Source organism: Marinobacter persicus (assembly GCF_002934325.1).
Lineage (GTDB): Bacteria > Pseudomonadota > Gammaproteobacteria > Pseudomonadales > Oleiphilaceae > Marinobacter > Marinobacter persicus_A.
Genome location: NZ_PTIV01000003.1, coordinates 114,726 through 170,963, shown reverse-complemented (window position 1 = coordinate 170,963; position 56,238 = coordinate 114,726). Strand labels below are relative to the sequence as shown.

Here is a 56,238-nt window from a genome sequence, read left to right as displayed (position 1 = left end):
TGCAGAAGACGTTATATGCCATGGCCGATCTTTCCGCTGCCCAGTATATCCTCATTGCGCTGATTTTTGTGTGGAGTGGCTTTGTCCGTTCCGGTCTGGGCTTTGGTGGCGCGGTGCTGTCACTGCCGTTCCTGTTGCTGGTGCTGGATGAGCCGCTGGTCTTCTTGCCCATTATTGCGGTGCACCTGCTGATTTTCTCGTCAATAACGGTCTGGATGAACAACCGGAAGAAGCCCCGGGCCGGGCAGGAGCCCTCAGAGGGAACCGTCGACTGGCGTTATATCGGGCGGCTGATGACCATTCTGATCGTACCCAAGATGATTGGTGTTATCGGTTTGTTCACGCTTCCGAGCAATGTGCTCAGCGCCATCATTTTTGTGATTGTGGCGCTGTACTCGGTGTCCTATATCATCAACCGACCGTTTCGCAGTGGCAGCAAGGCCATTGATGTCCTCTTCCTGATGCTCGGCGGCTACATCAGTGGCACCTCGCTGATCGGCGCGCCGCTGATCATTGCCGTGGCAGCCCAGCACCTGCCAAAAGAAAAGCTGCGGGATTCCCTGTTCGTGCTCTGGTTTATTCTTGTGCTGATCAAGCTGGGGGCGTTCATCTGGGTGGGCGTGGACCTGCAGCTGATTCACCATCTGTGGTTGTTGCCAGCGGCTGCGGTCGGGCATGTGATCGGCCTGCGGGTGCACGAGCGCATGCTAAGGGCCGAAACCGCACTGTTTTTCCGCGTTTTGGGCTCGGTTCTGTTGGTGGTCAGTGGCATCGGACTGGTCACCAGTTTTACGTAGAGTGCGGTCAAAAAATAGACAGATTGGCCAAATGCTGCCATCGTAAAAGATAAGAATTCTCTTAATCAGAGGCTTCCTGAGCATTCGATGACGATTTGTAACCGCGGAGGTCGACGATGCGGGAACAAACACGAGACTACCAGGCACTGCGGGAATTGATGGTCCAGGATCAGCTGGTTTCCCGTGGCATAACCGACCCCCGGGTGCTGCAGGCCATGGGGCGCGTTCCCCGGGAGCTGTTTGTGCCGGAACATCTGCGCGTTGAAGCCTACGAGGATCATCCGCTGCCCATCGGTCGTGGGCAGACCATCTCCCAACCCTATATCGTGGCGCTCATGGCTGAAGCCCTGCAACTGAAGGGCCGTGAGCGGGTATTGGATATTGGTACCGGCTCTGGTTACGCTGCAGCGGTACTGGCGTCCATGGCGCTGGAAGTGTTTTCCATGGAGAAAATCCCCGAAGTGGCCAGCCAGGCCGAGAAGAACCTGCAACAGGCCGGGTTTTCACAGGTCCGCGTGAAGACAGGCGACGGTTCCCAGGGCTGGCCGGAGGCCGCACCCTTTGATGGCATCTGCGTGGCCGCAGGGGCACCTGCCGTGCCGGATTCGCTCAAGGAACAGCTGAGTGTCGGAGGCCGTCTGGTGATTCCAGTGGGTCTGGAGCAGGGGCTTCAACGGCTGCTGCTGATAACCCGGCGTTCCGATCAGGAGTTTGACCGCAGGGAAATAGGGGATGTTAGGTTCGTACCCCTCCTGGGACAGGAGGGGTGGAGCTGAGCGGGCTTAGTGCCCGCCCTGTACCTGTGGCAGGTCCTGCGCCACATTTGCCGCTTTCCGGTTGAAAATTCTCACCTTACGACTGATAAACTGCACCGCCTGCTTTGCTGCAGCACGGGTATACTGGCGCCTGACCTCAGCACTATTGTGGAGGAGAGTGGACGGCAGCGGGTTTACGGTTGCGATATGCTTCTGAGTCATAGCGCCTTCCTCCTTCATCTGGTGGATTGTGAGGAGCCTCTGATTAACTCTGAATCGCCTCTGCGAGCTCTGAGGGCTTCAGATGCAAGGCGCAGTTCGTAGCCAATGGCCGTAGCCCTTGGCAAGAGCTGCAACACCGCAGGTGAAGCCCTCAGAGCTCGCCCTGCGGGGCCTGCAGAGCAGTTCACACTCCGCGTTGCGACTTTTTGAAAGGCAGCCAGCCTTACTGCAAAGTCGCGCCTTGATTGTGAACCGCTCTGTAGGCCAGAGGTGATCCGGAGTTATTCAGAGGCTCCTCGTTAGTGATCTACCTTTAATTTACCGACTATTCTAAGGATTCTTTTTTGCAGCTTGAATACGTTAAAATCCGTACCCTCGTTGCAAATATGCAGTAGCTATGGACTGGGATTATCTTCGATATATACGAGCGCTGGCAATAGGCGGAACCCTCGCCAAAGCCGGAGAATTACTGGGTGTGCACCAGACCACGGTGTTGCGGCGACTGGATCAGATGGAAGAGTCGCTGGGTGTGCAATTTTTTGAACGCAACCAGAACGGTTTGCAGCTTACTCCGGTGGGTGAAATGGCCTTCCGGGAGGCTGAAAGGCTGGCCACCGACATGGAAAACCTGGAGCGCAAGCTGGTCGGGCAGGACGGCGCTCCGGTGGGCAAGGTTCGCCTCGCCGCCGAAGACGCCATGCTCAACGGTCTGCTTAGCCCGATTCTGGCCGAGTTGGTGCGCGAGTATCCGCACATTGAGTTGGAGGTGCTCACCGACAACGACGTGGCAAACCTCAGCCACCGGGAAGCGGATCTGACCCTGCGACCGGAAAACAAACCGCAGGCGACCCTGGAAGGAGAGCGCATTGCCGCCATTGAGTCGGCGGTGTACGGCTCGGCGCAATACTGCCGGCGTAACCGGAAACCGGATGTGGCGAACCGCCCGCAGGACTACACCTGGATCGTGCCGGATGAAACCTTCAGTCATTTGGCGACAGGACGCTGGTACCGAAAGCATCTGAAAAACGCGTCGTCCTTCATCCGCTGCAACAGCCTGCAGTCCATGTATGCCTTGGCCCGGGATGGGGCGGGGCTGGCCGTGCTGCCCTGTTACCTGGGTGAAGCCGAACGGAGCCTGCGACGCCTGTCGGACCCGCTGGAAGGTGAAAACGTGGACCTGTGGCTGCACGTGAACCAGGACACCCAGCAAATGGCGCGGGTCCGCATCGTGATGGAGTTCCTTGTGGGCAGGCTCCAGTCGCTGGAATCGGACATCGAGATCAGCAACGGCGGCTGACGGTCCCCCGCCACTGGCCAAATTTGTACAAACGGGGTTTTCGGTCCAGTCTCTTTGAGAAGTGTCGTAAGGTACTTTTCTGGAGACTTGCCATGGATTTTAACGCCTACCGAAAAGCCCTCTCACCTCGCTTCCGGGGTGCGGAATGCCCGTTCCCGGAAGCCGAGTACCACCAGCGGCTGAAGCAGCTGCGTGAGTGCATGGAAACAGAGGATCTGGGAGCGGTGCTTATCACCGACCCCTCCGACATCTTCTACCTCACCGGTTACGGCACCTTCGAGGTGTCTGTGCATGTGGCGCTGGTTGTTACCCACGACGACTTGCTGCTGCAGGTACCCTCCATCGAGATGGGACCAGCGTTGACCACCACCCGGGTTGAGAACATCAGCGGCTATCGCTGGGAGAGCGTGGAGGAAGTGCTCGAACCGCTGGTGGAGGCTTTGAGCGACGGCATCAAAAAGGTTGCGGTGGACGCCTGGCATGGTTCCCTGCGCACCGGCGTGCTGGATGGTTTGCGGACCCGGTTGCCTTCAGTCCGGTTTGTGCCGGGCAACGGCCTGCTCAAGCAGATTCGGGTGGTGAAATCACCGGCTGAACTGGAGTATTTGCGAAAAAGTGCCCGCATAACGGCAAAGGGTCTGGCGGTAGCCCGCGAGGTGGTGGAGCCGGGTATGACCGATAACGACGTGGCTGCCGTGGGAGCGCGGGCACTGATCGAGGCGGGCAGTGAATTCATGAGCATGCAGCCGATCGTGACCACCGGTGTGCGTAGCAGCTTCATTCACTGCAACCACCGGCGCACCCGGATTGAAAAGGGCGACCCGGTGTTTCTGGAATTCGGCTCGGCCTGGTATCGCTATACCGCCCCAATGATGCAGACCGTGGTTGCAGGCGGGCAGCCCAGTGACGACATGCGCCAGGTCCACGACGGCTGCCGGCGGATTGTCGATGCCCTGTTGGCGACGGTTGGCCCCGGCGTCACTTTCGACCAGGCCGCTGCGGCGGCGGAAGGGGCTTTGGAGCCACTGGCTGATCGGGTGTTCTTCTCGGGCGTTTTTGGTTACACCGTGGGCGCCCAGTTCCCGCCGTCCTGGGTGGAAGGGTCCGGGTTTATCGCCCGGGGCAGTCAGACCGAGTTTCGGGAAAACATGGTGTTCCATCTCCCGATTTGCCTGCGGGTACCGGGGCAATGGGGAATCGGGTGCAGTGAAACGATTGTGGTAACAGAGAAGGGAGCGGAGCCGATTACCCGGAATCCCTGGGCAATCGGCGCCTGAATAGCAACTGACTAACGGGCAATCCCGTGATCAGTCGCGAGAAGTCACTTCCAGCAGGTGGTAGCCAAACTGGGTCTTGACCGGGCCAACCACGGTTTTCAGATCGCTGTTGAACACGGCCTGGTCAAATTCCGGTACCATCTGGCCGCGACCAAAGGAACCCAGATCACCGCCGCGCATGCCGGACGGGCAGGAAGAATGCTCCCGGGCCACCTCGGCGAAGTCCTTGCCGCTTTCAATGGCCAGCTTCAGCTCGACGCATTTGTTTTCGCTATCAACAAGAATGTGACGTGCACTTGCGAGTGTCATAATTGTTGTCCTTTGTTTGGATCACGTAGGAAAAGAGAGCAGAATCGTGCTCCCGTCAACGGGTAGAAGCAATACTATTTTGGTCTAGTGGATGCCCCAGAGTGAATTGGTGATTTTAAATGGCCGCTTATGCTATTGAGATACCTATAAATCAGGAATAAAACGAGTGAAAAAAGCTGAGATTATCAGTGCCACCCGAAAATGGGTTGAAGACGTTGTCGTAGGCTACAACCTGTGCCCATTTGCCAAACGGGAACTGGTTCGTGACCGGGTGCGATTCGTGGTTTCGGAGGCCGAAACCGAAGACGAGCTGTTGCAGGCGGTGCACGCGGAATTGCAGAGGCTGGAGGATGACCCCGGCATTGAAACCACCTTGCTGGTGCACCCCAACGTGTTGCAGGATTTCCCGGCCTATAACGAATTCCTGGATGCGACCGACGGCTTGTTGGCGTATATGAATCTGGAAGGCATTTACCAGATCGCCAGCTTCCACCCCGACTACCAGTTCGAGGGCACCGAGCCGGAGGCGGCGGAGAATTACACCAATCGCTCGCCTTACCCGATGTTTCACCTGATCAGGGAAGCCAGCCTGGAGGCGGCCATTAATAATTATCAGGATGTCGACGGGATTCCGCAGCGGAACATTGAGTTGATGGAGGAGTTGGGTGTGGAGAAGATGAAGGCCATTCTCGATTCGTGCTTCAATGCCGTTAGCTCTGAGAGACCAGGGGAGTAGTTGGCTCCGGAATCCCAAGCCCCCAGTCTTATCTAAAACAAGTCAGTAAACGCGAGCCTCTAATGGGACGACTCTTCGAACAAATCGACAGCCAACCTTCCGTCATCGGTGAGATCACCCTGCGCCGCCGCAAAATCCCGGCCCTGGGTGACCGGGACATCTTCGAGGTAAAACTGGGCGAGGAATTCCTCATGTCCAGTATGTTCGTGGACGCCGAAATCGCCCTCTCCGACATCGGCCTGGGAGCCACCGAAGGCGACAACCTGAGTGTCGTGGTTGGCGGTTTGGGCCTCGGCTACACCGCCGTGGCGGCCCTGAAACACCTGCGCGTGGCCGAACTGCTGGTGGTGGAATATCTGGAGCCGGTGATTGGCTGGCACCAGCGTGAATTCGTGCCCCTGGGCAAGGATCTTAACGCCGATGCCCGAAGCCGCTACATTCATGGCAGCTTCTTCGACATGGCCGTCGCCGACCCGGCCAGCGGCGGCTTTGATCCCGAGGCGCCTGGAAAAGCCTTCGACACCATCCTGCTCGACATCGACCACTCGCCCCGGGCCTTGCTGCATGATTCCAGTGCCAGCTTCTATACGGCTGAGAACCTGACCCTGATGGCCCGCCAGCTCAAACCTCGCGGGGTGTTTGCCATGTGGTCCAATGAAGGGGAAGATGAAAATTTCATGGCAGAACTGAATAAGGTATTCATCGATGTGGACTGTCACGTCGTATCCTTTTTCAACCCGTTCCAGAACCGGGAATCGTTCAACACCGTCTATGTGGCCCGCAAACCGGGCTGAGCGCCGGAGCCCCTATGCCTGAAGCCCATCAACGCAGCCGCCCGTTCAGTGTCAGGGATCGCCTGCCCGAGGCTGTGCAGCCATCCGTGTTGCACGAGCCGGAAGAAGCAGGCGGATTGCTGGCGGAATTCATCGCCCGACATCCCCGGCTGATGATCCTCACCGGGGCCGGTGTCAGCACCGATTCCGGCATTCCCGATTACCGGGACGGCGAGGGCGCCTGGAAGCGCAAGCAACCGGTCCAGCACCAGGACTTCATGGAAAGCTTCACCACCCGCCAGCGCTACTGGGGGCGCAGCCTGATCGGCTGGCCAGTGATGCGCACCGCCACCCCCAATCCCGCGCACCATCATATCGCCGAACTGGAGTTGTTGGACCACAGCCGTCTGGTGGTGACCCAGAACGTGGATCGCCTGCACCAGAAGGCCGGCACCCATGGGGTGACCGACCTGCACGGCCGGGCGGACGAAGTGGTGTGCATGAGCTGCGGTTACCGCTGCCCCCGGGATGCCGTCCACGAGCGCTGTGCCCAGTTGAATCCCGGATTCGAGCAATACACTGCGGAGACTGCACCGGATGGTGACGCGGACCTGGACGTGGATTTCTCGGACTTCCGGCCTGCCAATTGCCCGAAATGCGGCGGCATATTGAAGCCTGATGTGGTGTTCTTTGGCGACTTCGTTCCGAAAGAGCGCGTCTATTCGGCGCTCGATACCCTGAAGCACAGTGATGGCCTGCTGGTAATTGGTTCCTCGCTGATGGTGTATTCGGGGTTCCGCTTCTGCCGTTACGCCAGAGAGTGGGATAAGCCCATCGCCACGCTGAACCTCGGCCGGACCCGGGCCGATGATCTGGTCACGTTAAAGCTCAATGCCCGCATTGGAGAAACCCTGGAAGCCTCGCTCGGCCTGCTGTAAGGGTTTTTACCTATTCGTATTTAATGGCGCGAGGCATAGCTTTGTTCGATGCCATTAGCCAACTACCCATATCAATTTCAGCCCCGCAAGGTGCGCTCGGAGTTCTTCCGTCTGCTCCCCATCTCGTTTTTTGTGGTGGCGTTCGGTGCTGCCTTTGGCCTGGCGGCCGTCCAGGTCGGTCTGTCCCCCTTCGAATCCCTGATTATGAGTTCCGTGGTGTTTGCCGGGGCCTCCCAGTTTGCGGCACTGGATATGTGGGGTACCCAGGTCTCGGTGCTGCCATTGCTGGCCGTGGTGTTTGCCATCAACTCCCGCCATCTGCTGATGGGCGCCTCGCTCTATCCCATGCTCAAGGATGTCTCGCCCGGTAAGCGGTATGCTCTGCTGCTGTTGCTGACGGATGCCAACTGGGCGGTCGCGGCCCAGGAATACCAGAGTGGGCGGCGAAATCTGGAAGTGATTGTTGGTGGTGGTCTGGTGCTCTGGCTGGCGTGGATTATTGGCACTGCGCTGGGTGTCTATTTCGGCGGCCTGCTGCAAAACCCCAAGGCCTTGGGGCTGGATATGGTTCTGGGCTGTTTCCTGCTGGCAATGGCATTGGGCGGCAAGAAATCGCCCCGGGTACTGGTCGCCTGGCTGGTGGCGGGTTTCGCCTCACTGGCGGCCTGGAAGTGGTTGCCGTCCAACATGCACGTGGTGGTGGGTGCCCTTGCCGGTGGCGCGGTCGGCTTCTTCTGGCTGGATAAGACAGGCAAGAGTGCGGTGAACAGAGAAGGGGAGGCGGATCATGGCGATTGAGACCACCCCGGCAGGCATTTTCGGGCTGATTGCACTCATGGCCCTGGTCACCCTGGTCACCCGCTTTGGCGGCGTCTTCCTGATGTCGTTTGTGCCCATCAGTCCTCGTATTGAGAGTTTCATCAACACCATGGCCAGTTCGGTGCTGATCGCTATCATTGTGCCCATGGCGGTGGGCGGGGACTTGGGCGCCCTGGCGGCACTGTTGGCCACTGCGGTCACCATGCTGGCTCTGAGAAAACCATTGCCGGCCATCAGCGCAGGCCTGGTGGCAGCGGCCAGTGTTCGTTACCTGGGCTGATCCCAAGGGGCATGAGCCCCGCCACGACGGGCGTCCGTTTGTGTGTTAACGGCTCGTCTTCTAGTCTGAGTAGTACAGTCATTCAACTTAATCGTGCGGAGGTGCTTTATGGCGACTCCGGATCGTGCGTTGTTACTGGTGGATATCCAGAATGATTTCTGCGAGGGCGGTAGCCTCGAAGTGCCCGAGGCCAGTGACATCATGCCCGTGGTCAATGAACTGATTCTGGACGCAAGCCACCACGGCGAAAGAATCATTGCCAGTCGTGACTGGCATACCGTTGATCACGTCAGCTTCGAGGACCGTGACGGGCCTTGGCCGCCCCATTGTGTCCAGGATACCCATGGCGCTGAGTTCCATCCCGAGATGAATCTTCCCGACAGTGCCGTGCGGGTGAGCAAGGGCACCGCCTTTGATCAGGACGCCTATTCCGCCTTTGATGGCACCGACCTTGATAGTTTCCTGAAACGGCAATCCATAAGCCGGCTCCGGGTGGTCGGTCTGGCGCTGGACGTCTGTGTGCGAGCGTCAGTTCTGGATGCCCTGAAGTTGGGCTTCGAGGTGGAATTGGTTCAGGACGGTACCCGGGCGGTGGATGCCTCCAGTGCGGATGAGGTATTTGAGGAACTCAAGTCCGCCGGCGCGACCATAACCTGAGTTTTACCGTAGGAGGTGCCTTGGTGATCCGTGAAGAAGATCTCTCGTTGGTGATTGATCTCTACGAGCTGGCCATGGTCCAGGCCTACTGGTCTGAGGGTATGACCGAGACGGCCACATTCAGCCTGTTTTTCCGGGAATTGCCCGAACACCGAAATTTCATGCTTGCCTGTGGCCAGCAGCGTGTGGCCGAAGTGATTGAGAACCTGCGGTTCACATCAGAGCAGATTGAACAGTTGGAGCAGCTGAATCGCTTTCGTCCCGACTTCCTCGAGTGGCTGCAGGATTTCAGGTTCACCGGCAGTATCCGGGCGATGCCGGAAGGCACGCCGGTGTATCCCCAGGAGCCGCTGCTGGAGGTGGATGCACCCATAGCCGAGGCGCAGATGCTCGAAAGCCTGGTCATGAATTACGTACACCTGGAAACGGTGCTGGCCTCCAAGGCCGTCAGGGTCAAACTGGCGGCCGGCGACCGCCCGGTAATCGATTTTGGCATGCGCCGCATGCATGGCCTGGATGCGGCCCATCGCGGTGTGCGCGCCTACCGCCTGGCCGGGCTTTCCGGCACCAGCAACATTCGGGCGGGGCTGGATGCCGGCTTGGGTGTCAGTGGCACCATGGCTCACAGTTTTGTCCAGGCGTACCCGGATGAAATGGACGCCTTCAAGGTTTACGCCCGGCTGTATCCCGGCACCACCCTGCTGGTGGATACCTACGATACCCTGCGGGCCGTCCGGCGGATTGTCGACTGGTTGCAGGAGGAGCCCGAGGTGGAGATTGGCGCCATCCGGCTGGATTCCGGCGACTTGGCCGGTCAGGCCATCGAGTGCCGCCATATACTGGATGAAGCCGGGTTCCATGACATCAAGATTCTCGCCAGTGGCGGCCTGGACGAATACCGCATTGCCGCGTTACGTGAACAGAATGTGCCCATTGACGGCTACGGTGTGGGGACGGCGATTGGTGCGGCCAGCGACGCGCCCTCGCTGGAGCTGGCCTATAAACTGACGGTGTATGCCGGTGAGCCACGGATGAAAAACTCGTCGGGAAAAACCTCCTGGCCCGGCGCCAAGCAGGTCTTCCGGGAAAGCGACTCCGATGGCAACCATGTTGGCGATGTCATTGCTGGCATTGATGAAGAATTCCCCGGCACTCCCTTGCTTCGGCCCCTGATGCAACAGGGGCGCCTGTTGGCGGGTGCCATCGGCTCCATGGAAGATCAGGAAGACTGGGCCTGGGAGCAGATTCTGGCCCTGCCCGAACTGCAGAGGACCCTGGACCAGGCGCCAGATTATTCCGTGACCATCAGCGAACACCTGAAAAAACTACAGGCGGATACCCTGGCTAGTGTCCCGTCTGGTTAATTCGTTGATCTACTGCGTAGCTCTGGGATTCCTGGCCAAGGCGCCAGCGTGCAGGTGTGGTGGTTCCACAGCAAGCGCTGGCAACACCGGCCAGGAATCCCAGAGCTACGCCCTTCGGGAGCCGCTGAGAGCGTTGATAGCCGCGTTGCGCTAATTCGATATGGAACCACCATACCTTCATTAGCACGCCTTGCTCTCAACGCTCTCAGTGGCTCAGTAGGTCAACGAATTAACCAGACGGGACACTAGCATCCAGCCAGAGCAGCCGGATTAAATTCCGGCACTGGATGCTTGAGGGTGCTGTGGCCTTATTCTACCTGCTTAAACGGCAGGAGGGCCCTGGCCTCCTCGTAGTAGGCCTGCACGTGCTCCGCTTCTTCGTCGATGAAGTTGGCAATGGCCTCCCGAAACGCCGGGTGTCGAATCCCGTGCCAGGAATGCGTGATGACTGGCTCGAACCCGCGCACCAGCTTGTGCTCGCCCTGGGCGCCGGCATCAAAGTGGGACAGGCCCAGCTCTAACGCCAGCTCAATGCCCTGGTAGTAACAGGTTTCGAAATGCAGATGGTCGTATTCCTCCAGGCAGCCCCAGTAGCGCCCGTACAGTGTCGTGACGCCGGACAGGAACAGGGCGCCGGCAATCATTTCTCCGTCACGGAGCGCCATAACGATGTGAAGATGTTCCGGCATGTTTTCCCGCAACTGCTCGAAGAAAGTCTGGTTCAGGTACGGGCGTTGGCCCCGTTTCAGGTAGGTGGCGCGGTAGAATACGTAAAATGCGGAGAGCACCGAATCGGGAATGTCCCGCCCGTGAAACCACCGAAATGAGATGCCTTGCCCGGTAACCTGTCGACGCTCCTTGCGAATGGATTTGCGCTTGCGGGAGGTGAGTGCGCCCAGAAAGTCCTCGAAGCTCTCGTAGCCGTGGCTATGCCAGTGAAACTGGCAGCCGGTGCGGTGCAGTTCGTCGGGATGGGCCAATAATTGCTGGTCCGCGGAATCCGGATACAGCAGATGCCAGGAATGGGCTCCCAGACGCTCGACCAGGCTATCCAGCAGGGAGTGCAACGTCTCAGCCGTCAGTTCGTCCCTCAGCCATGGCGCAAGCAGAAGTCGTGGCCCCTGGGAAGGCGTGAACGGAATGGCGATCAGCAGCTTGGGATAATAGGGCAGCCCGTAGCGTTCATAGGCGTCCGCCCAGCCCCAGTCGAACACGTATTCACCCCGGGAATGGCTCTTGAGGTAGGCCGGAGCAACGCCACAAATTTCCCCGTTCACCCTGAACACCAGATGGCTGGGTGTCCAGCCGGTGGCCATGGTGGTGCAGCCTGAATTCTCCAGCGCCTGGAAAAACTCATACCGGAGAAACGGGTTGGTATGTCCGGCCAGTCGTTGCCAGTCCCGTTTCGGGATATCGGTAATACGAGGATGGGTCTCCAGTGTGATCTCAACGGAATCGGGGTTCGCCATGATGAATACGTACTCAGTGAATGGTCCCTACACCATACGACAGAATCCGCTTGCTGATCACTGCCCCATCAGGACGGGCGAAGGATCGTGATAGACTGACGTGGATTAGCGGAAAGCGAAGCGGTGGTGCCGGATGTTGCTGGTAGAGATTAATGGTTGAAACGCATGAGTAAAGATTACCCCATACCCGCCGGGTTCCTGGAGCGGGAAACGGAAATCAAGAAAAGCCGTTTTATTGCCCGGGTGTATCCCGTCAGTGATCGTGACGAGGTGCGCGAGCATGTGGCCCGGGCTCACCAGGAGTTTCCGGATGCCCGGCATGTTTGCTGGGCCTACCAGATAGGTCGCCCCGGTTCGGCTGCCGAAGCCGCCATGAACGATGATGGCGAGCCTTCCGGCACGGCTGGCAAGCCCATCCTGAACGTGATTCAGCATAAAGACATGGGCGATGTGCTGGTGATCGTGATCCGCTATTTTGGTGGCATCAAGCTAGGCGCCGGTGGCCTGGTGCGAGCCTATGCGGGTGCGGCAGAGAGCGTGCTCTCGGAGGTCGGGCGTGAGGTTCAGCAAACCCGCGCGCAGGCCCTGCTGAGGTTTGATTTTGCCGATGAGCAGCCAATCCGCCACTGGTGTGAAAATAACGAAGGTGTGGTGGAAGAGATAGGCTATGGGAGTCAGGTTCAGGCGACCATTTCACTGCCTGAAGCCGGGGTCGATGATTTCTCGGCTTTCTGTGAGGCCCGCAAGCTGGATTACCGTTTCGAAACCTGAACCGCTGGCCACTCATGCGGAGCTTGATCGTCGTATACTGTGGAAAATGCATCCGATTAGGAGGCACCAGCATGCGTTCCCTGTTTCTAATACTGGCTACTGTGGTGCTGGCTGGTTGTGCCGCCAGCAGCGTCACCGATTACAATCCGGCGGTTGTTTACAGCCAATACGATAGTTGGGCGTTCGCACCGAAGGCCGAAGAGGGTGGTTTTACATCCCTGGACGACCGGCGAGTGCGTGAAGCCATCCGGCGGGAATTCAGGCTCAAGGCCATGAAAGAGCTGCCGGCGGACGAAGCCGACCTGCTGGTGGACTGGCGGATTGTTCAGGAAGAGCGCCTGGAGCAAAGTGGTGTGGGTCTCGGCTTCGGTTTTGGTTACGATCATTTTGGCTGGGGTGTTGCCGCGCCACCGCCCGTGCGTGAAATCACCGAGGGTAAGCTGGTTGTGCGCTTTGCCGATCGGGAAACCGATGAGGTGGTCTGGCAGGCGGCAGGCCGGCGTTACCTGAATGAAGACCAGTCCCCGGAAACCCGTCGTAAAGTGATCGATGAGGTTGTCTCGGACATGTTTTCCAAATACCCTCCGGACAGCAATTGAGTAACTGACGGAGACCGAGTGTGGGCATGAAAAAACGAGGCGGTCTGGTTTTCTCCACCGAGCAGGGGCGCATGTGTCCCGAATGCCGGAACCCGGTGGATGAGTGTACCTGCGGCCAGGAGTCCGCGCCCAAGGGTGACGGGATTGTGCGTGTCAGTCGCGAAACCAAGGGCCGCAAGGGTAAGGGCGTGACCCTGATTACCGGTATTCCCTTGGCGGAAAAAGAACTGAAAGCCTACGCCAAGGTGTTGAAAGGCAAGTGTGGTACCGGCGGTACCGTGAAAGACGGCGTGGTGGAGATTCAGGGTGACCAGCGCGATGTTCTGGTGCCCTTGTTGGAGCAAAAAGGCTGGACCGTTAAGCGAGCTGGCGGCTAAGAGCCAACTTTCATTTCTTAATCAGCAATCTGGGAAGGAGCAAATAAGCATGCGGATACTGGTCATGGGCGCAGGTGTTGTGGGAATAACCACGGCCTGGTATCTGCAAAAGCAGGGGCATGAGGTAACGGTCATTGATCGCCAGAATCAGGCGGCCCTGGAGACCAGTTACGCCAATGGCGGTCAGATCTCGGTGTCTCACGCCGAGCCCTGGGCCAACCCCGCCGCTCCGATGAAAATCCTCAAATGGCTGTTCAAGCCGGAGGCGCCTTTGCTTTACCGGCCCAAGGCCGACCCCTATCAATGGCGTTGGAGCCTTTCCTTCCTCACCCAGTGCACCTCGGCCAAAGCTGCTCACAACATTCGCCAGATGGTTAACCTGGGCACCTACAGTCGCCAGCAGCTGCAGGCGCTGCGTGCCGATACCGGTATCGAGTACGACCATCTGGAAAAAGGCATTCTGCATTTCTACACCAACCCGGCTGAATTCGAAGCGGCCCAGGAACCGGCCCGTATCATGCGGGATCTGGGCTGTGACCGGCAGGTGATCGATGCTGATCGGGCTGTGGAGTTGGAACCGGCCCTGGCGCCAGCCCGCCAACAAATCGTGGGTGCCACCTATACCGCCGATGACGAAAGCGGGGATGCCCGAAAGTTCACCCAGGGATTGGCGCGCCGATGCGAAGAGGCCGGGGTCACCTTCCTGTATGGCACCGAGGTACTGGATTTCGAGAGAGCGGGTGACCGGATACTGGGTGTGCGGGTGTTGAAGGAAGGCAAGCATCAGACCCTGCGGGCCGACAGCTATGTGCTCAGTCTTGGCAGCTTCAGTGCCGTGCTTGCGCGCAAGCTCGGCCTTTTCCTGAATATCTATCCGGCCAAAGGATATTCCATCACAGTGCCGGTGAAAAACGATGAGGCGGCCTTCAACGTCAGCCTGACGGACGATGAGTACAAACTGGTGTATTCACGCCTGGGAGACCGCATGCGCGTGGCCGGCACCGCCGAGTTGAACGGCTACACTCGTACCCTGAACGAAACCCGTTGCCGGGCTATTGTGCGCCGGGCGGCGGAAATGATGCCCGAGGCTGGCTTCTGGGATCAGGCCGAGTTCTGGACCGGCCTGCGTCCGACCACACCGTCCAATGTGCCCTACATTGGCAAAAGCCATTTCTCCAACCTGTACCTCAACACCGGTCACGGCACCCTGGGATGGACCCATTCCTGTGGTTCCGCGGCTGCCCTGGCAGACATTGTGGCCGGGCGCCGGCCCGACGTGGATTTCAGTTTCTCGGGACTTTAGTCAGTCCTCAGGAGATCACTGCTCCCAGGGATTGCCCTCGGTGGAATCTGTGGTGCGCACGCCCAGGTGCATGGCCGCTTTGGCCAGCATGTTGGCGCTGACCGGGGCGGTCAGGAACAGGAAGACGGTAATGAGGATTTCGGAAATCCCGAGGCCCTGGTCCGTGCTGGAAAAGTAGATCACAGAGCTGAGCATGATAGCGCCCACCCCCAGGGTGGTGGCCTTGGTGGGGCCATGCAGGCGTGTGAAAAAGTCGGGCAGACGGGCGAGGCCCAGCGCGCCAATGAGGGTGAATGCGCCTCCGATGAGAAGCAGTCCGGAGATAAGGTATTCGCTGAACAGACTCATGGTGATGCCCTCCGGGTTACTCGATGACGCTGCCGCGCTTGAGGTATTTGGCCATGGCCACGGTGCCAACGAACCCCATGACGGCAATCAGCAGCGCTGACTCCTGATACATGCGAGTGCCAAGCGTGATGCCCAGCAGGATGATCAGGGCAATGGCGTTTATGTAAAGCGTATCCAGTGCCAGCACGCGGTCGGCAGCGTCCGGCCCGATGATCAGGCGATACATGTTCAGCAACGCCGCCAGGGTGACCATGGCAATGGTGATATACAGGGCAATGGTCATCATTGGAACATCTCCATCAACGGCTTTTCGTAACGTTTATGGATGGCATCGATCACCTCCTCGCTGCTTTCTGCGTCCAGCGTGTGGATTAGCAGTATCCGTTGGTCATCGCTGACATCGGCACTGACCGTACCCGGCGTTAGCGAGATTGTGCTGGCGAGAATGGAGATGGCCAGCGGGTGTTCCAGCTGCAACGGGTAGCACACAAAGATCGGTTTTGGCTGGCGTGGGCTGAGGATCAGCTTTGCCACCGAGATGCTGGCAACCACAATGTCCCACAGCAGCACCGCCAGGTACATGGGCAAGCGTCTGGCCTTTACGAAGGCCGGTTTCTCCGGCCAGAAGCCCTCGGTGATCTGTGGAATGGCCCAGGCCAGAAGTAGCCCCATCACCACGCTGGCGCCGGAGATTCCCTCGCTCAGGAACTGCCAGGTCACGAACAGTATCAGGCTGAGCCAGGGTTGCGGAAAGCGAAGACGGTCAAGCATCAGTTATCCTCCCCAACCATCGGGGCGTCCAGTATTTCCAGATAGGCCGATGTATCCAGCAGCTGGGCGGCAGCCGCATCCGTGTACTCGTTAATCGGACCCGCGAGGGCCACGATTACTATGGATAGCGCGGTCAGAGCCCCGGCGGCAAAGGAGGTTGGCCAGTGTTGCTCGTCCTTGGCTTCCAGGTGTCCGTCGACCGTTCGCCAGAAGACAATGCTACCGGCGCGGCTGTAGGCAACCACCGTCAGGAAGCTGCCAATGAGTATCACGGACCAGAGCCAGGCCATGTTGGCGCCGGGTTCCACCGATTTGAGAATCAGAATCTTGCCAAAGAAGCCGCTCAAGGGTGGCAGGCCGGCAGCGGCCACGGCACCCACCATGAACAGTGCGCTGAGACAGGTCCGGTGACGCATCTTGGGCGCGGTGATCAGCCGATCCGCCGCACCACCACGGTTGCTCGCAATCAGGGTGGCGACCAGGAACAGACCACCAACGGTCCAGGTTGTGCTCAGCATGTAGAACAAGGCCGCGGAAATGCCCTCCCGTGAGCCCAGGGCAATGGGAGCGAGCAGGGTGCCGACGGAGATAATGACCTGCCAGGCAATCAATGAACGCAGGTTGTTGGCGCCCAGGGCACCAATAACCCCCATGGCGAGGGTGATCAGCGCCAGCGGGAACAACCAGTCCATACCCAGGTTGGCCAGCTCGCCTGCGTCATCGCCGAAGACCAGCAGGTAAACCCGAATAATCGCGTAAACACCCACTTTCGTCATGACGGCAAACAGCGCGGCGACCGGCGCGGTGGCATGGGCATAGGCCTTGGGCAGCCAGAAGCACAGGGGAAGCACCGCAGCTTTGAGGGCAAACACCACCAGCAGCATCATGCCGCCAGCTTTGACCAAATGAAGGTTTTCACCGGTCACCTGGGGGATTTTGACCGCCAGGTCGGCCATGTTCAGGGTGCCCGTCACGCTGTAAATCATGCCAACGCTGATCAGGAAAATCGCCGAGCCTACCAGGTTCAGGACAACGTAGTGCAGTCCAGGCACGGTGCGAGCCGTACCGCCGCCGTGCATCAGCAGGCCGTAGGAGGCGATCAGCAGGACTTCAAAAGCAACGAACAGGTTGAACAGATCGCCGGTGAGGAAAGCGATGTTCAGGCCCATCAACTGGAACAGGAACAGGGTGTGGAACTGGCGGTTGCCTTCATCGGCGCCGCCCAGAGCAAACAGGTGACAGAACAGCGCCAGCACCGACGTCATCACCAGCATGAACGCTGCCAGACGGTCCAGCACCAGCACGATGCCGAAGGGCGGTTGCCAGTTGCCGAAGGCATAAACCCGATAGCTGCCATCGTCTGCCATGAACAGCAGCCCCAGTGTGGCAACAACAATCAGAACCGTGGTTGCCAGCGCCAGGGTACGGCGCAGTGACATGGGAGCGTAGCCCATGAACGTCTGCAGGATGCCGCCAAGTAACGGGATCAGGATGGGTGCGGTAAGCCAATGGTTCATTTGCCCGTCACCTCTCGCTCCAGTTTGCTGGTGTGGGCGTCCTGTTTGGGTTGTTTGCCATCGACATGGTCATCGTCGTTATCCGCCAGGTTGCGAAGCGCCATAACGACGAGGAACGCGGTCATGGCAAAGCCAATAACGATAGCGGTCAGTACCAGGGCCTGGGGCAGTGGGTCGGTGTAGTTGTCGGTGCTTCCCAGAATCGGTTGGCCGCCTGTTGTCAGTCGGCCTGAGGCAAACAGGAACAGGTTGACGCCGTATGACAGCAGGGTCAGGCCCATCACCACCGGGAAGGTGCGTGCACGCAGCAACAGGAAAACACCGGTTGCGGTCAGTGTGCCAATAACCAGGGCAAAAACTAACTCCATTATGATCTCTCCCGGGGACTCTTGATCGCCGAATGGGGGGAAAGTCGACCAATGCTGACCAGGGCCAGCAGCGTGGCTCCAATGACGGTCAGGTATACGCCGAGGTCGAAAATCATGGCCGAGGCCACCTCAAACTTACCCACCACTGGCCACTTGATGTAGCTGAAGGTGGATGTCAGGAAGGGGTAGCCAAAGATGAAACTTCCGACGCCGGCCAAGGTGGCAAACATGAGGCCAAGGCCAATGACGTTGTGGTATTTGAAGCGGATGCGGTCTTGCGTCCAGACCATGCCGCTGGCGATGTACTGAACCACCAGTGCAACGGATGTGATCAGACCGGCGATGAACCCGCCTCCCGGCATATTGTGGCCACGCAGGAAAATATACGCCGAAACCATCAGCGCCAATGGCAGCAGGGGCCGGGCCAGTTGCTTGAGCATCAATGGATGCGAATCGCGCGTCCAGGCATGTCCCTGGCCATCACTGGGAGGCGGGGTCAGGGCGGTGTCCTTGAGCATGGCGTAAATGCCGAGGGCGGCAATGGCCAGGACGGTAATCTCGCCGAGGGTATCAAAGCCCCGGAAATCCACCAGAATGACGTTGACCACGTTGGTGCCACCGCCGCCGGTTTTGCTGTTTTCCAGGAAGAAATCGGAAATCGAGGCGAACGGTTGGGTCAGCATCGCCAGGGTGATCAGGGTCATGCCAATGCCGGCCACCAGAGCCAGAATGACGTCACGTGTGCGGCGTGCGGCCAGGCTCTCTCTCGGGGTCCAGGACGGCATGTAATAGAGCGCCAGCATCAGCAGGACAATGGTCACCACTTCCACGGACAACTGGGTCATGGCCAGGTCCGGGGCCGAAAAGCGGGCAAAACCGAGGGCTACCATCAGGCCCACGACGCTCAGCAGCACCAGGGCAATGAACCGTTCGCGATGGGCGAATGCGGTGGCTAGGGCCGAGACAATCAATATCGCTGCGCCGATGCCGGTGGGCCAGTCAACCGGGGACAGTCCACTTTCACCGACAAAGACGCCCAGGCTCAGTATCGGAACGATGGCAACGGCAATCACGCTGACGATCAGCAACATGCTGTACCGTTGCAGCGATCCGTTCTCAATGCTGCCAGTGAACTTGTGGGCCAGATCGGCAAGCTGTGAGGCGACCTTGTCAAAAATGGCTTTTTCGTCGATCTCCCGGAACCGGGCGTGAAGCGCGAAGAGCTTGTGACGCTGGCTGTACATGACCAGTCCGCCGATAAAGGCGCCAATACTCATCATCAGTGGCAGGTTGATGCCGTGCAGGATGGTCAGGTGATATTCAGGCACCTGACCATCCAGGGTGGCGTAAGACGCAGCATAGAGCAGAGGACCAACGGAGAACGCCGGGAACATGCCCACCATGAGGCAGGCAAACACCAGAATTTCCACCGGAATCTTCATGTAACGTGGTGGTTCGTGGGGCGGGTAAACCGGCAGGTTGACCGGGCTGCCGTTAAAAAAGACATCGTGAATGAAGCGTGCCGAGTAGGCCACCGCAAAGATCCCGGCCAGGGTGGCTACCGTGGGTGGCAGCCAGGTAAGGAACGCCGGCAGGTTTACGTGCAAGGACTCGGCAAAAAACATTTCCTTGCTCAGGAAGCCATTGAGCAGGGGCACACCGGCCATCGATGCCGCTGCGACCATCGCCAGGGTGGCCGTGTGCGGCATGAAGCGCCACAGGCCATTGATGCGCCGCATATCCCGGGTGCCGGTTTCATGGTCGATGATACCGGCTGCCATGAACAGGGACGCTTTAAAGGTGGCATGGTTGATCACATGGAAAATGGCAGCGACCGCCGCTAGCTTGGTCCCCATGCCCAGCAGCAGGGTGATCAGGCCCAAGTGGCTGACAGTGGAATGCGCCAGCAGGCCCTTGAGGTCGTGTTTGAACATGGCGACATAAGCGCCCAGCAGCAGGGTGGCCATGCCGGTAAAGCTGACCATGTAGAACCACTGCTCGGTACCGGCCAGCGCCGGATACAGCCGCGCCATGAGGAACACGCCCGCCTTTACCATTGTGGCCGAATGCAGGTAGGCCGACACCGGGGTGGGTGCCTGCATGGCATGTGGCAGCCAGAAATGGAACGGGAACTGGGCGGATTTGGTAAAGGCACCCAGCAATACCAGCGTGAGCGCAACGGGGTACATCGCATGGGCCTTGATCTGGTCACCCGCGGCGAGCACCGCATCCAGTTCGAAGCTACCCACGATGTTGCCAATAATGAGGATGCCTGCCAGCAGGGCCAGGCCACCGCCGCCGGTCACCGCCAGTGCCATGCGAGCGCCCCGGCGGGCATCTTGCTTATGGTTCCAGAAACTGATTAGCAGGAAGGACGTGAGGCTGGTCAGCTCCCAGAAAATCATCATCAACAGCAGGTTGCCGGACAGCACGATGCCCAGCATGGAGCCCTTGAAGCACAGCAGCATTGCATAGAACTTGCCGATATTCTCTTTCTTTTTCAGGTAGTAACGAGCGTAGAGAATAATCAGTATGCCGATGATCAGGATCAGCAGGGAGAACAGCAGTGCCAGGCCGTCGAGTCGAAAACTGAACGACAGGCCAATAGCCGGCAACCAGTTGAGGGTATATAGAACGCTGCCTCCATCGGCAACCGTTTCCCAGTGGGGGAACAGGGCTGCCAGACCGATCAGGGCTGGTACGGACGAGGCTATGGCAATCGCCGTCCGTCCGCCCTGAGCGAACAGTGGCGCAATCAATGCGCCCAAAAAAGGCAGAAATACAACCAGCGGTAGCGACATCGCGATCTCGTAATTGGTGTTCGTTGGCGTGATTCGTCCAAAAATACAACGCAGACAGAGTTTAGCCCTGTGAATGCTGTCATGCACAGCATTGCGGGACAAACACGGTCTGGCAAATCAGATCGCGGCGGGCGGGTCCTGAAAGTAAGGCAGGCGGCCACGCTGGCGTACGATGTCGTCCGTCAGCAGGAAATCAGGCACATGTTGGCAGCCGGTGGACCTTACGGTCATGGTTGCTCCGATGATGAAAATGGGATCGTTGATAATACGTAGACCACTGCCGAGGTCAAGTAATCTTGCGACTTTTGTCCTGCCTTCCGGCGCTAATTCTGCCTTTCCTCAGACCCTTGGCTGTGAGAGGCTTGGTGCGCCCATAAATAGGAGGGAGAACCATGACCGCCACGGCCCTTGATCGTCGGGACCTGGAATTTCAGATACGCGAAGTGCTTGCCGACAGTCTGTTGGTTCACAATCGCCAGACCGGTGATGCCCTGGAAGTGATTTATGCCGCCGCCGACCGGATGGCCAGTCAGCCACTGGCACGGGCCTTCAGCCTGGTTACCCGGCTATATAGTGACTATGTCGATGCGCTGGCCTGGGCCCGGGAGCATTACCAGCCGGTATCACCCCAGCCTGATGACGAAGAGCAATCCCTGGAGCCGATGATTGCCGATCCGGGTGTACGCCGGTCCCTGCTGTCCCGCAAAGCGATGTGTGAAGGCGGGCTTGCCCTGTGCCTTTATGGCGCGGACCTACTGACACAGAAAAACGAACATCCCGAGGCTGACCAGCAGAGCGAAGCGGAGAGCCTGTTTGCCTTGTTGGCCCCGATCATGGCCGGATGGCCGGCGCAGCTGTTTCCCGGTGATGAAGAGGCAGGGCAGCGAGCCCGTTCCTCAGCCCGTGATCTGTTGGGCCGTGCAATCTGGCGGGATCAGAGCCGTGGACTGCAACGATTGATGCATTGTGTTCAGGTGGATCTTCAGGCCGCCGAGGCGGAGCCCTGCCAGCAATGGGTGTTGTCTCTGAGTGAGACGCTGCAACAGGCGGTGAAAGTAACGTCTTCTCTGGGCAAGTCCCTGGTCAACGGCGATCAGGATCAGGTGCTGGCCAATGCCCATAATTACCTGAGGTTGTTCGGGTATATTGTGATTGCCTGGATGTGGTTGCGACAGGCCAATGTGGCCGCCAGGGCATTGCCCGGTGCAACCAGCGAAGCCGACCGTGACTTTTATCTGGGCAAGCTGCAGGCGGCCCGGTACTTCTTTCACTGGGAGTTGCCAACCGTGGCCCAGGATCTGGTGCTGTTACGAAATCAGGACGACACCTGTCTGGCCATGCAGCCGGAATGGTTCTAGCGATCCACGAAGATCCGGTTCAAGAAATGTCGGTGTTGGTCGTTATCTGTTTCACAAGGCCGGGAATGGGTGTCCGCACCCACTAAAGTATGAGTTATTAACATCTGTCATTTTATTAATCTCGAATTTGGCCTGAAATAATAAACACTTGCATTCTGCAAAGATAAAAGAAGAGGGCGCCATGGGTTTAGTCAATCGTGCTGCTGCGATGTTGGGACTGGTTATTGCCATCGGATTGGCGGTTGTCTGCGGGTTGGTTGCACCGCTGATAGGCTTGGATGCTGTCTCCATTGTGGTGGGTCTGGTCATCGGTCTGGTAGTAACGGCTGGCTATGTGATGGCCCGGGTCCTGGCGCCGATTCAGCAGGGCGTTGCCGACCTGAATGCCCGTACGCTCTCTGAAGACCATCCTCTTTACAGCCAGTGTGAAAGCCTGTTGTCCGATGCCAAGGCCGGTCGTGCTCTGCTTGATACACTCTCTGACAGTGCTGACCAGAACGCCATTTCTGCCGCCGAGGTATCCTATGCTGCCGACCAGGTGAAAAAACGCCTGGACCAGCAGGTGGAAGAAACCGCCCAGATGGCGGACCACGCCGGTCGTATCACCGATTCCGTCCACGAGTCGTCCGAGCAGGCAACCAATGCCGCCGCCATGGCCCTGCAGAATCGGGAAGTTAGTGTGCAGGGGCGCGAAGCACTGATAACGGCCATTGAAAGCGTGCGGGAGGTTCATCAGCAATCCAGTGAGAACCTGCGCCTGATCCAGGAGCTGAACGACAAATCCACCAAGATCCAGGGCGTGACCTCCACCATCCAGGGCATTGCCGAGCAGACCAACCTGCTGGCATTGAATGCTGCTATCGAAGCCGCTCGGGCTGGCGAGCAGGGCCGTGGTTTTGCGGTCGTGGCAGACGAGGTCCGGCAATTGGCGGGTCGGACCGCCCAGGCGACTGGCGAGGTGGCTGAGACCCTGGAGGAGATCCAGAACGACACTACATTGATCGTTTCCCGCATCGAGAGTCTCGCCCAGACCGTTGAAGCCGGACTGGCGTCGGTGGAAAGTGTGGGTGGCCAGTTGGACCAGATTCGTGATCAATCGGATCGTGTGCAGGAGCAGGTGTCCCGGATCGCCGAAATTGACCAGGCAAACGAGCAGAGTCTGGGGCAGGTGTTTAGCGCCATTGAGACCGTCAAGGACCACATTTCCGAGAGTGACAGTAGTGTTGCCTCCCTGGCGGACCAGGCCGGCAAGCTGATGGTGTTGGCGGAAAAGGCCAACGCTGCTTTCGCGCTCAACAGTGCGCAAAGTTACCACCGCCCTTTCTTTGAGAAGGCGAAGTCTGGTGCTGAACAGATTGGGAAGCTGTTTGAACAGGCAGTCGAGCAGGGCAAGCTGAGCGAATCAGCCTTGTTCGAGAAGAAGCGTGATCCCGTTCCCAATACCGATCCGCAGCAGTATTCCAGCAGCTTTGACCGCTACACTGATCAGGTCTTCCCGGCGATTCAGGAAGCCATCAAGAACGCCGATGATGCCATCGTGTTTGCCATTGCCTGTGCCCCCGATGGCTATGTGCCTACCCATAACCGCGAGTTTGCCAACCCGCCGACGGGTGATCGCGAGGTGGATCTGGTGAAAAGTCGCAGTAAGCGCCTGTTCAATGACCGAACCGGCATCCGCTGTGGCACCCACACCGAGGACATGCTGTTGCAGACCTACCGTCGGGACACCGGCGAGATCATGCACGATATTTCCGTCCCCATCTTTGTGAACGGCAAGCACTGGGGCGGCTTCCGGGTCGGTTACACGCCGGCCGGTCACTGACCTGCCGGCGGGCCTACCGGGTTCGAGCGGTGTGTTAGACTTCGGGTAAGTCCTGAAGGAGAGACACAGTGTCCGAACCCGATTTCATTCCCGCAGACAACGGTCGTCACATGCCGCGGGAGCCTCAGAATGCCCGCAACCTGACAATCGTGGTCTATATCCTCCAGGCCCTGTCCTTCTTTGTGGGCGGGATCACCGCACTGGTGGGCGTCATCATCAACTACGTCAAGCTCGATGAGGTGCGGGGCACCTGGCTGGAGCCTCACTTCCGTTGGCAGATCCGCACGTTCTGGATCGGGCTGCTGTGGATGATCATCGGCTTCGCCACCACCATGCTCATCGTGGGCTGGTTTATCCTGGCGGGCACCGCCATCTGGGTGATTTACCGGATCGTCAAAGGCGCCCTGGCGCTGAACGACGGCCTGGCGCCTCGCTAGTGTTCCGTCAGGCTAATTCCTTAAACCCGCTCAGTCTTCCGTTACTTCTTTCAGCCTGACCGCGCTGAGCATGCCGGCGAGCCCCATCAGCCCCAGTACCAGAATCACCGCAACGTCGGAAATCAGGGAGATGGCCGCAGTGAAAGCGCCGGTCACCAGCAATAACACACCAATGACGGTATTGCTTACCGCAGTGTAGTCGGTGCGTTTATTGCCCCCGGCCATGTCCACCAGATAGGTCTTCCGGCCCAGTCGCACGCCGGCGTGGGCGACGCTCAGCACGAAAAATGCGATTGGATAGAACCAGGCACCGCCAAATCCAGGCCCCAGCAGCAGGGCAAGCAGACCCACCAACAGGCAGATGCCGCTGGCCATGGCAGCACCGCGAATCATCACCCGGCGGCTCGAGGTGTCGGCCGCCCAGCCCCAGAAACTGGCGCTGACCGAACTGGCCAGGCTGCTGGCGAGCAGAAACACCCCCAGCATCCAGCCAATGTCGGATTCCTGTTGGGCCAATACCACGAAATAGGGTGAGGCCAGGGCCGAGCACAGCAGCAGTGCCCGGGTAATCACAAAATGGCGGAAGGGGGCGTCGTCGCGCAGCAGCGACAGGCTTTTTACCGCCTCGGTCAGGGCGTTACCGCCACCGCCGGTTTCCCCGGCGTATTCTTCCACGTTGGCAAACAGGGTGCCGGCGATGACCCACAGCACGGCGGCAAGCAGTAACAGGATGGTATAAAAGCCCACGCTGGGGTCTCCCCGGTCCCAGAACAGCAGCACCGTCAGAACGACGGTGGCGGTGCCGCCGACGGTGGTGGCCAGGCCTGAGAGTCGCCCACGGCGGGTCTTGGGAATGCACTTGCCCTGGACATCCTTCATGGCCACCGAGCAGAAGCCCCGGGCCAGGGAGAACACAATCAGCGCCGCAATGACCCCGCCACCGGCGGCGTAGCCCTCCAGAAACCAGATGCTGGCGGCCATGGCCACCACACTCACGGCCTGACCAAAGCTGCCTATCGTCCAGAACCCTTTGCGTACTGCTTTGCGGCGCACCCAGGCGGCAATCACCATCTGGGGCACCAGTGAGCCGGATTCACGGATGGGCACCAGCCAGGCCACCAGGGCAGGGGCGCCGACAGCGCTCATCAGCCAGGCGAGCACAGTCTTGGGGCTGATCAACAGGTCGCCAAGCTTGGTGAGTACGTTGGCGGCCAGGATCAGGAAAAAATTGCGGGGGACTTCCTGGCAGGCTTCTTCGGGGATGTCCTTGCAGACCCGGGCGTCTTCCTCATTGGCAATCAGGCCATAGAGCTGTTCGACGGGGTTGCGGGTGTTGTCTGACCGTTCCGTTGCTGGCAAACCGTTGTCCTCGTGCGAAGTGGTGCCCCAGCATAGCAATAACCCGGGGCTTTCTTAACAACGGCTTACGGCATGATCTGGAAATCAGACCAGGTGATGATCCCAATAGAGCGGCAAAGAAGCGAGTTCCCGCGGACGGTTGTCCCGGCCCAGCCGTACCAGCTTGCCCCGACCCGAGGATATCAGGAAGTCTCCGCCCGCCAGCGCCTGAACACCGGCGCAGTCGGGAATGCTGGCCCGGGCCAACAGCTTGCCCGTGCGACCTTCAAAGACAATGGCGGTGCCTCCCACCGGCGACGCAGCCGCCACCAGGTCGTTCTCGGGATGAGCAATCACGCTGGCGATGTAGTTGGCCAGTCTGGCCTGGGTCTCGTCGTCAAACCGGAATTCGCGCAGCTGGCCGTTTTCCAGTCGCGCCAGCAGGGGCAGGGTTTCATACAGCGGCCCCTGGTACTGGTAAGCCGCATAGATCTTTCCCTCACTGCTGACATCCACATGGCGCGTACTCTGGTGTGGATGTGGCGGGCGGAAACGACCGGTGATCCGGCCACTGTGGCGATTCACCAATATCAGTGCCGGGTCCATGGAATTGAGGTTCAGCTTGATGCGGTCGTAGTCGGGGTGGGTCAGGATGCCGCCCAGGCCAACCACGAGGGTTTCACCGTCCGGGTGAAGGGTCAGCTGGTGCGGGCCAATGCCGTTGAGTTCGAAGGCCCGGGCGCGTCGGTAGCTGTTGTTGGCATCGTAAACCGTGATAATGCCTTCGCCCGATTCGTAGCGGCTTCCGGTGGCGTAGAGCCAGCGGCCATCCGGTGAGAACACGCCATGGCCGACAAAGTGCTCGCCTTCAAGCGCCTGGATGTGGTGCTTGCGGGCCCCGTTGTTGGCATCCAGTACGTAAAATGACCAGCCTGGACGACGTTCAAAGAAAACCACTTCCTGGCCGCCGGGGCGGTTGCAGCCACTGTGCCCCCGGGTCGCCATTGGTGACTGCCAGAGCAGGGTGCCGTTCCGGTCTATGGCGCCAACCCCGAAACTGCCATCGGGCAGGCCGATGGCGCCCGAGTACTGCTCGGGCATGGCACCGGTTTTTCGGGGCAGCAGGTTGCAGCCGGTCAGTGTGGCAGAGAGGCTGCCCGCGATGCCGGCTTTCAGTAGCTGTCGTCTGCTCAGTTCCATCATGGCGAGCCTCAGTCTCCATCCGAGGAGTTGAAGCCGCGCACCACGCCAATAGCCACGGCGGCCTGGTCGTTGACCAGGGTGGTTAACTGGGAGACATCCACCCACAATCCCTGCAGGCGTGCAAACTCGTGGTCATTGGCCAACAGCGGGGCCATTGGGGTGTCCAACGCCGGGAAGTTCTCCAGCACCTCCTCAAACTGAGCCTCAATGCGATCGGCCAGTTCCGGTTGGTCGCTGTTCCTGAGTAACTGCAGCAGGCTGGGGAGAAAGTACTGCTTTAACCCTTCCAGCGAGGCCTGCACGGTGGCCAGGCTTTTGCTGCTGCGCCAGGCATCGGCGGTGTAAACCGAACGCTTGCCGGTCCCGCGCAGACCCATGGGTTGAGCCAGGCGGCGTTCTTCCAGAATTTCCAGCGCATTCATGCCCGCCCGCACGCTGGCGTCCCGGTACTGGTCATTCGACAGGTAGGGTTCTTCAAAGGCCTGCCAGTCGTTCAACAGCTTATCGGTGTTACTGCTGATGTGTCCGGCGAGCAGACTCAGGACTCTGCAACTGCGCTCGGCGGGTAAGGCCCGGTCACTGTTGTTGAACTTTTCGTCGAACAGCAGGTATTCGGCCATGGGAAAGCCCTGGGCCGCCACGCCGGCATCCTCAATGGTCGAAGGGGCGGGCGCCTGGTCTGCAGAAAGCAGGTAACGGGCTTTGCGGGCGATCAGGTTTTTCGAATCCGGCCAGAACTGGAACTGCCAGGCGCGGTTATTGGCTTCCACCGGCCCGAAATCGACAAAGCGCACCGCCTGCCAGGCTAGGAATGCCTCCTGCCAGGCTTGTTCCACTTCCTTGCGGCCTTCGGCAGTGTGGCCGGCACACCACCGCTCTGCTCGCTGGGCAAATTCCCGGGTCTGTTCGTTCAGGTGCTGGTACCCGGTTTCGATATTGTCGTGCCACAGCTTTCGGGCCTGTGCCTCGATCTGGCTGGGATTGGCCGCCTGGGCGTTGAAGGCGAAGGCAGCCACCGACAAGCATAGGGCTTGGGAAAATAGTTTCATTGGTGGTCCTTACAGCGAGTTGAGGAAGTCAATCAGGGCCTGGCGATCTCCGGCCGGCATCTGGCGATAGTGGTCGGCGGCAGCCTGGGCTTCGCCACCGTGCCACAGGATGGCTTCTTCCAGCGTCCGGGCGCGCCCATCGTGCAGGAAGCCGGCTTGCGGGTTCACCACCTGGGCCAGGCCAATGCCCCACAGGGGCTGTGTGCGCCACTCGTTACCATTGGCCAGGAACTCATCGCGGCCATCGGCCAGTGCCGGCCCCATGTCGTGCAGCAGGAGGTCAGTGTAGGGCCAGATGGTCTGGTTGCTCAGATCCGGCCGGTCGGCCACCTCGCCGGTCTGGTGCCGGGGCGTGTGACATGCGGCACAACCGGTTTCATTGAACAGTTCAGCACCACGCGTGACCGATGTCGCGCCCATGTTGCGGCGGCCCGGCACTGCCAGGGTCTTGGCGTAGAAGGTGACAAAGCCGGCCACTTTGTCGCTTACTTCGGGCTCGCCGCCGTGAGTGAAGCGCTCGCAGTTCTGGCTTGGAGTGCAGTCGGTGGCAGCTTTGACAGAAGAGGTCAGCCCTATGTCACCGGCGAAGGCGCCCATGTTCTGCTGGTTCACATTGGGCTCGGCGGCTTTCCAGCCAAACCGGCCGGGCACCGTTTTCTCCTCGACGATGTCCCAGACCTGGTTCTGTTTGCCGGAAATGCCGTCTCCATCGGTGTCTTTCGGATCGGCGTTGGCCGCCAGGTCTTCCTGAGGAATGGCTTCAAGCAGACCCATGCCAATCACTGGCGGGGCGACGCGGGGTGAGACTAGCAAGTCGTCGGGCAAGGGGCCGTAGTTGGGGTTCTCAATATGGTAGACCGGTTTGCGCAGCTCCACTTCCGTGCCATCGGCCAGGGTGTCGGTTACCGTCTGCCACTCAATGCGTAGGTCTGCTTCCGGTTGGGCGGCGGGTAGTGCGGCGGTTTGTAACTGACTGCCATACACCGGTGCAGGCTTGAAACCGTGGGTGCGTAGAAGTTCGGCATCGGCTTCGGGGTCTGCCGGAACTGCCAGGCGCAGGAACAGGGAAACCGGGGGCTCGTTAACGGCGGGCGGATGGCCGCGCCCGTCCTTGATGTGGCAGCCCTGGCAGGAATTGGTGTTGAACAGTGGGCCCAGCCCATCTCGGGCATCGGTGCTGGCCGGTGCCTCAACCCAGGGGTTCCGGAAAAAGCTGTTGCCCACGCTGAAATCCAGCCGCTTGGTCATGGACAGGTTGCCCTGAGGTCTTGAATAGGCGTTGGTGTCGGATTGTTCCACGGTGCCATCGCCGCCGGTCCTGGGGGTGGTCTGAATGGGGTAGCCTGCGTGGGACTCAGCAAAGACCAGGCCCGGGAGAAGGGCGAATGCAAGGGCGGAAAGAAGTGATGGTTGTTTCATAAATGCTCGCAATACAAATGAATAAGCCATGGAAAGGCCACCCGCCCTGAAGGCTCGATTGGGTAGACATTCCATGACTCGCTCAGCGAAGGCTACCGGGAACGGTCTGCACCCGGTAGCCATATCTTGCCGTTTGACGGTTTTAGAAGGCGTGGCCGGCGTCGTCCGGAGACAGAGCGGAAATGCCCAGCTCACGGGCTGCCTGCTCGATGGAGCCGGTCTGTTCTACCAGAGCCAGAATGCTGTTGGTGATGATCTGCTCACCTTCGGCGTTGCCCGGGCCAATCATTTCGTCGAAGGCCATGGGGTTCTGGCTGCTCTCCGCACGGGCTTTCATGACGCCCAGCGCTGCCATGGAATTGTCCAATTGGCTGTTCAGCCGTGCGTCCAGTTCGGGGTTGGCTTGCTCAACCAGGTCCGAGAGCGAAGGCCCGGTTACCAGGGAGCCATCCACGCGGCGATAGGTGCCGGTGTAGACGTTCTGGATGCCCTGGCCATTGTAATAGTGGGAGTTGTGAGTGTTGTCGCTGAAGCAGTCGTGCTCATCCTCGTAAGAGTTGGCTTCGAGGGCAACTTTCATGCGTTCGCCAGCCAGCTCTCCCAGGGACAGGGACCCCATACCGAACAGCATTTTCTGGATGCCCTGGTCTGCCTCGGCCGCTGTCAGTTGAGCGCGATAATTGCCGTCATTACCCGGTGCCCACTGGGCCACCATCCATTCCAGGTCGGTTACCAGCAGGTCTGTTACCGCGTCCAGATACTCACCGCGACGCTCACAGTTGCCGTTGGTGCAGTCAGCGCCGCTGGCGTAGTCGGTAATCGGGCGCTCACCGGCGCCGGCGTCAAAACCGTGAAGGTCCTGGCCCCAGAGCAGGAACTCCACGGCGTGATAGCCGGTGGCCACATTCGCTTCCGAGCCACCTACCTCGTTGAGGTTGGCGAGCAGTTCCGGGCTCAGGCTGGAGACGTCCAGGGTTTCACCACCAACGGTCACACTGTCGCTGGCGATGATGTTGGCTGTAGCGCCAGCATTGCCCAGTTCGTGCTGGTATTCATCGGCTTTTACATAGTCGATCAGCCCTTCATCCAGCGGCCAGGCGTTCAGCTGACCTTCCCAGTCATCCACGATGGCGTTACCGAAACGGAACACCTCGGTTTGCTGGTAGGGAACACGCGCTGCCAGCCAAGCTTCCTTGGCAGCCTTCATATTGGCTTCGCTGGGGTTGGCGATCAGGCGATCGGTTGCTTCGTCCAGTGCGCGGGCAGTGATTAGTGCGTCTTCGTAATTGGCGTGAGCCAGGTCAGCGTAATGCTGAACCACGGTGGCCTTGGTGGCTGGTGGTGTGTTTTGGGCCGAGGACGGCGATTGGGCGCAGCCGGCGACAGTGACGGTGGCGGCGATGGCCAGTGCCAATGGCGCAGGGCGAAACAGGTTGGTCATGGAAGACTCCGTTCTTTGTTCTGGGAATGATAAATATTAGCGTTTGTATTTTGCTTGCGATACCCCTGTTGCGCAAGGGGAATTGATCTCCGGCAAATCAGGAGTCGGAAAATTATAAATTGTAATGAGAATGATTTGCAAAAACTCTACAAGGTGATAGCTTTTGGTCATTCGAGGTTATTCATAACGGAGGACATCCCATGAGCGATTCAGCCATCCAGTTGGCCGGGTCTTCCCGCCATGTGTTTGTGGCCTGGCAATCCCTGAAGCGGTCCGCGCGGGGTCCGCGGTCCGGCGGCAAGCGCCAGGAACTTTCCGGGAATAATCCTGGTGCCTCTGGCGCCCCGGCGCCGAGTAGCGGTATCGATTAGGTAGTGGTTGTCAGGAGAGAAAGAGTTCGGCTTAATGGGCGCCTGTTATCAGGAGCCCGATATGCTGAGTTACCTTCACGCCTTTCACGCTGGCAATTTCGCCGATATCCAGAAGCACGCAGCGCTAACGCTGACGTTGGCGATGATGCAGGCCAAGAAGTCTGCCATTGCCTGTTTTGATACCCACGCTGGCAGTGCAGTGTACGATCTGCGCAGCGAGCGGGCTCAGAAAACGGCGGAGGCGGACACCGGTGTCCAGCGTTTGTGGTGTGCCCGTGATTCCTTGCTGGCCCCGGACTGGCAGCCCATGCTGGATGTGTTGTCGGCAAACAACCCTGTCGATGGCGAGAGCTTGAATCGTTACCCGGGCTCACCGGCCTGGTTTGCCCATTTTTGCCGCCCGGGAGATGCAGTCACAGCATTTGAGCTGCACCCGTCCGAGGTGCGCCAGCTTGAGCAGTGGGCTTCCCAGCATGGGGTAACGGTGCGTTGTGAGGATGGTCTGAAAGGATTGTTGAGCCAGCTGCCACCCCCTCAGCCACGCCTGCTGACTCTGATTGACCCGTCCTATGAGATCAAGAGTGATTACCGTGCGGTGGCTGATGCCCTCGCGAAGGCTTGGAAAAAGTGCCGTCACGGGGTCTTTCTGGTGTGGTACCCAATACTGACCAGTGGTCACGAGCAGCAGTTGCTGGATGCGGTAGCCAGCGGACCCTTGCGCAAGGTCCTGCGTAGTGAAGTTCGTCTGGATGAGACGCCGGAGCGGGGTATGGTGGGTTCGGGTATGCTGGTGGTAAACCCGCCGTGGGGCTTTGACCAGCGCTTCTCAGCCATGATGGATGACATCGCCGGGCCGGATCGGCTGGCCATTACCTCGGCGATGGATTGGCTGGTGCCCGAGTAGATGTAATCTTACCCAGGCGATTGGACGTGATGGCGTCAAGGAGCCTGACGGCCGTTTTCCATCAGTGACAGCAGCGTTTGTCCTTTCTCCTCGGTGGCTTTGATAAATTCCGTCCGGGCTTGCTGGCTGGCTTTCCGGAAGGCGGCGCGTTCCTGATCGCTCAAGGTCACCAGTTTGATATCACCGCGCTCGACCATGGTATCCAGCCGCTCCTGGTTCAGCTGTTGGGCAATATCCCACGCCTGACCTGACAGATCTTCAACCGCGTCTGTCAGCCATTGGCGTTCCCGTTCCGTCAAGCCGGCGAACCATTCCGGATTGGCGATCAGTGAGGACACAAAGCGTGACGCCTTCGGCAGGGTCATGTGTGACTGCACGTCATGAAAGCCCATTTCTTCGATGGCAAACACCGGGTTGCTCTGGCCATGAATGCGGTGCAGTTGCAGGTCACTGTAAACCTCGGCATAGGGCGTCTGCACTGGCTTGGCGCCATAGGCCCGGAAACTTTGTGCGGCGGTTTTTGAGGTCATGGTGCGGAACTTCAGCTCCTGGAAATCTCCCGGCGTCTGCAATGGCTTATTGGCAGTCCAGGCCATCCAGCCTTCTGAAACGAGATCCAGCAAATGCAGGCCGCTGGCCTGGTAGGCGGGTTGGAGCTCGAAGACCAGTGCCGGATTCTGCAGGATCGACTGGGCGGCCTCCGGCTCTTCCGGCAGGAGAAAGTGCAGGTTGAACACACCGCTCTCAGGAACCCGGTCCGCCAGGTGCCCTGGTGAGGCAAACGCCAGATCGATCGACCCGTTGGCGGTCAGTTCGGTGAGCTGGGTGGAGGTACCCAGGGAGCCGTAGGGGAAAACGTCCACGACAATCCGGCCATCGGAGATGGTCTCGATACGGTCGCGCAGATGCTTGGCGTAGAGATGCTGGAAGCTGCCTTCAATTTCTTCCAGGGCAAAACGCCAGGTTGTGGGATAGTCGGAGGACGTTGCGCCTGATTCGTTTTTGGTTTCCTGCCCTGATGATTCAGAGCAACCGGCCAGCAGAGCAAGGCTGGCCAGAAGCACCGGGCAAAGAAGACGAAACAGCTGGGCCATGGCAACGACAACTCCGGACAGTGAAACAGGATTCTGGCGGCCAAGGTATCACAAAGCGGTGACACAAACAGATCGTGTTTGGACGTATGCAGGTGTTGCCTCTTTTTTTACAAAAGGTTGTGACCAGAAGGCTGGCTGGCGACAATGGCGCTTTTCCTCTGTCCTGGCGGAGCCGGCATGACATCCACGTCCAATCAGAAACAGGCCATGCTTTACGGCCTGGCCACCGTACTGCTCTGGTCCACCGTGGCCACCGCCTTCAAGCTGGCGCTGGCCGATCTGGCGCCGGTACAGATGTTGCTGGTGGCGTGCGCGGCATCGGTGGTGGTGATGGCGGTTATCCTGTTGGTCCAGGGCCGCTGGCGCCAGGTATTTAAGCTAAGTGGTCGGCAATACCTGCAATCGTTTGGTATGGGGTTGATCAATCCCTGCCTGTACTATTTTTTGCTGTTTGGCGCCTTTGATCGCCTGCCGGCCCAGGAGGCCCAGCCACTGAATTACACCTGGGCGCTGGTGTTGGCCTATCTGTCGGTGCCGTTTCTGGGGCAGAAGTTGAGGGGGCTGGATATCCTCGCCGGGCTGGTCTGTTACGCCGGTGTGGTCGTGATTGCCACCCGGGGACAAGTGGCTTCATTGAGTTTTTCTGACCCCCTTGGGGTATCGCTGGCCCTGGGCAGTACCCTGGTGTGGGCCAGCTACTGGATACTGGCTACCCGTGACACCCGGGATCCGGTGGTGGGTCTGTTTCTCAACTTTTTGTTCGGTTTTCCGGTGCTGGCGTTGGTGTGCTGGTGGACCGTCGGGTTGTCGCTTCCTGCCACTGGGTCGCTGGCGGCAGCGGTTTATGTTGGGGTGTTCGAGATGGGAGTTGCCTTTGTGCTCTGGTCTCACGCCATGAAAAAGGCGGAAAATACCTCGAAGGTAAGTAACCTGATTTTCATCTCACCGTTCTTGTCGCTGGTGTTTATCTATTTCATTCTTGGCGAGCGGATTCTGCCGTCGACGTATCTTGGGCTGGTCCTGATTGTGGGCGGTTTGTGGTTGCAGCAGCAGAAAGTCCGGCAGCGTGAAAAGGTATTGAATGAAGACTGAGCGCTGGCACCTGTACCTGATCAGAACAGCCTCAGGGGCGCTGTACACCGGCATCACTACCGATGTGCAGCGGCGTCTGGCAGAGCATCAGGCAGGAGCGCCCAAGGGGGCTCGCAGTCTCCGGGGCAAGGGCCCGCTGACCCTGGCGTTCTCTGCCGAGGCTGGCGACCGCAGCCAGGCTTCCAGCCTGGAGTGGCGAATCAAGCGATGGCCCCGACAACGCAAGGAGCGGTTGGTCCGGGGTGAGATTGATCTGCCGGCGGACAACTGAGGCCCATTCTGCAATTGAACCGATAATAAGGGTTTACCCAAGGTGTACTGGAAAACCGACAGCATTGAGACGCCGCGATGGGAGCGTTATTCCCTGCGCGAGCGCAGAAAGCCTTTCAAGCCCGATGAAAACCGTGAGCTGAGCGAGGAAATGCTCGCTTATTGTCGGTTCTACGGCCTGGATCTCTGGGAAGAACATCCGGACGTTGATTACCGGCAGGGCTATGTGGAGGTGGATGACTATGACGTCATGGTCCACTATTTTCGCCACGCCGGTCATGACGGAGCGAAGGGGACGGTGTTCATCCTGCACGGTTATTTTGACCACGTCGGGCTTTACACCCAGTTGATAGACCGCTGCCTGGAAGCCGGTTTCGATGTGCTGACCTACGACCAGCCCGGCCATGGCCTGTCGAGTGGAACACCGGCGGCGATCGGTAGTTTCCTTGAATATCAAGCGGTACTGGGTGGGGTGATGGCGAAAGCGCGGGGCAAAGTGCGCGGGCCCTGGTTCGCGGTGGGGCAGAGCACCGGAGGAGCGATCCTGATTGATTATCTGTTATCTAATCGTCATGTTCAGAAAACTTCAGAATTTCAGCAGGTTGTGCTTCTTGCCCCCTTGGTTCGACCGGCTGGTTGGTTGAAGATCAAGGCCTTGCATGCTGTGATTAAACCATTCCTGAAGCGTTGGCGTCGGGTTTTTGCGGAAAATAGTAGTGACGTTCGGTTCCTGAGTTTCCTGCGTGAACACGACCCCCTTCAGGCCCGTGCCATCCATGTGGACTGGGTCACGGCATTACGACGCTGGGTGCCGCATATTGAGTCGGCGCGTCCCGTGGATTTTCCGGTGACGGTGATACAGGGAGAGGAAGACCAAACCGTCGACTGGCAACATAACTTAAGGATTATCAGGAATAAGTTTTCTCGGGTGGTTGAACACCGCCTGCCCCGTGGCAGGCATCATCTGGTGAACGAAGCTAGGGATTTGCAGTCTAGAGTATTCAGTACCATTATCGAGACATTCTCGACAGGAGGCCCGCAATGAAAAAGACGATTCTGGCATTGGCTGTCGCCACTGTAACCCTCGCAGGTTGCATGACCTATGATCCGTATACCGGTGAGGAAAAGGTCTCCAACGCCACCAAAGGTAGTGTGATTGGTGCCATTGGCGGTGCCGCCGTCGGCGCAGCCACATCCAGTAGTGACGATCGTGGCAAGGGAGCCCTGATTGGCGCGGCCAGTGGTGCTGCCGTGGGTGGCGGTATCGGTTACTACATGGACCGCCAGGAAGCAAAGCTGCGGCGTCAGTTGGAAGGCACCGGTGTGCGTGTGGTGCGTAACGGTGATCAGATTGATCTGATTATGCCGGGCAACATCACCTTTGCCACTGACCAGTCGAGCATTCGCCCCGCGTTCACAGACACCCTGCAATCCGTGGCACTGGTACTTAAGGAATTCGACAAGACCACGATCCGGATTGAAGGTCATACCGATAGCACCGGCTCTGACAGCTACAACCAGTTGCTCAGTGAACGCCGTGCCTCCTCCGTTCGCGATTTTCTCCTGAACCAGGGCATTGAGCCGAGCCGGACGCGTGCCGTGGGTTATGGTGAGCGTTATCCGGTTGCGTCGAACGAGACGGCGGCTGGCCGGGAACAGAACCGTCGCGTGGAACTGACTCTGGTGCCCATGCAGCAGTAAATTGAAGTTTTCGGGCAAAAGAAAACCCCGGAGGCAGAGCCTGCGGGGTTTTTTGTGCCTGACTGGCGCTTAGAAAAGCACGCGGCAGCGAATGGTGCCCTTGACCTGGCGCAGCTTGTCCAGCGCCAGCTCACCGTAGGCCTTATCGACGTCAACAACCACGTAGCCAATGTCTTCCTTGGTTTGCAGGTACTGGCCACACACGTTGATGTGGTTTTCCGAGAAGACCTGGTTCATCTCGGACATCACGCCCGGGATGTTCTCGTGGATGTGCAGCAGACGGTGCTGGTTCGGGTGCGACGGCAGTGCCACTTCCGGGAAGTTCACGGAAGACACGGAGGTGCCGTTGTCGCTGTACATGGCCAGTTTCTCTGCCACTTCGCGGCCGATGTTCTCCTGGGCTTCCATGGTGGAGCCGCCCACGTGCGGGGTCAGGATACAGTTGTCGAACTCGCGCAGCGGAGAGACAAACTCTTCGTCGTTGGACTTGGGCTCAACCGGGAACACGTCCACAGCGGCGCCCAGCAGCTTGCCGGAGCTCAGTGCTTCAGCCAGGGCGTCGATGTCCACGACGGTGCCACGGGAGGCGTTCATGAAGATGGAGCCGGGTTTCATCTGGGCGAACTGTTCGGCCTTGAACATGTACTTGGTGGCCGGGGTCTCGGGCACGTGCAGGGAGACGACATCCGCGATGTTCAGCAACTCCTGCATGGAACCCACCTGGGTGGCGTTGCCGATGGACAGCTTGGAGACCACGTCATAGAAATAGACGTCCATGCCCAGGCTTTCGGCCAGTACGCTGAACTGAGTGCCGATGTTGCCGTAGCCGATGATGCCCAGCTTCTTGCCGCGAATTTCGAAGCTGTTCTTGGCCGATTTCATCCACACGCCGTTATGGGCCTTGGCGCTTTTCTCAGGCACGCCGCGCAGCAACAGGATGGCCTGGGCCAGCACCAGCTCGGCGACCGAACGGGTGTTGGAGAAGGGCGCGTTGAACACTGCGATACCACGGCGAGTGGCAGCCTGCAGGTCCACCTGGTTGGTGCCGATACAGAAACAGCCCACCGCCACCAGCTTCTTGGCGGCTTCAAATACTTTGTCAGTCAGCTGGGTACGCGACCGGATGCCGATGAAGTGCGCCTCGGCGATCTTTTCGATCAGCTCTTCTTCACCCAGTGAGTGAGTCAGGTACTCGATGTTGGTGTAGCCTGCGGCATTGAGGGTATCAATGGCGGATTGATGCACGCCTTCCAGCAGCAGGATCCGGATTTTGCTCTTTTCGAGAGACGTATTTGACATGGGCTTAGCTTCCGAACCTTTTGTCACATGAAATGACCCCGTGGCCAGTGCTCGTCGGGCTGGCTCACAGAACAGGGCGCATATGATACCATAAACGCAGACTTTCACAGCGCGCCGGTTTATTCGGATTCCTGGTAAAACCGGATATCCGTTCCGGCCTAACCTTACGAGACAGAACTGACCCAATGACCGCTGAACAGATCATCGCTTCCCTTGAAGAACTGGTTGCCTCTGGAGACGCTCCGGGCAAGGTGCTGACTGACCCCGCCGACCTGGAAACCTACGGTAAGGACTGGACCAAGATCCACACCCCGGCCCCCCTGGCCATTGTGCTGCCCAAGACCACCGAACAGGTGCAGGCCCTGGTGAAATTTGCCAACGAAAACCAGGTGGCCCTTGTTCCCTCCGGCGGCCGGACCGGCCTGAGCGCCGGCGCGGTGGCGGCCAACGGCGAAGTGGTTGTAGCGTTCGACAACATGAACAAAATTGTCGACTTCAATGCCAGCGACCGCACCGTTCGCTGCCAGGCCGGTGTGATCACCGAGCAACTGCAGAATTTCGCCGAGGAAAATGATCTGTACTACCCGGTGGACTTCGCCTCCGCCGGCTCCAGTCAGCTGGGCGGCAACCTGTCCACCAACGCCGGTGGCATCAAGGTGATCCGTTATGGCATGAGCCGTGACTGGGTCGCCGGCCTGAAAGTAGTCACCGGCAAGGGCGATGTCCTGGACCTGAACAAGGACCTGGAAAAGAACAACACCGGTTACGACCTGCGCCACCTGTTCATCGGCGCCGAGGGCACCTTGGGCTTCATCACCGAAGCCACCATGAAGCTGACCCGCAAGCCCAACGATCTGACCGTGCTGGTGCTGGGCGTGAACGACCTGACCAACACCATGGACGTGCTCAAGGCGTTCCAGAACAAGATGGACCTGACCGCGTACGAATTCTTCTCCCACCAGGCCATGCAACACGTACTGGCCCACGGCCAGGTGCAGGCGCCGTTCGAGACCGAAGCGCCGTACTACGCGCTGCTGGAGTTCGAAGCCGTCTCCGACCAGGTGATGGACGACGCCATGGAAGTGTTCGAGCACTGCATGGAAGAAGGCTGGGTGCTCGATGGTGTCATCAGCCAGAGCGAAACCCAGGCCCAGAGCCTGTGGATGCTGCGCGAGGGTATCTCCGAATCCATCGCTCCGCGCACCCCCTACAAGAACGATATTTCCGTTGTCGTGTCCCGCGTGCCTGGCTTCCTGCAGGAAATTGAAAGCGTGGTAACCGAACACTACCCGGATTTCGAGATCATCTGGTTCGGCCACATTGGCGATGGCAACCTGCACCTGAACATCCTCAAGCCTGAGGACATGCCGAAGGAAGAATTCTTCGAGAAGTGCCAGCAGGTGAACAAGTGGGTGTTCGAGATTGTCGAGAAATACGAGGGCAGCGTCTCCGCCGAACACGGCGTGGGCATGACCAAGAAAGACTACCTGCGCTACACCCGCAGCGAGGCGGAAATCGCCTACCTGCGCGGCATCAAGCAGGTGTTCGACCCCAATGGCATCATGAACCCGGGCAAAATCTTTGATTAATGTCTGATCGTTCGAAAGAGCACATTGTCGTCCTGACCGGCGCTGGCATCAGCGCCGAAAGCGGTCTTTCCACCTTCCGTGATAATGGCGGTTTGTGGGAGGAATACAGTGTCTATGACGTGGCTACGCCGGAGGCCTTCGAGCGTGACCCGGAACTGGTGCTGCGCTTCTACAACATGCGTCGTCGTCAGTTGAAGGATGCCCAGCCCAACGATGCCCACCGCCTGCTGGCGGAGCTGGAAGACCGCTTTCGGGTAACGGTTGTTACCCAGAACGTGGACGACCTGCACGAGCGGGGCGGGTCCAGCAATGTGCTGCACCTGCACGGCGAGCTGACCAAGGCTCGCAGCGTGGTCTACCCCGAACCCATCTACGATATTGGCTACCGTGAACTTCACATCGGCGACCTGTGCGACCGAGGCACCCAGCTGCGCCCGCACGTGGTTTGGTTCGGCGAGGAGGTGCCGATGTTGGCCGCGGCTGCCGATGTGGTATCCACCGCTGACCGCCTGCTGATTGTCGGTACCTCGTTGCAGGTCTACCCGGCCGCCGGGCTGGTGCACGAGGTGAATCCGGGGGTTCCCATTACCGTCATCGATCCCGGCGAGCCGGCCTCGGTGTCTGGGGCCGAGGTGATTCGTTTGGGGGCTTCCGAGGGGCTTCGGGAGTTTGTTTCTTCGTTGCTTTGAGTTTGGCTTTAGGCTCCCCTTGTCTCTTACTTTGGGGTACGGGCCTTTGTGGGTAGGGCTTCCCAAAAACCGCTACGAGCACATCCATGTGCGCTTCTCTCAGGCCATCCTTGGCCTTCGAAATTTTTGGGAAGCCCTACCCACAAAGGCCCTATACGAGAGCATTCGGAGAATGGGGTCTTAACTTTAAAACCAGCAACATTGAGGGTGGGAACGGGAGATGAACCCGGGGGTTGACTGCGCTGACGGGAGAGGCCCGTCCAAAAGATGTGGAACCATGGGCGCGGAGCAGAAGCGTCAGAGAGATCTGCCGCAAGGCGAGGCTTGGGAAGATCTCCCCCTAAAGCAAGTGCAGGCCGTTGTGTGCCTCCAAGCTCTGCATAGGCCCTTCTTGGGGATGCCTTTCCAAAAATTTTGAGGGCCAGGGATGGCCCGAAATAAGCGCATAGGGATGTGCTCGTAGCGGTTTTTGGAAAGGCATCCCCAAGAAGGGCCGTACCCCGAACAAGCGGCACCGGCGGGTTGCTTCCAGAACTGATTATTTAGACCACGTGGGTTTCCACAAACAGCACATCTTCCAGTTCCAGTGACAAAGTCTGACCGGAAACCAGCGGACCAACGCCCTTGGGGGTGCCGGTGAGTACTACGTCACCCGGCTCCAGGGTGAAGTGCTTGCTCATGTGGGCAATGAGCGGGAGGAGGGGGTTGAGCATGTCGTCGGTGTCGCCGGTCTGCTGGCGCTGGCCGTTTACATCCAGGGTGAAGTGGATGTTGTCCCCGGGAAGTGTTTCCGCAGGCACGAACGGCGAGAGTGGGCAGGCGCCGTCGAAGGCCTTGGCCCGCTCCCAGGGCTGGCCCTTCTCCTTCAGCTTGGTCTGGACATCGCGCAGGGTGAGGTCCAGCGCCAGACCATAACCCAGAATGGCGGCTTCCACGTCCCGGGCCGAGGCGTTGGTCAGGGGGCGTCCGATCAGCACGGCCAGTTCGGTCTCGAAATGCACCTCGCCCTGGTCCCGGGGTACTGCCAGTGGCCGGGTGATGTGCACCGCCGAAGTGGCCGGTTTGATGAACAGCAGGGGCTCGTCCGGGACCGGGTTGTTCAACTCCCGGGCGTGTTCGGCGTAGTTGCGGCCGACGCAGACAATCTTGCCCAGCGGCAGGTGTACCGGGGTACCGTCTTTCCAGTGGTGCTGATAATCGGACATAAACCGCTCCTTGTCTGCAGGCCTCTGTTACTCGCCGTCAAACGCACAAACAGTATAGACCTTCAGGCCTTCTTCCTGCAGTTTGCGGGAGCCGCCGAGGTCCGGCAGATCAATCATCGCGGCCACTTCCACGATCTCCGCGCCAATGCGGCGGATCAGGCGGGAGGCGGCCAGCATGGTGCCGCCGGTGGCAATCAGATCGTCCACCAGGACGACCTTGTCGCCGGCTTTGAAGGCATCTTCGTGCAGTTCCACCGAGGCAGTGCCGTATTCCAGTTCGTAGTCTTCCACCAGCGTGTCGAACGGCAGTTTGCCTTTCTTGCGCACCAGCACCAGCGAGGCATTGAGCTCGTAGGCCAGGGCGGAACCGATGATGAAGCCCCGGGCATCCACGGCGGCCACGGCATCAATTTCCTGGCCGTGGTAGCGGTGCACAAAGGCATCGATCAGCTTGCGGAAGGCCGTTTTGTCCTGCAACACGGTGGTAATGTCGCGAAACGCCACGCCCGGCTTGGGCCAGTCCGGAACGGTGCGGATGGCTTGCTTGATGCTTTCAGAAAAGTAGTCCATGACAAGACCTGCTGGTAAGGCCGGAAGCCGCTTACGCGACTTCCAGGAACATGAATTTCAGAACAAAGACCACGGCAATGGTCACTACGCTGGCATTCAGGTCGGACCAGCGACCCGCCAGGGCCTTGATGACGGCGTAGGTAATGAAGCCCAGGGCAATGCCGTTGGCAATGGAGAAAGTCAGCGGCATGGTCAGTGCGGTGACAATGGCCGGGGCCGCATCGGTGATGTCATCCCAGTCCACCAGTTTCAGGCCGCTGGCCATGAGCACCGCGACATAGAACAGTGCCGGGGCCGTGGCGTAAGGCGGAATGATGCTGGCGATGGGCGAAAGCACCAGGCAGGCCAGGAACAGCACGGCTACTACGGCGGCAGTCAGGCCGGTGCGGCCACCGGCGGAAATGCCGGCAGTGGATTCAATATAGCTGGTGGTGGTGGAGGTACCGAGGGCGGCGCCGGACATGGTGGCGACCGAGTCGGACATCAGGGCGCGGCCCAGGCGTGGTAGTTTGCCGTCCTTATCAAGCAGGCCACCGCGCTGGGCGGTGCGGAGACCAGGCCATCGTATTCCACCATGCCCATCATCATGGCCACGGCGGTAATGGCCAGAATGCCGATCATCACCGCGCCGGTGATGCGACGGAAGGACAGTGCGCAGATCAGTACGAAGCCGCCGAAGAACAGCAGGCTTTCTGCCATCTTGATTTCGCCCATGGACACCAGCGTGGCCGGGTTGTCCACCACGATGCCGGCGTTTTTCAGGGCAATGAAGCCCAGGAAGAAGCCAATACCGGCGGAAATACCAAAGCGCAGGGACATTGGGATGCTGTTGATGATCCATTCCCGGATTTTCACAACGCTCAGGATAAAGAAAATAAAACCGGACAGGAACACGGCCCCCAGGGCCACCTGCCAGCTGTAACCCATACTGCCGACAACAGTGAAGGAGAAGAAGGCGTTCAGGCCCATGCCCGGTGCCAGGGCAATGGGGTAGTTGGCCCACAGGCCCATGATCAGGGTACCAATAGCAGCGGCGATACAGGTGGCAACAAAAACAGCGCCGAAATCCATGCCGGTTGCCGACAGGATGCTGGGGTTGACCACGATGATGTACGCCATGGTCAGAAAGGTGGTAATGCCCGCCACTATCTCTTTACGAACAGTGGTGCCATGGGCCTCGAGTTGGAACAGTCGTTCAAGCATGACGGATGTCTGCCTCGCAGGGTGCTGAAAGTTGGGGTATGGGGTAGTTGTGCCGAGAATTTCTGAACTGGGTGAAAAAACGGCAATGGTACCGTCTGATGGTCCCGAGGCCAAGAGAGAAAAAACGGCGGGGCATGGCCAATTCCGGTGTCAGTGGTCCCGTTGCAGGCGGATGTCAAAGCGCACCGCCGCCAGGCGAACAATCACGATGAACAGCAGGCCAATGGTCAGGGCAATGGATTCGCTTTCCAGCAGCCACTGGCAGACAAAGTACAGCCAGCAGCCGGCAAAGGAGATGGAAGCGTAAATCTGGTCTTTGCGGAAAATGAAGGGTACTTCGTTGCTGAGGGTGTCGCGCAGTGCGCCGCCAAAGCAGCCTGTCATCACGCCCAGCATGGAAGCAATGAACCAGGAATGGCCCAGATCGAGCGCCAGTTGGGCGCCCAGTATGGAAAAAATGCCCAGGCCAATGGCGTCGGGAAAGACAATTCGTGATTCTTTGAGGGCGTGGGCGCGATTCCAGTAACTGAAGACAATGGCCATGACCAGAATCAGCAGGGGCTGTTCCTGATGCTTGATCCAGTACAGCGGGTGGTTGTCCATCATCAGGTCGCGGAGGGTGCCGCCGCCCAGCGCCGTGACAAAGCCAATGGTGAAAATACCTACCGGGTCCATGTTCTTGGAACGCGCGACGATCATGCCGGAGGTGGCAAACGCGATAACACCGATCATTTCCAGGAAATAAATGATATCGAACATGTCAGGGTCCGGATTTGCAATGGCGATCTGGGCTGGAACACAGGCGCGAAGGATAACGGAAATGCTTCAAGGATTCACCTTCCGGTTGATAAACAACCGTTGATCTTTCACCGCGAATCCCTAAGCTATGGCTCTGTTTTGACCATTAAACGCGGAGCCGTGCCCCCACTATGAATCAGCAACAGTACAACGCCGATGCCATTGAAGTGCTCAGTGGTCTGGACCCGGTACGCAAGCGCCCGGGCATGTACACCGACACCTCACGGCCCAACCACCTGGCTCAGGAAGTTATTGATAACAGTGTGGATGAAGCCCTGGCCGGACATGCCCGCCGCATTGACGTGGTGTTGTACAGCGACAATTCGCTAAGTGTGGAAGACGATGGCCGGGGCATGCCTGTGGATGTTCACCAGGAGCATGGCGTGCCCGGTGTTGAGCTGATTCTTTCCCGGCTGCATGCGGGCGGCAAGTTCTCCCAGGGTAATTACAACTTCTCCGGCGGTTTGCACGGTGTCGGGGTGTCTGTGGTCAATGCCCTGTCGACCCACCTGGAAGTCACGATAAAACGTGATGGTCAGGTTCATCAGATGACCTTTGCCGACGGCTATAAATCCTCTGATCTGGAAGTGATCGACACCGTTGGCAAGCGCAACACGGGCACCCGACTGAAGTTCACGCCCGATGCCAGCTACTTTGATAGCGCCAATTTCTCGGTTAGCCGCCTGCGCCACAACCTTCGGGCCAAGGCGGTGCTGTGCCCCGGGCTGACGGTGACTTTCCTGCAGGAGAAAACCGGCGAGAAAGACGAGTGGTACTACGAGGACGGACTTCGGGATTACCTGCGCACCGCGCTGGCGGACATCGAAGCCGTGCCCCTGGAGCCATTTACCGGGACCTTCTCCGGCAACAGCGAGGCGGTGGATTGGGCCATTCAGTGGCTGCCGGAAGGTGGCGATGCCGTTCAGGAAAGCTACGTGAACCTGATTCCTACCGCTCAGGGCGGTACCCACGTGAATGGTTTGCGTACGGGCCTGCTGGAAGCCATGCGCGAGTTCTGTGAGTTCCGAAACCTGCTGCCTCGCGGGGTGAAGCTCTCGCCCGAGGATATCTGGGAGCGGGCGGCGTACGTGCTGTCATTCAAAATGCAGGAACCGCAGTTCTCCGGCCAGACCAAGGAAAGGCTGTCGTCCCGCGAGGCGGCGGCGTTTGTTTCCGGTGTGGTAAAGGACGCCTTCAGCCTCTGGCTGAACCAGCACACCGACATTGCCGAGGTCCTGGCCGAGCTGTTCATCAGCAATGCCCAGCGTCGTTTGCGGGCCAGTCGTAAGGTGGCGCGCAAGAAGGTGACCTCCGGTCCGGCGTTGCCCGGCAAACTGGCGGATTGCTCCGGCGCTGATGCCACCCGCTCCGAGCTTTTCCTGGTGGAGGGGGACTCTGCCGGCGGTTCTGCCAAGCAGGCCCGGGACCGGGAATTCCAGGCGGTGATGCCATTGCGGGGCAAAATTCTCAATACCTGGGAAGTGGACTCCGGGGAAATCCTGGCTTCTCAGGAAGTGCACGATATCGCCGTAGCGATCGGTGTTGACCCCGGCTCGGACAAGTTCGAAACCCTGCGTTATAACAAGATCTGCATACTGGCCGACGCCGACTCGGACGGGCTGCACATCGCCACGCTGCTGTGTGCGCTGTTCGTCAAACACTTCCGGCCCCTGGTGGCCGCTGGCCATGTGTTTGTGGCCATGCCGCCGCTGTATCGGGTGGACCTGGGTAAGGAAACCTTCTATGCCCTGGATGAGCATGAGAAACAGGGCATTGTGGACCGCCTGGCGGCGGAGAAGCGTCGCGGCAAGATCCAGGTGACCCGCTTCAAAGGGCTGGGTGAGATGAATCCGCTCCAGTTGCGTGAAACCACCATGGCCCCGGATACCCGTCGTTTGGTGATGCTCACGCTGGAAGAAAACGATGACACCGACGAGCGCATGGACATGCTGTTGGGCAAGAAGCGGGCGTCAGATCGCCGGGCCTGGCTGGAAACCTATGGCAACATGGCGGACATTGAGGTCTGATATTCCTGATCGGAATTTAAAAATGTTCCATTATTCTTTTTAATGCTTTAATTTCTTCGTTAACCTGCCAGTTCTTCCATTGGATGAACATGAATTATGGACTGGCAAGGTTGGTTTTCCCTCGGGCTGGCGATCCTGGCCCTGCTGCTCATGGCCTCGGGCCGGTTTGCACCCCATCTGGTGATGATGTCGGTGCTGGTGGTGCTGAGTGCGACAGGGATCGTGGGGCCAGAGCAGGCCCTGGCCGGTTTCAGTAACTCCGGACTGATTACGGTGGTGGCCCTGTTTGTGGTGGCCGCCGGCATTCACCACTCCGGTGGTGTCGATCTGCTGGTTCATCACCTGCTGGGTAATCCCCGCAGTGTCCGCCGGGCCCAGGCCCGAATTGCCTTGCCGGTCACCTTCCTCAGTGGCTTCATGAACAACACTCCGGTTGTTGCCACCATGATTCCGGCCGTGCATACCTGGTCCCGAAAAATCGATATTTCCCCCTCCAAGCTGATGATTCCACTCAGCTATGCGGCTATTTTTGGCGGCTCCCTCACCATGATCGGCACCAGTACGAATCTGGTGGTCAATGGCCAATACCAGCAACTCACCGGTAGCGAGGGGTTCTCTATCTTTGCCATTACCAAGGTGGGGCTGCCGGTGGCGGTTATTGGCATCGCCGCGATACTGCTGTTTTTGCCTCGCTGGCTGCCGGACCGAAAGGACCAGCAAAAGTTCGGCTCGGTCAAGGAGTTCACGCTGGAAGTCGCGGTGGCCCAGGAAGGCCCGCTGGTGGGTAAAACCGTGGGTGAAGCCGGGCTGCGTGAGCTGGATCGTCTGTATCTGGTCGAGATTGAACGCAATGGCAGCGTGGTCACTGCGGTGCCCTCGGAAGAGCGCCTTCTGGGCGGTGACCGTCTGGTGTTCGCCGGTGATACCCAGGCAATTTCCGATGTGTTGCGCATCAACGGCATCGTGCCTTCGGTTCACGACGACGAACCCGCGCTGAGTAAGGATCACGCCGAGCGTCGCCTGGTGGAGGCGGTGCTCTCGCCGCAATCGGACGTGCTGGGCCAGACCATCCGCGATGCCCGATTCCGGGACCGCTACGGCGCTGTGGTGCTGGCGGTGGCCCGGGGTGGCGACCGTGTGCCAGGTAACCTGGGGAATATCCGCCTGCGTCCAGGGGATGTTTTGTTGCTGGAAGCCCGGCCCGCCTTCGTCAGTCGTCAGCGCTACAACAAGGATTTTCTTCTGATCAACGACCTGGATACCGAGGCACCGCGACACGACCGGGCGTTGCTTTCCTGGGGCATTCTTCTGGTGCTGGTGGGGCTGGCGGCCTGCGGCGTTATGTCAATGCTGAATGCGGCACTGGTCGGAGCCGCCCTGGTCATCCTGACCGGATGCTGTTCCGTTGGTCAGGCTCAGAAGGCGGTGGATATGCCGGTCGTACTGACCATTGCCGCGTCATTTGCCCTGGGCGGCGCGCTTGAGCAGACCGGGGCGGCCAGTTACCTGGCCGAGGCCGTGGTCGGGTTCAGTGGCAGCAACGTGCTGTTGGCCCTGGCACTGGTGTACCTGGTGGTATCGATACTGACCGAGATGCTGACCAACAATGCCGCGGCCATACTGATGGTGCCGGTGGTCCTGTCATTGACGTCCGCCATGGGCGTGGATGCCGAGCCTTTCATGTTTGCCATTATGCTGGCTGCCTCGGCGAGTTTCGCCACGCCTTTGGGTTACCAGACCAACATGATGGTGATGGGGCCGGGAGGTTATCGGTTTGGGGATTATGTGCGCGTGGGGCTGCCGCTGAACCTGTTGATTGGTTTGGCCAGCATCGGTGTGATTGCCCTGGTGTACGACCTGCTGCCGGCGCTTTAGCCTTCGCTGTCTGGCGCGGGGGGGTTGGCCAGAATGTCACAGCACAGCACCCGGGTTTCGCCACTATGCTCGAAAGCCAGTGACAGGGTGACGCACATATAGGCACCTGTTACGCACAAGTAGGGGGTAGTCACCTGGAGGTTTTCGGGCTCCGCCAATGCCTGGCGCAGGTACTGCTGGCGGAACCAGTCTGCGCTGGCTGTGCTTTCCAGCGGCCGGTAGCGGGGGTCCTGATTGCGCTCAATGCTGTCGGAAACCAACGTGTCTTCAATCTGGATGCCATTGCTGTTCACCAGGTAGCAGCGAGAGACCGTCGGGTGGTTGAGTAATTCAACGCAGGCCTGTTCCATGGTGGCGTTGTTCTGAAGGCGTTCCACGGTCCGCTCAAAGGGCATGGCAAAGTGGCTGGCCAACTGGTGGTTGGGATCCTGGATTAATTGCTTGTAGTACTTGTACTCCTCCAGCAGCTCGTCCAGGTCGGCCTGCGCCTGCGACAGGTTTTCCAGCTCCAGCGAGGGCTTCTTGAAATAAAAGCCCTGTACGAAATCAACGCCGGCATCAATCGCGATCATGGCCTGGTCGCGGGTCTCCACGCCCTCCAGCAGAACCAGACACCCAGACTGGTGCAGTAGCGACGCCATACCATTGAGAATCTGCCGGGCCTTGCGTTCCTCGGTGGCGCGGTTGAGCAGCGCCCGGTCCAGTTTGACGATGTCCGGAGACAGGTTCCAGATGCGTTCAAAGTTGGAATGGCCGGCGCCAAAATCGTCAATGGCGATCAGGCAGCCCAACTCGCGATAATAGGCCACGGTTTCCCGCAAGCGCTCTGCGTCGTCGGTAGGCTGTTCAACAATTTCGATCACAATCCGGTGCGGGGGCAGGCCGGTTTTTTCCAGTAACTGGCCAAAAAAGGAGTCTTTCTGGCTTCCTGTTGTGACCACCTGGGGCGACACGTTCAGGAACAGCCAGTTCAACTGGTCCTTGATGCCGCTGTAATTCTGGATGTGCAAATACCGGCACAGGCGATCCAGCAGCAGGTTCTCAGCATGGGAGTCCGGCAGTTCGAACAATTGCAGCGGTGACACCGCGCACTGGTCAGTATCAAAAGCCCGGATCAGGGCTTCGTAACCAATGGTGCGCTTGTGGGAGAGGCTGTAGATGGGCTGCAGTGCGGTGTGCAGCGTCAGGCCCCGGAATTCAGCAGTCCAGCTCGTGCCTCCCTGAGTAAGCATCGGCGAGAGCAAATCCACCTCTGGCGGTGGCGTAAAATCAGGAAGGTCACAGGACATAGGCAAATTCAAGACAGTGTCTGATCAGGGGTTTGCAGAGTGCCAAAAAATGCCCGCTATTTCCACTATTTCTGGTGTCAGCACTGCTTGATGGAGGGGGTCGGGGGGGGGGCTGAAAAGAACAACCCCCGGCGGAACCGGGGGCTGGTAGCAATCTTAGTTATTGCTGGGTACGGCAACGGATTCGTCGAATTCCAGTTCCATGTCTTTCCTCTCTATCATTTAGCCTGTTAGGCGCTGGTTAATTTATGGGTTTATTTTAGTGGTCTGATGAATTCCAACAATCCGTAAAACCGCATATGACGTTGACGTCAACGGATTTCTCTGATCAAAAAAATTGATGTTGGTCCGCAAAACATTCCGATTTGATGTGCTTCCCGGCCGCTCTAGACTGGTTGAATTGATGTGAGGAATAAGAGCCCCAAGGACAAGCAGAACAGGAACCTTTATGGCAATGCGAAACTCCAAAAGCGGCTACGGATGGATGGCCATTTTTCTGCACTGGCTGGTGGCGGCAGCCGTGGTTGGGCTGTTTGCGCTGGGGTTCTGGATGGTGGACCTGTCCTATTACGATCCGTGGTATCGCCAGGCGCCGGACATTCACCGGAGCATCGGCCTCCTGTTGTTTGTGACCGTGCTCTTTCGGGTGGTCTGGCGGTGGATCAACCTGGCGCCCCGGCCCCCGGTGAACCACACCCGTTGGGAAGTGCTGTCGGCCCATCTCGTGCATATGTTGCTATATGTACTGATGTTCGTTGCGATGGTCAGTGGCTACCTGATCTCCACGGCAGATGGATCGGCCATCAGCGTGTTTGGCTGGTTTGAGGTGCCCTCGGTGACCGGCCGGATGAAAGGCCTGGAGGAGACGGCCGGATCGGTCCATTACTGGAGTACCTGGGGGTTGGTGGCGTTGGCCGGGTTACACGGGCTTGCGGCGCTGAAACATCATTTCTGGGATCGCGACCAGACGCTGCTTCGAATGCTGGGCCAACCCTGAAACAACCTTATTGACCCGAAATAACCGGAAAACCCTGAGTAAGGAGAACACGATGAAAAAAGTATTGCTTGCTTCTGCCGTATCACTGGCGCTGGTGGGGGTGGCCCATGCCGATGAACACGGTGGCACCTATGCCTTTGATAACAAGGACACACACCAGTTCATCACCTTTAAGATTTCCCACCTGGGTTACAGCTGGCTCTATGGCCGGTTCAACGAGTTTGATGGCCAGTTTGTCTACGATGCCGAGAACCCTGAAAACAGTTCCGTGAACGTTACCGTCGACACTGCCAGTGTTGATACCAATCATGGTGAGCGGGATAACCATCTGCGCAGCGAGGATTTCCTGTACGTCAGTGAATTCCCCGAAGCAACGTTCAAGAGCACTGAAGTCATTCTGGGTGAGGATGGGGAAGCCGACATCGTTGGTGACCTGACGCTGCGCGGCGTAACCCGGGAAATTACCCTTGATGCGGAAATGGTCGGCCATGGTGAAGATCCGTGGGGCGGTTACCGCATGGGTTTTGAAGCCGAGACAGAGCTTCGACTCAAGGATTTTGGTATCCCGATGGATCTGGGCCCCGCCTCTGAAACCGTGGAGCTGGAAATCTCCGTCGAGGGCATCCGTCAGTAATTGTACCTTTCTTACGATTCCGGGCTCAGACCCGGAATCGGTCTTTCCGGGCTGCCAGTTCGTCAGCCTGGCCTACCAGAAATTTATTGAGTCCGCTTTTCAATTTCGCCTTAAGTATCTGCTGATGCGCGGCAGGTAGGTGGCTGCATTATCATTCAGGGAGGGCGAGCTGGGATTGCAACCGGATTAGCTGCGTTGGGTGCTGTCCGGTTGGTGGTTATCCCGACAGAGGTGCCTTTGACGCAGGAACTGACCGCCGAAGATGATGACGCCGATCAGAAAACCCGCCCACAGATACGGCTCGGCCACCTGGAAGGTTCCGCTGATGGCGAATTCCACCAGCAGCATCAGAGCCACCGCCAGAAAAGCGTTGACCACCGCTGTCACCATTGCATGCCCGCAGGCTTTGATACTGGATTTCATAGGCTTCCGCTAATCGAGGCTCAATAACGACGATTTATTCACCATGGCGAGAATACGGGCCGGCCGGTTGCTGCTCCATTGGGGAATTCCGCTATTGGAAATTGGTGTATCCGGGCCGGCGTCCATATAATGGTGCGCCATTACTGTCGGCCATTGGCCGGGGGCGAAGCGTAGCATAATACGCCACATTTTATGTCAGGTATTCCAGGCAAAGGGGCATCCATGCCAGAGTTTCAGACGACGGATGAAGGTTTTGAGCGGGTCTCGCTCAGGGACTACACCGAAAAAGCGTACCTGGACTATTCCATGTACGTCATTCTCGACAGGGCCCTTCCCAACGTGGGTGACGGTCTTAAACCGGTCCAGCGGCGTATTGTGTACGCCATGTCCGAGCTGGGGCTGAAGTCCACCTCCAAGTACAAGAAGTCGGCCCGTACCGTGGGTGATGTACTGGGTAAATTCCATCCTCACGGCGACAGCGCCTGCTACGAAGCCATGGTGTTGATGGCGCAACCGTTTTCCTACCGGTACCCACTGGTAGACGGCCAGGGCAACTGGGGCTCGCCGGACGACCCGAAATCCTTCGCTGCCATGCGTTACACCGAATCCCGGCTGGCGCCATTCGCCGAGGTGCTGCTGGGCGAGCTGGGGCAGGGCACGGTGGACTGGGTGCCCAACTTTGATGGCACCATGGATGAGCCGTCGGTCTTGCCGGCGCGACTGCCTCATGTGTTGCTCAATGGCACCACCGGCATCGCGGTGGGTATGGCCACGGACATCCCGCCCCATAATGTTCGCGAGGTGACGGCTGCCTGCATTCGTCTGCTGGACGAACCGGAAGCGACGGTCGACCAGCTGTGCGAACACGTTCAGGGTCCGGATTTCCCGACCCGGGCTGAGGTTATTACCCCGGCAAAAGACATTCGCAAGCTCTATGAGACCGGCCGGGGCTCACTGCGCATGCGCGCCCGCTGGGTGCGTGAACACGGTGAGATTGTGGTCACCGACCTGCCGCACCAGGTGTCCGGTAACCGGGTGCTGGAACAGATCGCCCAGCAGATGCAGACCAAGAAGCTGCCAATGGTGGCGGACCTCCGGGACGAGTCGGATCATGAAAACCCCACCCGGCTGGTGATTGTGCCACGCTCCAACCGGGTAGACCTTGAAGGCCTGATGGCACACCTGTTCGCCAGTACCGACCTGGAGAAGACCTACCGGGTTAACCTGAACATGATCGGGAACGATGGTCGCCCCGGTGTGAAATCCCTGCCCGAGGTGCTGACCGAGTGGCTGGCTTTCCGCAAGACCACGGTGACCCGCCGACTGCAGCATCGCCTGGATAAGGTATTGGCGCGGTTGCACATCCTTGAAGGCCTGTTGGTCGCCTACCTGAACATTGACGAAGTCATCGAGATTATCCGCTACGAGGACAAGCCCAAGGCCGAGTTGATGAGTCGCTTCGGGCTTTCCGCAGACCAGGCCGAGGCCATCCTTGAACTGAAACTTCGCCACCTGGCCAAACTGGAAGAAATGAAAATCCGTGGCGAGCAGGACGAACTGTCCGCCGAGCGGGACGAACTGCAGGCCATCCTGGGCTCTGAGGACCGGCTGCGGGAGCTGATCAAGAGCGAGCTGGAACAGGACGCGGAAACCTTCGGCGATGACCGTCGTTCACCCATCGTTGAGCGCCAGGAAGCCCGGGCCTTTAGCGAGACAGATCTGGTTTCCAACGATCCGGTCACCATCGTGCTGTCGGAAAAAGGCTGGGTACGGGCAGCCAAGGGCCATGATATTGATCCGGTAGGTCTCAATTACAAGGCCGGTGACCGTTTTGCCCTGGCGACTCGGGGCCGAAACAACCAGCAGGCGATTTTCCTGGATTCCACTGGCCGGGCCTACGCGTTGATGGCGCATTCGCTGCCTTCAGCGCGGGGGCAGGGGGAACCTCTGACCGGCCGGATCAATCCGCCATCGGGTGCGACCTTCTCTGGCCTGCTGACAGGCAAGCCTGAGCACAAAGTGCTGCTGGCCACCGACGCGGGCTACGGTTTCGTTACTGAGCTGGATAACCTGATCAGCAAGAACCGGGCTGGCAAGGCCGTGGTAACGGTGCCCAAAGGGGCTCGAATACTGCCTCCCGTGATGGTGCCGGAGACCCGCTCAACACTGTATATTGCCGCGGTCTCCAATGAAGGCCGTATGCTGGTGTTTCCGTTGTCGGAACTGCCCGAGCTGGGCAAAGGCAAGGGCAACAAAATGATCAGCATCCCGGCGGCCCGAGCCCAGAATCGGGAAGAACTCGTTGTCGCCCTGGCGGTCTTCGGTGAGGAAGACCAACTGGAAATCCGGGCCGGCAAGCGCAAGTTGGGGCTGCGCTTCAGTGATTTGGAACATTATCTGGGTGAGCGGGGGCGTCGGGGCCACAAGCTGCCCCGTGGCCTTCAGCGAGTGGATACCATTGACGTGATACCATCCGCGGCCCGTGCGCAAGAAGAGGAGAATGCGGACAGTGAGTGAACTGGTACTGATTAACGTATCCGGGCGGGACAAGCCGGGGCTGACGTCGGAAATTACCGGCATTATGGGCCAGTACGATGTCCGCATTCTGGATATCGGCCAGGCGGTGATCCACGATCACCTGACCTGGGGCATCCTGATCGAGATTCCGGACGAATCCCGTTCGTCGCCGGTGATCCGGGATCTGTTGTTCCGCCTGCACGCGCTGGACCTGCAGGTACGCTTCGCCCCCATCACCGAAGAGGAATACCAGGCCTGGGCAGCGGGTCGTAACCGGGCCTGCTACATCGTTACCCTGCTGTCCCGGGATATCAAGGCAGAGCAGATTGCCCGGGTGTCGGCCATCACTGCCCGCCACGGGCTGAATATCGATAACATTACCCGCCTGTCTGCGCGACCGTCGCTGAATCCTTCTGACAACCGTATTGCCTGCGTCGAGTTTTCTGTCCGTGGCACGCCCACCGACCTGGAGCAACTGCGCGCGGATTTCCTGCACATTGCCGGGGAAATGAACGTGGATATCGCGTTCCAGGAGGATTCCATCTTCCGTCGCAATCGCCGTCTGGTGGTCTTCGACATGGATTCCACGTTGATTGAGGCGGAAGTGATCGACGAGCTGGCCCACGAGGCCGGTATCGGGGATCAGGTGGCTGAAATTACCGAGAGGGCGATGCAGGGTGAGCTGGATTTCAGTCAGAGCTTTGCCGAGCGGCTGGCTCTGCTGAAAGGGTTGGACGAGTCGGTGCTGGAAGGCATCGCCAACCGGCTTCGGATGACTGAGGGCGCCGAGCATCTGATCCGCAGCCTGAAGGCGCTGGGTTACCGGACTGCCATCCTGTCCGGTGGCTTCACCTACTTTGCCCGTCGGCTGCAGGAAAAGCTGGGCATTGATTATGTCTATGCCAATGAGCTGGAAATCGTCGATGGCAAGGTGACCGGTGAGGTAAAAGGGCAGATTGTCGATGGCCAGCGCAAGGCCGAGCTGCTGCTGGAAATTGCCGAGAAGGAGCACATTTCCCGGGAGCAGGTGATTGCCGTGGGCGATGGCGCCAACGATTTGCCCATGCTCAGTCAGGCGGGCCTGGGCGTGGCTTTCCGGGCCAAGCCCCTGGTGAAAGAGTCCGCGCGCCACTCCATATCCACCCTGGGGCTGGACGCCATCCTGTACCTGATCGGTTTCCGGGAAAGCGAAACCAACCAGGCCCTTTAGGAAGGATTTATCGACAAAAAAGGCGAGCCGGATATTGGCTCGCCTTTTTTGTGGGTACCTGGAACGGCTCTCAGTTCTCGCTGAAGTCGTAATTCATTTCCGGCACCGGGGCCTGCAGGTAATAGCCCTGAATGTAATTCACGCCTGCCTGCCACAATGTGGCCAGCACACCAGCATTCTCCACGAGCGGAATAATCGTCAACTTGCCAGAGCTTTGCAGGCTCTTCACCATTTCCTTGACCTGTTGCTTGGCATCGTCGTTCTTCTGGATTTCCTCGGTGAAGGAGCCGTCGATCTTCACGTAATCGGCGTCGATGTGCTTGAGGGTGTTGAACGGATTCAGCGCACAGCCGAACTGGGAGATGGAGATCTTGCAGTGCAGCTCATGCAGGGTTTTGGTGAACTCCTTGGCCTGTTTCATGTGGTTGCTGGCGTCGCCTTCGCGGATCTGGAAGATGAGCGAATCGCCGGGCAGCCGGGCCGCCTTGAGTGCCACGCTGAGCCAGGGAGTGAAGGTCTTGTCCTGAAGCGTTTCGGCCGTCAGGTTAAGGAACATCTTGGTGTTATGGCCCCGGGAGCGGTGACTGGCCAGTTGCTTGATGGTCTGCAGGATCACCCAGCGGTCGATCTTGATGGTGGTCTCGCTGGGGCCGACCGGTGGCAGGAAGTCGTAGGGGGAGATTTCCTTGTCATCCTTGTCGAGCATGCGCACAAAGGCTTCGTAATGCTCCTCGTCTTCGCCACGCAGGTTGATCACCGGCTGGAAAAGCAGGCGGAAACGGTTCTCGTCCAGGGCACGCTGGATGGCTTCCGCCGAATTGCTCTGGTCCAGGGTTTCGTAGTCCGCCGGGTTGTAGACCAGCACGCCATTGCCCTGGCTGTTGCCTTCCTGTTTTTTCACCTCGGCCGAAGCGGTATGGGCGCGGCCCATCATGTCCTCGGCTTTCGGGGAGTTCTCGGTAATGGCCGCAATGCCGATCGAGACAGTTAGAGGTACGGTGTGACCATTGATGTCGAACAGATGGTCTTCCACCGCTTTACGGATGGTCTCGCACTGCTGTTCCATGCTTTTTTCGTCGCAGGGCAGGCACATCATGCAGAAAGCGTCATCACTCAAACGGGCCAGGGTCATATCCTCGCCGGCCTTCTCGCGCAGCAGGCTGGCAAGGTCGCCAAGCAGGATGTCGGCACCGGAGATGCCCACGCGTGTCTTCATGGACAGGAAATTGTCCAGGGCGATGTAGGCCAGTGCGCCGGTCTGGTTGCTCTTGCCGGCTTCGGCGACGGCTTTGCCCAGCAGGCCCATCATATGCTGGCGGTTGTACAGGCCGGTCAGCAGGTCCTGGCTGCTGATTTCCTGCAGCTTTTCCTCCAGTTCGGCATCGGAGTGCTCGGGCTGCAGGACGATCTGGGTGCAGGTCTCGCCGTCGAAGGTTGCAGCGGATACCGACATGGTAACGTCCAGTTCCTGGTCGTCACTGCGCCGGGCGGTGCAGTTGAGCGTCATGCCGTCTTCGCCCTTTTGGGCGAACTCTTTCATGAATTCTTTGTATTTTTCCTGGCTTTCCGGGGTCAGGGTGTCGAGCACCGGAATGCAGATCATCTCATCCAGGTCGTCATAGCCCAGCAGGTCCAGATAGGACTGGTTGGCATGGATGTGCATGCCGTCGTTGATGTAGGCAATGGCGTCCTTGGAACTTTCCAGCAGCAACTGACACCGTTGTTCGGCTTCTCGCAGGTGGGATTCGAGTACACGCCGCCGGCGCCTGTCCTCCAGCGCCGCCAGCTCTCTTTTGGCAGTCAGCACCAACAGATCGGTATGTTCGAAGGGCAGGGCATCCTGGGCGCCAGCGCGCATGATGCCCA

54 protein-coding genes and 1 pseudogene (1 of these 55 cut by a window edge) are annotated in these 56,238 nt (G+C 59.0%); 32 read left to right on the top strand and 23 right to left on the bottom strand.

Annotated elements, in window-relative coordinates; all coding sequences use genetic code 11:
• Positions 1-20: 20 nt before the first annotated feature.
• The gene (locus BY454_RS03060) at positions 21-797 is read left to right on the top strand and encodes a TSUP family transporter (RefSeq protein ID WP_104415205.1); all 777 of its coding nucleotides are present in this window, start codon (positions 21-23) and stop codon (positions 795-797) included.
• Positions 798-913: 116 nt separating this feature from the next.
• Positions 914-1,573 carry a protein-L-isoaspartate(D-aspartate) O-methyltransferase gene (locus BY454_RS03055; protein WP_104415161.1) on the top strand — a complete coding sequence of 220 codons (660 nt, stop codon included), beginning with the start codon at positions 914-916 and terminating at the stop codon, positions 1,571-1,573.
• 6 nt (positions 1,574-1,579) lie between these two features.
• Here BY454_RS03055 and BY454_RS03050 read toward each other — a convergent pair whose 3' ends face one another.
• Positions 1,580-1,774: a hypothetical protein gene (locus tag BY454_RS03050; protein WP_104415160.1), complete on the bottom strand. Its 195-nt coding sequence runs from the start codon at positions 1,772-1,774 to the stop codon at positions 1,580-1,582.
• A gap of 397 nt (positions 1,775-2,171) precedes the next feature.
• Here BY454_RS03050 and BY454_RS03045 point away from each other — a divergent pair, with 397 nt between their 5' ends.
• Entirely contained in the window at positions 2,172-3,071 is a 900-nt protein-coding gene (locus BY454_RS03045) for a LysR family transcriptional regulator (protein WP_104415159.1), read from the top strand.
• Positions 3,072-3,163: 92 nt separating this feature from the next.
• Complete coding sequence (locus BY454_RS03040) at positions 3,164-4,348, top strand: M24 family metallopeptidase (protein WP_104415158.1); 1,185 nt, start codon at positions 3,164-3,166, stop codon at positions 4,346-4,348.
• Between the two features lie 30 nt (positions 4,349-4,378).
• Here BY454_RS03040 and BY454_RS03035 read toward each other — a convergent pair whose 3' ends face one another.
• Positions 4,379-4,657 carry a peptidylprolyl isomerase gene (locus BY454_RS03035; protein ID WP_104415157.1) on the bottom strand — a complete coding sequence of 93 codons (279 nt, stop codon included), beginning with the start codon at positions 4,655-4,657 and terminating at the stop codon, positions 4,379-4,381.
• A 166-nt stretch (positions 4,658-4,823) separates the two neighbouring features.
• Between BY454_RS03035 and BY454_RS03030 the strand changes: the two genes are divergently transcribed.
• The 7 genes from BY454_RS03030 to BY454_RS03000 all read left to right on the top strand — a co-directional run bounded on the left by BY454_RS03030 (position 4,824) and on the right by BY454_RS03000 (position 10,224).
• Positions 4,824-5,393 (top strand): DUF1415 domain-containing protein, encoded by a 570-nt coding sequence (locus tag BY454_RS03030; RefSeq protein ID WP_104415156.1) that lies wholly within the window; start codon positions 4,824-4,826, stop codon positions 5,391-5,393.
• 62 nt (positions 5,394-5,455) lie between these two features.
• Positions 5,456-6,187, top strand: a complete 732-nt coding sequence (locus tag BY454_RS03025) for a spermidine synthase (RefSeq protein WP_104415155.1) — start codon at positions 5,456-5,458, stop codon at positions 6,185-6,187.
• 14 nt (positions 6,188-6,201) lie between these two features.
• Positions 6,202-7,104: an NAD-dependent protein deacetylase gene (locus BY454_RS03020; protein ID WP_104415154.1), complete on the top strand. Its 903-nt coding sequence runs from the start codon at positions 6,202-6,204 to the stop codon at positions 7,102-7,104.
• A gap of 48 nt (positions 7,105-7,152) precedes the next feature.
• On the top strand, positions 7,153-7,902 hold the full coding sequence (locus BY454_RS03015; protein ID WP_104415153.1) for an AzlC family ABC transporter permease: 750 nt from the start codon (positions 7,153-7,155) through the stop codon (positions 7,900-7,902).
• Positions 7,892-8,203 (top strand): AzlD family protein, encoded by a 312-nt coding sequence (locus tag BY454_RS03010; protein WP_104415152.1) that lies wholly within the window; start codon positions 7,892-7,894, stop codon positions 8,201-8,203. Before BY454_RS03015 ends, BY454_RS03010 begins: the two co-directional genes overlap by 11 nt.
• A gap of 108 nt (positions 8,204-8,311) precedes the next feature.
• Positions 8,312-8,860 (top strand): nicotinamidase, encoded by a 549-nt coding sequence (locus BY454_RS03005; protein ID WP_104415151.1) that lies wholly within the window; start codon positions 8,312-8,314, stop codon positions 8,858-8,860.
• 23 nt (positions 8,861-8,883) lie between these two features.
• Entirely contained in the window at positions 8,884-10,224 is a 1,341-nt protein-coding gene (locus tag BY454_RS03000) for a nicotinate phosphoribosyltransferase (protein WP_104415204.1), read from the top strand.
• Positions 10,225-10,532: 308 nt separating this feature from the next.
• Here the strand turns inward: BY454_RS03000 and BY454_RS02995 are convergent, their stop codons facing one another.
• A complete protein-coding gene (locus BY454_RS02995) occupies positions 10,533-11,693 on the bottom strand; it encodes a GNAT family N-acetyltransferase (protein ID WP_104415150.1) in 1,161 nt (386 codons plus the stop codon).
• Positions 11,694-11,858: 165 nt separating this feature from the next.
• On the opposite strand from BY454_RS02995, the gene BY454_RS02990 reads away from it, so the two are divergent.
• The 4 genes from BY454_RS02990 to BY454_RS02975 all read left to right on the top strand — a co-directional run bounded on the left by BY454_RS02990 (position 11,859) and on the right by BY454_RS02975 (position 14,743).
• Complete coding sequence (locus BY454_RS02990; RefSeq protein WP_104415149.1) at positions 11,859-12,464, top strand: YigZ family protein; 606 nt, start codon at positions 11,859-11,861, stop codon at positions 12,462-12,464.
• 71 nt (positions 12,465-12,535) lie between these two features.
• Positions 12,536-13,063, top strand: a complete 528-nt coding sequence (locus tag BY454_RS02985) for a DUF4136 domain-containing protein (protein ID WP_104415148.1) — start codon at positions 12,536-12,538, stop codon at positions 13,061-13,063.
• Positions 13,064-13,089: 26 nt separating this feature from the next.
• Entirely contained in the window at positions 13,090-13,440 is a 351-nt protein-coding gene (locus BY454_RS02980; protein ID WP_104415203.1) for a translation initiation factor Sui1, read from the top strand.
• A gap of 49 nt (positions 13,441-13,489) precedes the next feature.
• Positions 13,490-14,743, top strand: coding sequence for a D-amino acid dehydrogenase (locus BY454_RS02975; protein WP_104415147.1), 1,254 nt, complete (start codon positions 13,490-13,492; stop codon positions 14,741-14,743).
• Between the two features lie 15 nt (positions 14,744-14,758).
• Here the strand turns inward: BY454_RS02975 and BY454_RS02970 are convergent, their stop codons facing one another.
• From BY454_RS02970 to BY454_RS02945, 6 genes are read right to left on the bottom strand one after another with little or no spacing between them, the layout of a single operon-like run.
• Entirely contained in the window at positions 14,759-15,091 is a 333-nt protein-coding gene (locus tag BY454_RS02970; RefSeq protein ID WP_104415146.1) for a Na+/H+ antiporter subunit G, read from the bottom strand.
• A 16-nt stretch (positions 15,092-15,107) separates the two neighbouring features.
• A complete protein-coding gene (locus BY454_RS02965; RefSeq protein WP_104415145.1) occupies positions 15,108-15,377 on the bottom strand; it encodes a K+/H+ antiporter subunit F in 270 nt (89 codons plus the stop codon).
• On the bottom strand, positions 15,374-15,862 hold the full coding sequence (locus BY454_RS02960) for a Na+/H+ antiporter subunit E (RefSeq protein WP_104415144.1): 489 nt from the start codon (positions 15,860-15,862) through the stop codon (positions 15,374-15,376). The genes BY454_RS02965 and BY454_RS02960 overlap by 4 nt, the downstream gene beginning before the upstream one ends.
• Positions 15,862-17,379 (bottom strand): monovalent cation/H+ antiporter subunit D, encoded by a 1,518-nt coding sequence (locus tag BY454_RS02955; protein WP_104415143.1) that lies wholly within the window; start codon positions 17,377-17,379, stop codon positions 15,862-15,864. The genes BY454_RS02960 and BY454_RS02955 overlap by 1 nt, the downstream gene beginning before the upstream one ends.
• Positions 17,376-17,747 carry a Na+/H+ antiporter subunit C gene (locus BY454_RS02950; RefSeq protein ID WP_104415142.1) on the bottom strand — a complete coding sequence of 124 codons (372 nt, stop codon included), beginning with the start codon at positions 17,745-17,747 and terminating at the stop codon, positions 17,376-17,378. Before BY454_RS02950 ends, BY454_RS02955 begins: the two co-directional genes overlap by 4 nt.
• Positions 17,747-20,548, bottom strand: coding sequence for a monovalent cation/H+ antiporter subunit A (locus BY454_RS02945; RefSeq protein WP_104415141.1), 2,802 nt, complete (start codon positions 20,546-20,548; stop codon positions 17,747-17,749). The genes BY454_RS02950 and BY454_RS02945 overlap by 1 nt, the downstream gene beginning before the upstream one ends.
• A 392-nt stretch (positions 20,549-20,940) precedes the next feature.
• Here BY454_RS02945 and BY454_RS02940 point away from each other — a divergent pair, with 392 nt between their 5' ends.
• From BY454_RS02940 to BY454_RS02930, 3 genes are all read left to right on the top strand, one after another.
• Entirely contained in the window at positions 20,941-21,906 is a 966-nt protein-coding gene (locus tag BY454_RS02940) for an acyl-CoA dehydrogenase C-terminal domain-containing protein (RefSeq protein WP_104415140.1), read from the top strand.
• Positions 21,907-22,087: 181 nt separating this feature from the next.
• Entirely contained in the window at positions 22,088-23,728 is a 1,641-nt protein-coding gene (locus tag BY454_RS02935) for a methyl-accepting chemotaxis protein (protein ID WP_104415139.1), read from the top strand.
• A gap of 68 nt (positions 23,729-23,796) precedes the next feature.
• Positions 23,797-24,165: a DUF4870 family protein gene (locus tag BY454_RS02930; protein WP_258075542.1), complete on the top strand. Its 369-nt coding sequence runs from the start codon at positions 23,797-23,799 to the stop codon at positions 24,163-24,165.
• A gap of 30 nt (positions 24,166-24,195) precedes the next feature.
• Here BY454_RS02930 and BY454_RS02925 read toward each other — a convergent pair whose 3' ends face one another.
• The 5 genes from BY454_RS02925 to BY454_RS02905 all read right to left on the bottom strand — a co-directional run bounded on the left by BY454_RS02925 (position 24,196) and on the right by BY454_RS02905 (position 30,615).
• On the bottom strand, positions 24,196-25,524 hold the full coding sequence (locus BY454_RS02925) for an MFS transporter (protein WP_104415138.1): 1,329 nt from the start codon (positions 25,522-25,524) through the stop codon (positions 24,196-24,198).
• An 84-nt stretch (positions 25,525-25,608) separates the two neighbouring features.
• Positions 25,609-26,706: a DUF1513 domain-containing protein gene (locus BY454_RS02920; RefSeq protein ID WP_258075541.1), complete on the bottom strand. Its 1,098-nt coding sequence runs from the start codon at positions 26,704-26,706 to the stop codon at positions 25,609-25,611.
• An 8-nt stretch (positions 26,707-26,714) separates the two neighbouring features.
• The gene (locus BY454_RS02915) at positions 26,715-27,755 is read right to left on the bottom strand and encodes an imelysin family protein (RefSeq protein WP_104415137.1); all 1,041 of its coding nucleotides are present in this window, start codon (positions 27,753-27,755) and stop codon (positions 26,715-26,717) included.
• A gap of 9 nt (positions 27,756-27,764) precedes the next feature.
• Positions 27,765-29,174 (bottom strand): di-heme oxidoreductase family protein, encoded by a 1,410-nt coding sequence (locus tag BY454_RS02910; RefSeq protein ID WP_104415200.1) that lies wholly within the window; start codon positions 29,172-29,174, stop codon positions 27,765-27,767.
• 142 nt (positions 29,175-29,316) lie between these two features.
• On the bottom strand, positions 29,317-30,615 hold the full coding sequence (locus BY454_RS02905; RefSeq protein ID WP_181049633.1) for an imelysin family protein: 1,299 nt from the start codon (positions 30,613-30,615) through the stop codon (positions 29,317-29,319).
• Positions 30,616-30,815: 200 nt separating this feature from the next.
• On the opposite strand from BY454_RS02905, the gene BY454_RS16845 reads away from it, so the two are divergent.
• Together BY454_RS16845 and BY454_RS02900 are read left to right on the top strand one after the other, a co-directional pair.
• Positions 30,816-30,986, top strand: a complete 171-nt coding sequence (locus tag BY454_RS16845) for a hypothetical protein (protein ID WP_181049632.1) — start codon at positions 30,816-30,818, stop codon at positions 30,984-30,986.
• 61 nt (positions 30,987-31,047) lie between these two features.
• Entirely contained in the window at positions 31,048-31,890 is an 843-nt protein-coding gene (locus BY454_RS02900) for a 23S rRNA (adenine(2030)-N(6))-methyltransferase RlmJ (RefSeq protein WP_104415198.1), read from the top strand.
• A gap of 35 nt (positions 31,891-31,925) precedes the next feature.
• On the opposite strand, the gene dctP is transcribed toward BY454_RS02900, so the two are convergent.
• Positions 31,926-32,984: a TRAP transporter substrate-binding protein DctP gene (gene dctP, locus BY454_RS02895; protein WP_104415136.1), complete on the bottom strand. Its 1,059-nt coding sequence runs from the start codon at positions 32,982-32,984 to the stop codon at positions 31,926-31,928.
• Positions 32,985-33,161: 177 nt separating this feature from the next.
• Between dctP and BY454_RS02890 the strand changes: the two genes are divergently transcribed.
• The 4 genes from BY454_RS02890 to BY454_RS02875 are packed head-to-tail and all read left to right on the top strand — an operon-like array spanning position 33,162 to position 36,047.
• On the top strand, positions 33,162-34,076 hold the full coding sequence (locus BY454_RS02890) for a DMT family transporter (RefSeq protein WP_104415135.1): 915 nt from the start codon (positions 33,162-33,164) through the stop codon (positions 34,074-34,076).
• Positions 34,066-34,347, top strand: a complete 282-nt coding sequence (locus tag BY454_RS02885) for a GIY-YIG nuclease family protein (protein WP_104415134.1) — start codon at positions 34,066-34,068, stop codon at positions 34,345-34,347. Before BY454_RS02890 ends, BY454_RS02885 begins: the two co-directional genes overlap by 11 nt.
• A gap of 42 nt (positions 34,348-34,389) precedes the next feature.
• On the top strand, positions 34,390-35,391 hold the full coding sequence (locus BY454_RS02880; protein ID WP_104415133.1) for an alpha/beta hydrolase: 1,002 nt from the start codon (positions 34,390-34,392) through the stop codon (positions 35,389-35,391).
• Positions 35,388-36,047, top strand: a complete 660-nt coding sequence (locus tag BY454_RS02875; protein ID WP_104415132.1) for an OmpA family protein — start codon at positions 35,388-35,390, stop codon at positions 36,045-36,047. Before BY454_RS02880 ends, BY454_RS02875 begins: the two co-directional genes overlap by 4 nt.
• A gap of 69 nt (positions 36,048-36,116) precedes the next feature.
• Here BY454_RS02875 and serA read toward each other — a convergent pair whose 3' ends face one another.
• Positions 36,117-37,346 (bottom strand): phosphoglycerate dehydrogenase, encoded by a 1,230-nt coding sequence (gene serA / locus BY454_RS02870; RefSeq protein ID WP_104415131.1) that lies wholly within the window; start codon positions 37,344-37,346, stop codon positions 36,117-36,119.
• A gap of 185 nt (positions 37,347-37,531) precedes the next feature.
• On the opposite strand from serA, the gene BY454_RS02865 reads away from it, so the two are divergent.
• Entirely contained in the window at positions 37,532-38,935 is a 1,404-nt protein-coding gene (locus BY454_RS02865; RefSeq protein WP_104415130.1) for an FAD-binding oxidoreductase, read from the top strand.
• Positions 38,935-39,624 carry an SIR2 family NAD-dependent protein deacylase gene (locus BY454_RS02860; RefSeq protein ID WP_104415129.1) on the top strand — a complete coding sequence of 230 codons (690 nt, stop codon included), beginning with the start codon at positions 38,935-38,937 and terminating at the stop codon, positions 39,622-39,624. Before BY454_RS02865 ends, BY454_RS02860 begins: the two co-directional genes overlap by 1 nt.
• Positions 39,625-40,166: 542 nt before the next feature.
• Here BY454_RS02860 and BY454_RS02855 read toward each other — a convergent pair.
• The 4 genes and pseudogenes from BY454_RS02855 to BY454_RS02840 form a co-directional block, all read right to left on the bottom strand.
• On the bottom strand, positions 40,167-40,829 hold the full coding sequence (locus BY454_RS02855) for a fumarylacetoacetate hydrolase family protein (RefSeq protein ID WP_104415128.1): 663 nt from the start codon (positions 40,827-40,829) through the stop codon (positions 40,167-40,169).
• Between the two features lie 27 nt (positions 40,830-40,856).
• Positions 40,857-41,399 (bottom strand): adenine phosphoribosyltransferase, encoded by a 543-nt coding sequence (locus BY454_RS02850; RefSeq protein WP_104415127.1) that lies wholly within the window; start codon positions 41,397-41,399, stop codon positions 40,857-40,859.
• A 31-nt stretch (positions 41,400-41,430) separates the two neighbouring features.
• Positions 41,431-42,602 (bottom strand): annotated as a pseudogene (locus tag BY454_RS02845) (NCS2 family permease).
• Between the two features lie 150 nt (positions 42,603-42,752).
• A complete protein-coding gene (locus tag BY454_RS02840; RefSeq protein ID WP_104415125.1) occupies positions 42,753-43,361 on the bottom strand; it encodes a trimeric intracellular cation channel family protein in 609 nt (202 codons plus the stop codon).
• A 170-nt stretch (positions 43,362-43,531) separates the two neighbouring features.
• On the opposite strand from BY454_RS02840, the gene parE reads away from it, so the two are divergent.
• Positions 43,532-45,427 (top strand): DNA topoisomerase IV subunit B, encoded by a 1,896-nt coding sequence (gene parE, locus BY454_RS02835; protein WP_104415124.1) that lies wholly within the window; start codon positions 43,532-43,534, stop codon positions 45,425-45,427.
• Positions 45,428-45,523: 96 nt separating this feature from the next.
• A complete protein-coding gene (locus tag BY454_RS02830) occupies positions 45,524-47,302 on the top strand; it encodes an SLC13 family permease (RefSeq protein ID WP_104415123.1) in 1,779 nt (592 codons plus the stop codon).
• Here BY454_RS02830 and BY454_RS02825 read toward each other — a convergent pair.
• Positions 47,299-48,591: an EAL domain-containing protein gene (locus BY454_RS02825; RefSeq protein ID WP_104415122.1), complete on the bottom strand. Its 1,293-nt coding sequence runs from the start codon at positions 48,589-48,591 to the stop codon at positions 47,299-47,301. The two genes, BY454_RS02830 and BY454_RS02825, sit on opposite strands and share 4 nt — an antisense overlap.
• 448 nt (positions 48,592-49,039) lie before the next feature.
• Here BY454_RS02825 and BY454_RS02820 point away from each other — a divergent pair, with 448 nt between their 5' ends.
• The gene (locus BY454_RS02820; protein ID WP_104415121.1) at positions 49,040-49,588 is read left to right on the top strand and encodes a cytochrome b; all 549 of its coding nucleotides are present in this window, start codon (positions 49,040-49,042) and stop codon (positions 49,586-49,588) included.
• A 52-nt stretch (positions 49,589-49,640) separates the two neighbouring features.
• Positions 49,641-50,222, top strand: coding sequence for a YceI family protein (locus tag BY454_RS02815; RefSeq protein WP_104415120.1), 582 nt, complete (start codon positions 49,641-49,643; stop codon positions 50,220-50,222).
• Between the two features lie 186 nt (positions 50,223-50,408).
• Here the strand turns inward: BY454_RS02815 and BY454_RS02810 are convergent, their stop codons facing one another.
• Positions 50,409-50,645 carry a hypothetical protein gene (locus tag BY454_RS02810; RefSeq protein ID WP_104415119.1) on the bottom strand — a complete coding sequence of 79 codons (237 nt, stop codon included), beginning with the start codon at positions 50,643-50,645 and terminating at the stop codon, positions 50,409-50,411.
• Positions 50,646-50,867: 222 nt separating this feature from the next.
• Here BY454_RS02810 and parC point away from each other — a divergent pair, with 222 nt between their 5' ends.
• Both parC and serB read left to right on the top strand, forming a co-directional pair.
• Entirely contained in the window at positions 50,868-53,162 is a 2,295-nt protein-coding gene (gene parC, locus BY454_RS02805) for a DNA topoisomerase IV subunit A (RefSeq protein WP_104415118.1), read from the top strand.
• Positions 53,146-54,372 (top strand): phosphoserine phosphatase SerB, encoded by a 1,227-nt coding sequence (serB, locus tag BY454_RS02800; protein WP_181049631.1) that lies wholly within the window; start codon positions 53,146-53,148, stop codon positions 54,370-54,372. Before parC ends, serB begins: the two co-directional genes overlap by 17 nt.
• 70 nt (positions 54,373-54,442) lie before the next feature.
• Here serB and BY454_RS02795 read toward each other — a convergent pair whose 3' ends face one another.
• Positions 54,443-56,238 carry the 3' portion of an EAL domain-containing response regulator gene (locus BY454_RS02795; protein ID WP_104415117.1) on the bottom strand. Its footprint extends 289 nt past the window's final position, so the window shows 1,796 of its 2,085 coding nt (coding positions 290-2,085); its start codon lies off the right edge, out of view; it ends in the stop codon at positions 54,443-54,445.

Bases quoted from the DNA above. Each gene is read 5' to 3' on its own strand.
- BY454_RS03060 (WP_104415205.1), top strand. From the start codon at position 21: ATGGCCGATCTTTCCGCTGCCCAGTATATCCTCATTGCGCTGATTTTT.
- BY454_RS03055 (WP_104415161.1), top strand. From the start codon at position 914: ATGCGGGAACAAACACGAGACTACCAGGCACTGCGGGAATTGATGGTC.
- BY454_RS03050 (WP_104415160.1), bottom strand. From the start codon at position 1,774: ATGACTCAGAAGCATATCGCAACCGTAAACCCGCTGCCGTCCACTCTC.
- BY454_RS03045 (WP_104415159.1), top strand. From the start codon at position 2,172: ATGGACTGGGATTATCTTCGATATATACGAGCGCTGGCAATAGGCGGA.
- BY454_RS03040 (WP_104415158.1), top strand. From the start codon at position 3,164: ATGGATTTTAACGCCTACCGAAAAGCCCTCTCACCTCGCTTCCGGGGT.
- BY454_RS03035 (WP_104415157.1), bottom strand. From the start codon at position 4,657: ATGACACTCGCAAGTGCACGTCACATTCTTGTTGATAGCGAAAACAAA.
- BY454_RS03025 (WP_104415155.1), top strand. From the start codon at position 5,456: ATGGGACGACTCTTCGAACAAATCGACAGCCAACCTTCCGTCATCGGT.
- BY454_RS03020 (WP_104415154.1), top strand. From the start codon at position 6,202: ATGCCTGAAGCCCATCAACGCAGCCGCCCGTTCAGTGTCAGGGATCGC.
- BY454_RS03015 (WP_104415153.1), top strand. From the start codon at position 7,153: ATGCCATTAGCCAACTACCCATATCAATTTCAGCCCCGCAAGGTGCGC.
- BY454_RS03010 (WP_104415152.1), top strand. From the start codon at position 7,892: ATGGCGATTGAGACCACCCCGGCAGGCATTTTCGGGCTGATTGCACTC.
- BY454_RS03005 (WP_104415151.1), top strand. From the start codon at position 8,312: ATGGCGACTCCGGATCGTGCGTTGTTACTGGTGGATATCCAGAATGAT.
- BY454_RS02995 (WP_104415150.1), bottom strand. From the start codon at position 11,693: ATGGCGAACCCCGATTCCGTTGAGATCACACTGGAGACCCATCCTCGT.
- BY454_RS02990 (WP_104415149.1), top strand. From the start codon at position 11,859: ATGAGTAAAGATTACCCCATACCCGCCGGGTTCCTGGAGCGGGAAACG.
- BY454_RS02985 (WP_104415148.1), top strand. From the start codon at position 12,536: ATGCGTTCCCTGTTTCTAATACTGGCTACTGTGGTGCTGGCTGGTTGT.
- BY454_RS02980 (WP_104415203.1), top strand. From the start codon at position 13,090: ATGAAAAAACGAGGCGGTCTGGTTTTCTCCACCGAGCAGGGGCGCATG.
- BY454_RS02975 (WP_104415147.1), top strand. From the start codon at position 13,490: ATGCGGATACTGGTCATGGGCGCAGGTGTTGTGGGAATAACCACGGCC.
- BY454_RS02970 (WP_104415146.1), bottom strand. From the start codon at position 15,091: ATGAGTCTGTTCAGCGAATACCTTATCTCCGGACTGCTTCTCATCGGA.
- BY454_RS02965 (WP_104415145.1), bottom strand. From the start codon at position 15,377: ATGATGACCATTGCCCTGTATATCACCATTGCCATGGTCACCCTGGCG.
- BY454_RS02960 (WP_104415144.1), bottom strand. From the start codon at position 15,862: ATGCTTGACCGTCTTCGCTTTCCGCAACCCTGGCTCAGCCTGATACTG.
- BY454_RS02955 (WP_104415143.1), bottom strand. From the start codon at position 17,379: ATGAACCATTGGCTTACCGCACCCATCCTGATCCCGTTACTTGGCGGC.
- BY454_RS02950 (WP_104415142.1), bottom strand. From the start codon at position 17,747: ATGGAGTTAGTTTTTGCCCTGGTTATTGGCACACTGACCGCAACCGGT.
- BY454_RS02945 (WP_104415141.1), bottom strand. From the start codon at position 20,548: ATGTCGCTACCGCTGGTTGTATTTCTGCCTTTTTTGGGCGCATTGATT.
- BY454_RS02940 (WP_104415140.1), top strand. From the start codon at position 20,941: ATGACCGCCACGGCCCTTGATCGTCGGGACCTGGAATTTCAGATACGC.
- BY454_RS02935 (WP_104415139.1), top strand. From the start codon at position 22,088: ATGGGTTTAGTCAATCGTGCTGCTGCGATGTTGGGACTGGTTATTGCC.
- BY454_RS02920 (WP_258075541.1), bottom strand. From the start codon at position 26,706: ATGATGGAACTGAGCAGACGACAGCTACTGAAAGCCGGCATCGCGGGC.
- BY454_RS02915 (WP_104415137.1), bottom strand. From the start codon at position 27,755: ATGAAACTATTTTCCCAAGCCCTATGCTTGTCGGTGGCTGCCTTCGCC.
- BY454_RS02910 (WP_104415200.1), bottom strand. From the start codon at position 29,174: ATGAAACAACCATCACTTCTTTCCGCCCTTGCATTCGCCCTTCTCCCG.
- BY454_RS02905 (WP_181049633.1), bottom strand. From the start codon at position 30,615: ATGACCAACCTGTTTCGCCCTGCGCCATTGGCACTGGCCATCGCCGCC.
- BY454_RS16845 (WP_181049632.1), top strand. From the start codon at position 30,816: ATGAGCGATTCAGCCATCCAGTTGGCCGGGTCTTCCCGCCATGTGTTT.
- BY454_RS02900 (WP_104415198.1), top strand. From the start codon at position 31,048: ATGCTGAGTTACCTTCACGCCTTTCACGCTGGCAATTTCGCCGATATC.
- dctP (WP_104415136.1), bottom strand. From the start codon at position 32,984: ATGGCCCAGCTGTTTCGTCTTCTTTGCCCGGTGCTTCTGGCCAGCCTT.
- BY454_RS02890 (WP_104415135.1), top strand. From the start codon at position 33,162: ATGACATCCACGTCCAATCAGAAACAGGCCATGCTTTACGGCCTGGCC.
- BY454_RS02885 (WP_104415134.1), top strand. From the start codon at position 34,066: ATGAAGACTGAGCGCTGGCACCTGTACCTGATCAGAACAGCCTCAGGG.
- BY454_RS02875 (WP_104415132.1), top strand. From the start codon at position 35,388: ATGAAAAAGACGATTCTGGCATTGGCTGTCGCCACTGTAACCCTCGCA.
- serA (WP_104415131.1), bottom strand. From the start codon at position 37,346: ATGTCAAATACGTCTCTCGAAAAGAGCAAAATCCGGATCCTGCTGCTG.
- BY454_RS02865 (WP_104415130.1), top strand. From the start codon at position 37,532: ATGACCGCTGAACAGATCATCGCTTCCCTTGAAGAACTGGTTGCCTCT.
- BY454_RS02860 (WP_104415129.1), top strand. From the start codon at position 38,935: ATGTCTGATCGTTCGAAAGAGCACATTGTCGTCCTGACCGGCGCTGGC.
- BY454_RS02855 (WP_104415128.1), bottom strand. From the start codon at position 40,829: ATGTCCGATTATCAGCACCACTGGAAAGACGGTACCCCGGTACACCTG.
- BY454_RS02850 (WP_104415127.1), bottom strand. From the start codon at position 41,399: ATGGACTACTTTTCTGAAAGCATCAAGCAAGCCATCCGCACCGTTCCG.
- BY454_RS02840 (WP_104415125.1), bottom strand. From the start codon at position 43,361: ATGTTCGATATCATTTATTTCCTGGAAATGATCGGTGTTATCGCGTTT.
- parE (WP_104415124.1), top strand. From the start codon at position 43,532: ATGAATCAGCAACAGTACAACGCCGATGCCATTGAAGTGCTCAGTGGT.
- BY454_RS02830 (WP_104415123.1), top strand. From the start codon at position 45,524: ATGGACTGGCAAGGTTGGTTTTCCCTCGGGCTGGCGATCCTGGCCCTG.
- BY454_RS02825 (WP_104415122.1), bottom strand. From the start codon at position 48,591: ATGTCCTGTGACCTTCCTGATTTTACGCCACCGCCAGAGGTGGATTTG.
- BY454_RS02820 (WP_104415121.1), top strand. From the start codon at position 49,040: ATGGCAATGCGAAACTCCAAAAGCGGCTACGGATGGATGGCCATTTTT.
- BY454_RS02815 (WP_104415120.1), top strand. From the start codon at position 49,641: ATGAAAAAAGTATTGCTTGCTTCTGCCGTATCACTGGCGCTGGTGGGG.
- BY454_RS02810 (WP_104415119.1), bottom strand. From the start codon at position 50,645: ATGAAATCCAGTATCAAAGCCTGCGGGCATGCAATGGTGACAGCGGTG.
- parC (WP_104415118.1), top strand. From the start codon at position 50,868: ATGCCAGAGTTTCAGACGACGGATGAAGGTTTTGAGCGGGTCTCGCTC.
- serB (WP_181049631.1), top strand. From the start codon at position 53,146: ATGCGGACAGTGAGTGAACTGGTACTGATTAACGTATCCGGGCGGGAC.